This window comes from Companilactobacillus sp. FL22-1 (assembly GCF_043951805.1).
In the GTDB taxonomy this organism is placed as follows: domain Bacteria; phylum Bacillota; class Bacilli; order Lactobacillales; family Lactobacillaceae; genus Companilactobacillus.
In genome coordinates, this window is the sequence record NZ_JBINJY010000002.1 from 115344 (window position 1) to 173014 (window position 57671).

Below are 57671 nucleotides of genomic sequence, written 5' to 3' on the forward strand. Positions count from 1 at the left end.
GCAAAAAGAATTGGCCACTGGCGCACAGGTCTATGTCGTCACGCCATTAATTTCCGAATCAGAGTCGATGGATTTAAAAAATGCTGAATTGATTTATGATAAATTCAATGAGTTATTTGGTCAGAAGTATCAGATTGGGATTCTGCATGGACAAATGCCAAATGATCAAAAAGAATCGGTAATGAATGACTTTTCGAATAAAAAGATCGATGTCTTAGTTTCAACTACTGTGATTGAGGTTGGAGTTGATGTACCTAATGCCACAGTAATGGTAATATACGATGCCAACCGTTTTGGGCTGTCACAATTGCATCAGTTACGTGGTCGTGTGGGACGTGGAGATAAACAATCTTATTGTATTTTAATTGCAGATCCCAAGAATGAATCGGCTGCCGAAAGAATGAAGATTTTGACTTCAACTAATGATGGCTTTGTTCTGGCGGAAGAAGATCTGAAAATGCGTGGTGCCGGAGACTTGTTAGGAAATCGACAATCAGGCTTGCCTGAATTTAAGGTCGGTAATCCTATCAATGATTTTAATATTCTAGAGATTGCTCAAGAAGAAGCCAGTCATCTATTTGAAGATGAGCAGTTGATCAATAGTCAAGAAACTTTGAATCTAAAGAAGTTTATTGATAATGAATATGAACAATTAAATAATTTTGATTAGTGAGGGAACGAAATGAAAATTGCTGTAGATGCTATGGGTGGCGACAATGCACCTCAAGTTATCGTCGAAGGGATCGAACAAGCTCGTGATGAGTGGAAGGATCTAGAATTCGTCTTGTATGGAAAAGAAGATAGTATCCGTAAGTTTCTCAAAAATGACGAGCGTATTACGATCGTTAACACTGATGAACAGATTCTAGGAACGGATGAACCAGTTAAGGCGATTCGCTCTAAGAAGAAAGCTTCGATGGTTTTGGCTGCCAAATCAGTTAAAGATGGTGAAAATGACGCTCTGTTCTCATTAGGCAATACTGGAGCTTTGTTAGCAGCGGGAATTTTTATCGTAGGTCGGATCAAGCAAGTTTCACGTCCAGCTTTAATGCCTACCTTGCCAGTAACTAATTCAACTTTAGGCGTCAATATGTTAGATGTTGGTGCTAATGCCGAAGCTAAAGCTAGTTACTTACAACAATGGGCTGTTATGGGATCGATCTATACTCATGATGTGAAAAAAATTGCTGAACCGCGTGTGGCACTTTTGAATAATGGCTCTGAATACGATAAAGGTGACACTTTGCACAAAGAGGCTTATCAGTTGTTGAAAAAAACTGAGGGGATCAACTTTATCGGGAACGTGGAATCTGGCGATATTTTAGCTGGTGTGGCTGATGTGATCGTCACTGATGGTTTCACTGGTAATGCGGCTTTGAAGGCGACTGAAGGTACGGCCACAATTTTGTTACATCAACTAAAAGATGCCTTGCTAAATAACGGTATCTTTACTAAAATGGGTGCAGCTATCGTTGCGCCATCTTTGAAGGGTCTTAGAAAAATGTTTGACACTTCTCAAGCTGGCGGAGCTGTTTTATTGGGCTTGAAGTCACCAGTGATCAAAGCCCATGGTGCCGCTGATAGTAAGACGGTCTATTATACCGTTAAACAAATTTATGATATGTTATCTAACGATACAATTAATAAAGCCAACAAGTATTTTGAGAAAATGAGTGAAGAATAAGGAGAACTCCATGACAGAACAAGAAGTTTTTGAAAAAATCGTCGCATTGATTGCTGATAAATTTGAGGTTGATGCATCTACTATTACTAAAGAAACATCCTTTACAAAGGATCTAGACGCAGACTCGATTGACCTTGTTGAATTTGTCCTAGAACTTGAAGATGAATTTGGTTCAGAGATTCCAGATGACGATGCAGAAAAAATCACAACTGTTGGTGAAGCGGTAAATTATATTTCATCACATCAAAAATAAGGCCACCAGGTCTTTTTTTTTTATCCAGCCAATTTTTAACATAAAAGTTTAGTATAATTAGTATTATTGGAAAGGGGATTAGCTATGTTAGATCCAAAATTCTTAGAATTTCTAGATAAAAGTTATGGAATTAAATTTAACGACAAACATTTAGTTGAACGAGCAATGACTCATTCTTCTTTTGATAATGAACATAAAGAGCTGGGAATTGGGGACTATGAACGTTTGGAGTTTTTAGGCGATGCAGTCCTAGAAATCAATATTTCTCGTTACCTCTTTGAAAAATATCCTAATTTACCTGAAGGTAAATTGACACGCTTAAGGTCTGATATTGTTCGGACTGATAGTTTTGCTCGTTTTGCCAAGGAAATTCAAATCGACAAGTATTTGTTGATCGGTAAAGGTGAAGAAAAGCAAGGTGCCCGTCAAAGACATACGCTGTTAGAAGATATCTTTGAAGCCTTTAATGGTGCACTATACCTCGATCAAGGCAATCAAGTGGTCAATGACTTTTTAAAGAAGATCGTTTATCCACATATTGATTCTGGTGAATTTTCAGAAGATACTGATTTTAAGACTCACTTACAAGAAAAGTTACAAGAGTCTGGTGAAGTTGAGATTGATTACAAAGTGATCGATGAAGAAGGTCCCGACCATGATAAGAAGTTTAAGGTAGAATTGATCGCCGACGGTAAAATTCTGTCCAAAGGTTTGGGATACAGTAAGAAGCATGCTGAACAAATGGCAGCTAAGAGAGCGTTAGAAGAATTATAGGAGTTTTGAGTTTATGCCATTAAAATCATTAACGATCAATGGGTTTAAATCTTTTGCTGATAAAACAAAAATTGATTTCACCAGTGGAATTACTGGAATTGTTGGACCCAACGGGAGTGGAAAATCGAATATTACAGAAGCCATTCGTTGGGTAATGGGTGAACAATCAGCCAAGAGTTTACGCGGAGACAAGATGGTCGATGTGATTTTTGCTGGTAGTGCCACGCGTGCACAGATGAATCGGGCTGAAGTAGTCTTAGAGTTTGATAATCATAATCACGAACTAAAATCGTCGCAAGATGACATCATTATTTGTCGACGTTTATTTCGCAATGGTGATACTGAATTTTTAATCAATAATAAGCAATGCCGGTTGCGAGACATTACTGAACTATTTATGGATTCAGGAATGGGCAAGCAATCATTCTCGATTATTTCCCAAGGACGAGTTGAGGAAATTTTCAATAGTAAACCAGTCGAACGTCGCAGCATCATCGAAGAATCAGCCGGGGTAGCTTTATTTAAGCAAAAGAAGCAACAAGCTGAGACGAAAATGACTGAAACGACTGACAATTTGCATCGGGTGTCAGATATTGTCTCTGAACTATCTAAACAAGTTGAGCCACTGAAAAAGCAAGCCAGTATTGCCCGGGACTATAAAGCACAAAAAGCCCAGTATGACAGTATTTACCAAAAAATCTTGACGATAGAGATCAAGAATTTATCGGCGCAAAAGCATCAAATCGAGAAAAATTTGCGGGAAGTTAAACTTAGCTTACAAAATATTTCTCAACAAGTTAAACAAGCTAATCAACAAGTTGAAGCTAATAATCAAAAAGTTCACGAATTAACGAGTCAGATCGATGATACACAAACTAAGTTAACTGAGTCGACAAAGACTTTGGAAATTTATAACGGTAAAGTGGCAGTGGCTGATGAACGTAACGGCTTCAATACGTCAAACAAACAGTCGCTCAATTTGCAATTAGAAAATCTGCAAGCGAGTCAAACTAAAAATCGTTCAAAACTAGTGGAATCGAATCAAAAGTTGGACGAATGTAAGCAACAGATCAAGCAATATGAAGATCAACTAAATGAGATTCAGCAATTAAAACAGAAAACACCAGCCGATTTACAACAAAATATTAATGATTTACGAAATGATTATGTTAATTACTTGCAAGATCAGGTTTCTAACAATAATGAGCAGAAGTTTTCACAACGCCAATTGGAGCGAATTGATAATACGATCAAGGAACAACAATCCCAATTGACACAAGTTACGGCAAATTTGAATGATTCTAATCAAGACAATGATTCCATTGAGCAACAGATCAAAAAGCTGGTCGATGACAATCAATCTCTGATTCACCGTAGTCAAGAATTGACACAACTGGTCGATCAAATTACAGAAAATGGTAAAAAAGAGAATAATAATTACCTAAAAGTGCTAGAGAGCTTACAAGAAATTAAGGCTCGCAAACGTGTTTTGGAAAATATGGAACAAGAGCATGCTGGATTTTTTGAAGGTGCTAAGAATGTTTTGAATAATAAGCAGCAGATTTCAGGAATCATTGGTGCCGTAGCAGAATTGATTACAGTCCCTAAAGAATATCAATTAGCTATTGAGACGGTTGTCAGCAACCAATTGCAGTCGATTGTTACTGAAGATGAAACGTCCGCTAAACAAGCTATTGGTTATTTGCGTCAAAGCCGGGGCGGTCGAGCAACTTTCTTACCTTTGAGCGTTATTCAGCCACGGAATATTTATGCTAATGATTTGAACAAAGCGCAAGCAATCGTCGGTTTTGTTGGAGTCGCTAGTGATTTAGTCCAATATGATTCTAAAGTTGAAAGTATCGTCAAGAATATCTTAGGAAATCTGTTGATTGCTAAAGATATCAATGTGGCAACGCAAATATCAGCAGCCGTTAATCGCAAATACCGAGTAGTTACTTTAGATGGTAACGTGGTTAATGCGGGTGGTTCTTTGACTGGTGGTCAGCAACGTCGAGTCAACTCTAGTTTGTTGACCAGAAAAGATGAATTGCAAACTTTGAGTAGTGAATTGTCGAAGCAAGAATTGTTGCTGGATCAAAAACAAACGACGGTTCAGGATCTACGTAATCAATTGACCAAAGTAAATGCTGAAAAGAAAGTTGTCGATGAGAAGCTTTCCCAATTCAATCAAGCTAAGAGTCAATTGGAGAACCAAATCTCGACTTCTCAAAATGAAGCCAAGCATTTCAGTGAACGCTTAGATGTTATCAAGTATAATTTATCTAAGAACCAAACTGAGCAAAAGGAACTTCAAACTAATTTAACTGCTCAAAAAGCTGCGGCCGAGAAAATTAGTCAAAGTATTGAGCAGACGCAGGCTCAAATTGATCAAAAGCAAAAACTTTTAACCGATTTTGATGCCGAATTGCAATCAATTACTAAGCGTGAGCAGGACTTGCAGACGCAATTGGCTGTGGTTAAGAGTAATCATGCCAATCAAGCTAGTCAAAATCAGGACCTAAAAGCTTTAGTGGATTCAGAAACTAAGCAAATTGAAAACATCAAAGAACAATTGCAGACGCTTGATTCCGAGAAGAGTCAATTAGACTTGAACAGTTCGGAAGTTAAGCAAAAAATCGTTCAATTGCAACAAGATATTACCAGTTTGCAAAAACAAGTTTCCGACTTGAAAGCTGAGCGTGAGCAACAACAGAGTTTGGCTACTGAATTAAATTCCAAAGCCCAACGGAATTTTGACCTACAAAAGAGTGCCTCAGATGAGCAAGAAACTTTGGCCATCAAAAATACTAAGCTGTCCAACCAGATTGATAGCCGTTTGGATATTCTCTCGAAAGATTATCAATTGACATATGAAGCTTCATTGTTAGCTCTGAAACAAGCAGACTACGATCCTGACGAACTTCAAAAGGAAGCTCGTTTGCTAAAAATGGGTATTGAAGAATTGGGTACGGTCAACTTGTCAGCAATTGAAGAGTACGATAAGGTCAAAGATCGTTATGAATTTCTCACGCAACAACAAAATGACCTGCTTCAAGCACGAACTCAGTTACTTGATACGATGACGGAGATGGACAAAGAAGTTACAACTCGTTTCAAGAAAACTTTTGATGAGGTTGCAGCAGCCTTTGAAGAGATTTTTCCAGAAATGTTTGCTGGTGGTCGAGCTAAGTTAGTCTTGACGGAACCAGATAATCTTTTGGAAACAGGGATTGAAATTATCGCCCAGCCACCAGGGAAGAAATTCCAGCACTTGAGCTTATTATCAGGTGGCGAAAAAGCCTTAACCGCCATCACCTTGTTATTTGCAATAATCAAAGTAAAACCTGTACCATTCTGTATTCTTGATGAGGTCGAAGCTTCACTTGATGACGCAAATGTTTATCGTTTTGCAAATTACTTAAATGAATATGATGACAATACTGAATTTATCGTTATCACGCACCGTAAGGGAACGATGATGAATGTCAATCGCTTGTATGGTGTGACGATGGAAGAGTCTGGGGTATCTCGGATGCTATCAGTTGAAGTCAAAGAATAGGAGTTAACTTATGGGATTATTTGACCGTATTAAAAAAGCTTTCTCAGGTAATGATGATTCAAAAGAGGAACCAAAGAAAACAACTCCTGAAGAAGGACAAAAAGAAGCTACGGAATCAGACCAAGAGGCTGTTGAAGAGAAGTCAACTGAAGCTCAAACATCAACCGAAACTTCAGAGCCAACTGAAGAAACTGACCAACAAGCTGAACCAGAAGTTACTGATAGTAATCAATCAGTAGCTGATACTACAGAAGAATCAGCCGTTGAGACGGATACAACAGAACCAGCAAAAGACTTGGCTCATGAAGAAAAAGCGACTGATGATAAAGAAACCGTTGCACCCTCAAATACGGCAACTACTGAAAAATCTGCCGAACCTGAAGTACAAAAGAGTCAAACAACTGAGACAAAAACGATTGAACCTGATGCTACTGCAGAGGCTTCTCAGCCAGCAAATGAAGAAGCACCAGAGGTTTCAGAAGAAGTTGAAACTGATGAACCCAAAGATGATGTGAAAGAATACGACGAAGGCCTCAAAAAAAGTCGTAATTCTTTCAGTTCACGTTTAAATCATTTTTTGGCTAATTTTAGAAGTGTCGATGAGGATTTCTTTGATGATTTGGAAGAATTGTTGATTGAGTCTGATGTTGGTTACGAAACAGCTCTTAGAATTTCTGACGAATTGCGTGAGGAAGTTAAGTTAGAGAATGCCAAGAAGAAATCTGATGTTTCAAAAGTTATTGTCCAGAAGTTAGTTGATATGTACGGTGAAGAAGGTAAAGACGAAGATAATGCCTTGAAATTCAGTAGCGACAACACGCCAACAATTTTTCTCTTTGTCGGTGTCAATGGTGCTGGTAAGACTACAACTATCGGTAAACTAGCTCATCGTTATGAACAAGCTGGTAAAAAGGTCCTATTAGCCGCTGGCGATACCTTTAGAGCGGGCGCCATCGAACAACTGCAAGAGTGGGGTAAACGTGATGGTGTGGCTGTTCAAGCTAGTAAAGCTCATACCGATCCAGCTTCGGTAGTTTATGATGCTGTTCAAAGAGCCATCAATGAAGACTTCGATATCTTACTAGTTGATACTGCTGGTCGTTTGCAAAATAAAGAAGGTTTGATGCGGGAGTTGGAAAAGATTAAACGTGTTATTACCCGTGAATTGCCAGATGCACCGCAAGAAGTATTGTTAGTACTCGACGGTTCGACTGGTCAAAATGCCTTGAGTCAAGCTAAACAATTTAATGAAACAACCGATGTCTCTGGAATTGTTTTGACAAAACTTGATGGTAGCTCGCAAGGTGGGGTCGTCTTGGCTATCCGTAATGAATTACATATTCCGGTCAAATTGGTTGGTCTAGGTGAACAAATGGATGACTTACGGGACTTTGATCCAGAGAAGTTTGTCTATGGGCTCTTCAAGGAATTGATCGTAGGAGAATCCAATAAATAAAGATGGATATCGATGAAACGACCCGAGTAAACTTGCTCTATAATTTTTATCATTCGTTGTTGACTAAAAAGCAGAGTCGCTATTTAGATTTGTACTATGTCGAAGATTTTTCTTTGAGTGAAATTGCCGAGCAACTACAAGTTTCTCGCCAAGCGGTTTTAGATAACTTGCATCGTTCAGTCAATTTGTTAGAATCATTTGAGAAAGAACTTGGCTTGATTGAGAAGACCAAAGAAATCGATGACATTTCCGAACAGCTCGATCAGTTAGTTCAGAAAAAGTATGCCAATGATAAGGAATTATTAGGATTAGTAAGAAGAATTTCTAAAATAAATGAAATGTAGGAGTAGAGTATGGCTTTTGAAGGATTAAGCGAACGTTTAAACAAAGTTTTCTCTTCACTGAGAGGTAAGGGTAAACTTTCCGATGAAGATATTCGTAAAGTAATGCGTGAAGTAAGAATGGCCTTACTAGAAGCGGATGTTAACTTCGACGTAGTTAAGAAATTCGTCAAGTCGGTGAGAGAACGTGCATTAGGCGCTGAAGTAATGGAAAGTTTGACGCCTTCGCAACAAGTTGTCAAAATCGTTGATGAAGAATTAACTAAGATCATGGGACAAGAAGCAGTTCCATTGAATAAGTCCAAGCATATTCCAACGATTATTATGATGGTTGGTTTGCAAGGTGCTGGTAAAACTACGACAGCCGGAAAATTAGCTAACCGACTCAAGAATACTGAAAAGGCACGTCCACTCTTCATTGCTGGAGACGTTTATCGTCCTGCTGCGATTGAACAATTGAAGACGATTGGACAACAGCTTGACGTACCAGTTTATGATGAAGGAACAGATCATGATCCAGTTGATATTGTTAAAAATGGTCTAAAAGTTGCTGAAGAGAATAAAAATGATTATGTCATTATTGATACCGCTGGACGATTAGAAATTGACGAGCAGTTGATGGACGAGTTGCAAAGGATCAAGGAATTAGCCCATCCTGATGAAATCCTCTTTGTCGCTGACTCAATGACGGGTCAAGTTGCAGCTAAAGTTGCTCATGGATTTGACGAACAACTAGATATTACCGGTGTTGTTTTGACTAAGTTGGATGGTGATACCCGTGGTGGTGCTGCCCTTTCAATTCGTGATGTTACTGGTAAACCTATCAAGTTTATCGGTCAAGGTGAAAAACTCGATCAGTTAGATGTCTTCCATCCAGACCGAATGGCTAACCGTATCCTCGGAATGGGTGATATGTTAACTCTGATCGAAAAAGCACAGACTGATTACGATGAAAAACAAGCCCAAGAAGTAGCTGAAAAAATTCGTGAAAATAGTTTTGACTTCAATGATTTTATCGACCAAATGGATCAAGTACAAAAGATGGGTCCTTTGGATGAAATTATGAAGATGATTCCAGGCATGGCCAATAATCCACAATTAGCTAATATCAATATTAGTGAAAAAGATATTGCTCATTTGAAGGCAATCGTTTATTCTATGACGCCGGCTGAACGAGAAGATCCTGATCTGTTGAATCCTTCTCGGCGTCGTCGGATTGCGGCTGGTTCTGGACAAAGCGTTCAAAACGTCAACCGAATGATCAAACAGTTCAAACAATCCCGTGATATGATGAATAAGATGAGTAAAGGTAATATGGCGGGAATGGAACAATTGATGGGCAATGGTGTTCAAGGTCGTCTAGGTAAGATGGCTATGAAATCAATGGTTCGTCGCAATAAGAAGAATAAGAAAAAACGTCTCAAGAAAATCAAACGTTTTAAATCATAATTACTTTTTTAACTCAATAGTCCAGTGAAGTTACCACTTATCGAGGGTTCTTCACTGGACTTTTTGTATGGAGAAATGTTTGTTTTTCAATGAAATTCATCATTCTTGAGGGATAAAAATTATGTAACGGAATTGAAACGATAATCGGGAATTATTGCGTTATACTATAAAATGTAAGTTATAGGAAATAGGGGACTTAAATAATGCAAAAAAAATCAATTATTTTTGGAATAATGCTTTTTTGTTTAGGGATGATTAGTTTAATCTTTACAGGTCAAGAAGTTTCGGCTTCTGCAATCAATGATTATATTGTCAGCAATAAAATCGAGCCAGTTTCGGTGACCTATCGTGAAGGAACCTTTAATAATTGGTATGGTTATGAAAATGGTGTCGGTAAGCCCGAAGGGGTAGTGGTGCATGATACTGCTGTCGATGGAGACTCAGCCCATGCTGAAGAACAATCTTTCAATAATCATTGGCAACAATATCAAGCTTATGTTCACGCTTTTGTCGATGCCGGCAATATTATCCAGATCCACAACACAGACTATATGGTTTGGGGAGCCGGACCAATTGCTAATTCGAAATTTATTCAAGTTGAATTGTGTCATTCTTCTTCAAAAGATGCCTTTGCTAGATCAGTTGCTAACGATGCTTACTACATTGCCTCAAAATTGATTCAGTATCATCTAGCTGATATTCCTGGTAAGACGGTTTTGTCGCACAAACAAACTGCCCAGATGTGGCATCAAACTAATCATGTTGACCCAGATGAATACTTTGTACGCTTTGGTTACGACATGAATCAATTCAATGATTTGATCAGTCTGTATTACAATAATTTGCAAGCTTATCATTCAGTTTACGGTAACACCACTAATAATGCTGGCGTTTCAGCTCGTGGTGTCATTACCGTTGATAACAAGAATGGTAATTTCGTTCCGCTAGTAGCTTTTGATGCAAATGGCAAGACCAGAGTCATTGAAAACCGTGGTTTGGCTAATAATACTCCCTGGTACACAGACCAAGTGAAGAATTATGCTGGCGTAGATTACTGTCGAGTTGCAACGAACGAATGGGTTGCTAAGAACTACGTTGTTTAAAAAAATAAGAACTGTAAAGAAAAAAACTTTACAGCTCTTATTTTTTTGTGTATACTAACAAAGTTAAGTATTTAGGAGGAAACAAACATATGTCAGTTAAGATCAGAATGAAACGCATGGGTTCAAAATTACGCCCATTTTATAGATTAGTAGTTGCAGATTCACGTTCACCACGTGATGGCCGCTTTATCGAACAAGTTGGTTACTACAACCCAATCTCACAACCAGAAGAAATTAAGTTAGATGACGACAAGATCGTTGAATGGTTAAACAAAGGTGCACAACCTTCAGATACTGTTCGTCACTTGTTGAAACAACACGGAATTATGCAAAAGTTCCACGAAAGCAAATTCACAAAATAGTAATTTTTGATGGGACCAGACATTGTCATGGTCCTATTTTAATACACGGAGGAAAAATGGCTGAAGAATTATATCGAGTTGGTACGATCGTCAATACCCATGGTATCAAAGGCGAGTTGCGAGTTATTCCTATTACCGATTTCCCAGAAGACCGTTTCAAAGCCGGTGCAAAACTTTATTTGAAGAGTCAGGGTCAAACTTTGGAATTTACTGTCGAGTCATCGCGACCTCATAAGAGTTTTATCTTAGTCAAATTGAAGGGCTACGATAATATTAATGATGTTGAAAAATATGTTAAATCAGAGTTATTTGCGGACGGTGAAGAGGTTCCTACTCTCAATGAAGGCGAATTTCTTTACAAGCAAATCATTGGTTTGACGGTGATTGACAAAGATTTAGGTGAAGTCGGTAAGATTACTGAAATTATCGAGCTAGGTTCAAATGATGTTTGGGTAGTTAAAGGGCCTAAATATAAAGAGATTTTATTGCCATACATTGATGATGTAATCAAAGATGTTGATCTTGATGCAGGCATTGTCAAAGTGGAAATACCAGATGGGTTGATAGACTAATGGATATTACAATTTTAAGTATTTTTCCAAAAATGTTTCAAGCTTTAGATGAATCGTTGATCGGCAAAGCTCAAGCTAAAGAATTAGTTAATATTGACGTGGTCGATTTTCGTGACTTTACTACGAATAAACAAAATCATGTTGACGATGCACCTTATGGTGGCGGGGCAGGGATGTTGTTGCAGGCCCAGCCGATCTATGATGCCATGGATTACGTCGAAAAGAAAAAACCAGGTAAGAAACGCGTCATCTTGTTAGATCCAGCAGGAAAGACTTTTAACACGAAGATGGCTCAAGACTTTGCTAAAGAAGAGCAATTAGTTTTTATCTGTGGTCATTATGAAGGTTTTGATGAGCGGGTCAAGGATTTAGTTACTGATGAAGTTTCGATTGGCGACTATATTTTGACTGGTGGCGAATTACCCACAATGAGCATGATCGATGCCACTTTACGTTTTGTGCCGGGCGTATTAGGCAATTCATTTTCAGCGGAAGAAGAATCGTTTTCTAATAATCTTTTGGAATATCCGCAATATTCACGTCCAGCAGACTTTAGGGGCAAAAAGGTTCCCGAAGTGTTAACCAGTGGGGATCATGAAAAAATTCGTCTCTGGCGGCTAACGAAAGCCTTGAAGAAGACGTTAGAACGTCGGCCTGATTTATTAGAACATGCGCAGCTGACTGAAGAAGAACAACAGCTGTTGCGTAAAATTCGTCAAAATAACTAGTTTACAAGTAGCTTTAAATAAAGTATCATATTAAGAGTGTTTGAACACACATATTAACGATATTCCGCTGTGTATCAATGGATATATAAGAGTGTCGGTAGGGAGAAATTATTTATGAATAAATTGATTCAAGATATTACAAAAGAACAATTACGTTCTGACATTCCTGACTTCCGTAGTGGTGACACTGTTCGTGTCCATGCTAAGGTTGTTGAAGGTAGCCGCGAACGTATCCAATTATTCGAAGGTGTCGTTATTAAGAAGCATGGTACTGGTATCAGTGCTACTTATACTGTTCGTAAGATGAGTAACGGTGTTGGTGTTGAAAGAACATTCCCGCTAAACACACCTCGTGTAGAACAAATTGAAGTTATCAGACATGGTCGTGTACGTCGTAGCAAGCTTTACTACTTACGTGCTCGTACAGGTAAGGCTGCTCGTATTAAAGAACGTCGTCGTGACATCTAATTAATACTTGAGCTTTAAAAACCGTTTTCTCAAATTTGAGAAGACGGTTTTTTCTTAGGAATTTTTTTAATTTCAATTACCATTTAGTATATTTGCCCCTAAAAGATTTCTGAAGGTGTTTTAATGGATTAAAAATTAAAACAACGAGGAGCACTCTACGAATGAAATTAGCAATTATTGGGTCAGGGAACATCGTGCATGATTTTTTGACCATCACTAAGGACTTGCCTGATACCGAATTAACTGCATTGATAGGGACGCAAAGAAGTTTGGACGTGTTGCATCAATTGAAGCTTAAATATCACATTGGCGCAATTTACACCGATTTTGATACAGCTTTAGCAGATGGAGGGTTCGATACAGTCTATATTGCGGTACCGAATTTTTTACACTTCAGTTTTGCTAAAAAAGCTTTGGAACATGGCAAGAATGTCATCGTTGAAAAGCCCTTTACGGTAAAATTGTCAGAGTTTGAAATTCTCAAGCAAATCGCCCAAGATAAGCAGTTATTTTTGTTAGAGGCGATCACCAATCAATATTTGCAAAATTATCTTGATTTAAAGCAGAAATTACCACAGATCGGTGATATGAAATTGATTGAAAGCAATTATTCGCAGTATTCCACTCGTTACGACGATTTTTTAGCGGGACAGATCTTACCGGCGTTTGATGCTAAAAAAGGTGGCGGCGCACTGTTAGACTTAAATATCTATAATATCCATTTCATTGTCGGTTTATTAGGGCGTCCTAAACAAGTCAAATATCTGCCCAATATTGCTCGAGGTGTTGATACTTCTGGGATTCTTTTGATGGACTACGACAATTGTAAGGCAGTTGCTATTGGTGCGAAAGATTCTGTCGTCCCTAAGCGTCAAACTAGCCTTCAAGGAAGTCTAGGGTCGATTATTGTCAACGGTCCCACTAATCGATTAGAGTCATTTGATATTTACGACAATCAAAAACAATTAGTTGAACATGTCGATAATAAAGTTTATCCTCATCGAATGTATCAAGAATTCGTTGCTTTTGAAAAAATCATCCGTGAGCAAGATTTTCTTCAAGTAAGACAACGCCTACAACAGAGTGAAAGCGTCATGTTTGTGGTGGAGGAAGCTTTGAAGTCAGTGAATTTGAATCTTGATTAAAAAAATCCCAGTCAGTTAACTAGTTAGTTAACAACTGGAATTTCTTTAGTTAGGAATTGGGAATATCAATTCTCTATTTGGATTAGAAGATTTGTGAACGATATAAGCCCACAACTTTACCAAGAATTTCGACTGAATCTAGAATAATTGGGTCCATTGTGTCATTTTCCGGTTGTAAGCGATAGTGACCATTCTCTTGGTAGAATCTCTTACATGTAGCTTCGATGTCTTCCGTCATGGCAATGATGATCTCACCATTGTTAGCTGAACTTTGTTCGTGGACGATTACATGATCGCCATCATAGATACCAGCGTTGATCATACTTTCTCCGTGGATCTCTAGCATGAACAATTCGCCAGAATCACGATTTAAGTCTGGTGGGATAGGGAAGTATCCATCAGGGTTACGTTCTGCGGTAATTGGTTGACCAGCAGCAACGGCACCCAAGATCGGAATCTGTTTTGATTTGACGCCAATCGAGTTCAAACCTGCGCCAGTTAATTCAATAGCGCGAGGTTTGGTAGGGTCACGTTGGATGTAACCTTTTTTCTCAAGACGTGAGAGATGACCATGGACCGTTGATGTTGATGACAAATCTACAGCTTCGCAGATTTCTCTGACAGTGGGCGGATATCCATGTTCATCTAAATAATCATAAATGCATTGTAAAATTTGTGACTGTTTAGAGCCTTCAGCTTTTGACATTAGAACACCTCATTGTTAATATCTTAAATAGATTGTATCAAAATTTGAATACAAGTTCAAACAAGTGTTCGATTGTATTGGGGAGTAATGAAAAATGAAAGAACAAGACGAATTACTTAAAAAGATCAATGAATTAGCCCACAAGGCCAAAAACGGTACGATTACCAAAGAAGAAGAGGACCAACAAGCCCAATTGCGAAAGGAATATTTGAAGAACTTTCGGGCTGCTTTCAAGTCACAAATCGAAATGCTGCAAGTTTACGATAAAGACGGAAAAGAAGTCACTCCAGAAAAAGTTCGCGAAATTCAACGAAAAAAAGGATTGCGTGACGATTAGGCTTTCAATTAGTTAACTTTTTTTGTAATATTAATAAGTGTATGGAAAGGGTGAGAACATAAATGGGTACAACAATAGTCGTTGGCGTGATAGCTTTACTAGTCGGTCTAGTCGGCGGTTTCTTCATCGCTAGATGGTACATGAAGAAATACTTCCAAGACAATCCGCCAATCAGTGCAGATATGATCAGACAAATGATGGCTCAAATGGGCCAAAAGCCTTCACAAAAGAAGCTTAATCAATTAATGAATACTATGAAGAATTCACAAAAGAATAATAAATAGTCAGATCATTTGAGCGATATGTATATTTTAATATGCATATCGCTTATTTTTTTTGCCAAAAAATAAACATGTCTTTAAAATACGAACTATTTAATTTTTAAATATATAAAAAACTGTATGAAAACGTAAAATACGAACAATAATTAAAAAAATAAGAATAAAATGCGTTTTTAGCATTGAAAGAAAAATGATTCCTTGATAGAATTTGGTTACCAGAGCAGAAAGGTGGAAAAAGAAATGCACGATGTAGCAATAGTTATGGGATCAATTTCTGACCTGAAAGTCATGCAGAACACGATTGATGTTTTGAATGAGTTGGGTGTTAGTTTTGAAACAAAAGTTATTTCGGCACACAGGATGCCGCATGAGATGTTAGATTTTGCCAATCAGGCTGATAAACATTTTCAAGTAATCATAGCTGGAGCTGGTGGTGCTGCCCACTTGCCAGGAATGATAGCTTCTTCAACAAGCTTGCCAGTGATCGGTGTTCCCGTGCCATCTAAGTATCTAAAAGGAATCGATTCTTTATTGTCGATTGTTCAAATGCCTGCTGGCGTTCCCGTTGCAACAGTTTCGATTGGTGAAGCCGGAGCCAAAAATGCCGCAATTTTAGCAACTAAGATTTGTGCTTTAAATAATCAAACATATCAAAAAAACTTATCCGCATACGTCAAAGCCATGCATGATAAGTCAGTAGAAAGTGGGAATAATCTTGGATAAAGCAATTTTACCAGGTTCCACGATTGGAATTATCGGTGGTGGACAATTAGGTCAAATGATGTCTTTTTCAGCCAAAGAAATGGGCTATAAGGTCATTATCTTGGACCCGCAGCCCAATTGTTCAGCCGCACAAGTGTCAGATGAACAAATCGTAGCTGAATATGATGATTTAGAAAAATTGGTCGAGTTAGCTAAGAAGTGCGACGTTTTGACGTATGAGTTTGAAAACGTCGATGCGACAGCTATTAATGAAGTCAAGAAGTACACCCAAGTACCGCAAGGTATCAAGGCATTGAGCGTGACGCAAAATCGAGTTTCAGAAAAAGATTTTATTGAAAATAGCGGTTTTAAAGTTGTACCGCATGTCGTGATCGAAAATATTTTCGAATATCACCGTGGAATTGAAAAATTAGGTACGCCCGTTATTTTAAAAACCATTCGTGGCGGCTATGATGGCAAAGGCCAATTGTTGATTGACGATGCCCAGAATGTTGATTACGCCCAGATCGAAGAATTATTAGCTACTGGTCCTTGTATGTTGGAGAAAAAAATCAACCTAAAAAAAGAAGTTTCGGTAGTCGTTTCCGCTAACAGCCGACAAGAGACAGCTATTTTTCCCATCATCGAGAATATTCATCGACATAATATTTTACACTTAAGTACTTGTCCCGCTGCCATCAGTGAGAAATCTGCTCAACACATTTATCAAGTCGGTGAAACTTTAGCCAAGGGATTGGAATTAGTTGGCACGATGTGTATCGAGTTTTTCATTTCGGATCAAGATGAGGTTTTTGTTAATGAGATTGCCCCTAGACCTCATAACTCAGGGCATTTAACCATCGAATCATGCAATATTTCACAATTTGATGCACATATTCGGGGAGTCTGCAATTTAGCTATGCCGAAAGTCGAATTGCTGAAGCCAGCAGCCATGGTCAATCTCTTGGGTCAACATTTAACTAAGGCGAAGAATGAACTAGTTAAACACCCAGAATGGCATTTTCATGACTATGGCAAAGATGAAATTAAAGAGAACCGGAAAATGGGTCATATCACGATATTAAGCGATGACCTAGAGCAGATCAAAACTGCTATTGAAAATAATTCAATCTGGGATGTGTAAATAATAATGACAGAAGCTAAGTTGCTTTATACAGGAAAAGCTAAGAATGTTTATCAAGCACAACAAGAAGATGAGGTATTGATCGTTTATAAAGATCAAGCGACCGCACTCAATGGTAAGAAAAAGGAAATTCTTCCCGGAAAAGGCGTACTCGATTGCCAAATTTCCCAGCTAGTTTTCAATTATCTGATCGAAAATGGCATCAAGACCCATTTGGTAAAGAATCTCTCTGATCATGAACAGTTAGTTAAGAAGACAACTGTCTTTCCTTTGGAAGTTGTTTTAAGAAATATTACTTCAGGTTCGTTAGTAAAGAAGTTTCAAGTTGAAGCTGGTCAACATTTGAACGAACCAATCATTGAATTTTATTACAAGAGCGATGCACTGGATGATCCATTCATCAATGAATCTCAGATCAAAGCTTTGAAGATTGCTGATCAAAATCAATTGGATTACATCAAAGAACAAGCCTTAAAAATCAATCAATTGTTGATTCCATTCTTCGATGGTGCTGGTTTTGAATTAGTCGATTTCAAACTGGAATTTGGACTTTATCAAGGTGAAATAATTCTCGTCGATGAATTTTCCCCTGATAATTGCCGAATTTGGGATAAGTCTAGTCATCATTCAATGGATAAAGATGTTTTCAGAAAGCACGAAGGCAATTTAGTTGAAACTTACCAAGTAGTCCTAGACCGACTACAAGATAAATAGGAGATTACGATGAAATTAGTAAAAGTATACGTGACACTCAAAACCTCTGTCTTAGATGCGCAAGGGGAAGCCATCAAATCAGCAGTTCACTCCATGGGCTATCAAAAAGTTCAAGAAGTTCATATGGGCAAGTACTTTGAATTGAGTTTTGACGATAACTACCCTGATTTAGAAAAATATGTCGACGCAATCTGTGATGATCTGTTGGCAAATCCTAATGTGGAAACGTATCGTTACGAAATTACGGAGGCGAAATAATGAAATTTGCCGTAATCAATTTTCCAGGATCAAACTGTGATTTAGACCTCTACTATGCGATTAAAGATGGTATCAAGGAAACAGTTGAATTAGTTGATTATCGAGCCGAAAGTTTGGCAGGCTTTGATGGGGTCTTGATACCTGGAGGCTTTTCATACGGTGATTATCTGCGTAGTGGTGCTATTGCCGTTAATGCTCCAATCGTAAAAGAGATCGTCCGATTTGCGGAAGCAGGGAAAATAGTTTTAGGTATCTGCAATGGTTTTCAAATTTTGACTGAGCTAGGTTTATTGCCAGGAGCCTTGATTAAAAATGAACAGGGACGTTTTATCTGTGAAACGGTACCTTTAAAAGTTGTCAATTCTCAAACAGCGTTCACTAATGCCTATCAGGCTGATGAAATTATTCAAGTGCCAGTAGCACATGGTGAAGGCCGTTATTACTGTGATCAAGCTACGCTCCAAGAATTAAAAGCCAATGATCAAATCGCCTTTCAATATCTTGACAATGTTAATGGCAGCGTCAATCAAATTGCCGGCGTGACTAATAAAGAAAAGAATGTTTTAGGGATGATGCCGCATCCTGAACGAGCTATGGAGGAAATTCTTGGCTCGGCAGATGGTAAAAAATTGTTTCAATCAATAATCAATTATCAAGTAAAGGTGAATAATTAATGACTGAACCTACACCAGAACAAATCAAAACTGATAAATTGTATCAACAATGGGGTTTGACCGATGCTGAATACCAATTGATCAGTGAAGAAATTTTACAACGTTTGCCAAATTACACCGAAACTGGATTGTATTCCGTAATGTGGAGTGAACATTGTTCTTACAAGAATTCGAAAAAAGTTTTAAGAAAGATGCCAAATAAGAGCGAGCGCGTGCTAGCTGGTCCTGGTGAAGATGCTGGTATTTTAGATATCGGTGACAATCAAGCTGTCGTTTTTAAAGCTGAAAGTCATAATCATCCTTCAGCAGTTGAACCATATCAAGGTGCCGCCACTGGTGTCGGTGGAATTATTCGTGACATTTTCTCCATGGGTGCACAACCGATTGCTTTATTGAACAGTTTAAAGTTTGGACCACTTGATAATGGAAAAACTAAGCATTTAGTCAATGAAGTAGTTGCTGGAATTAGTGGCTATGGCAATTGTATCGGTCTACCAACAGTTGGTGGCGAGATTGCCTTTGAAGATTGTTATGCTCATAATCCGTTGGTCAACGCCATGTGTGTCGGTTTGTTGAATAACACTGATTTCAAGCCTGGTACGGCCAGTGGGGCAGAAAATTTGATCGTCTACGTTGGTGCCAAAACCGGGCGTGATGGAATCCATGGGGCAACTTTTGCTTCAGATGAATTTACTGATGAAAATAATACTCAACGTTCAGCGGTTCAAGTTGGTAATCCTTTCATCGAAAAACTTTTGATGGATGCTTGTGTGGAAATTATTGAACAGCATTCCGACTGGATTTTGGGGATTCAAGATATGGGTGCAGCCGGTCTAGTTTCTTCGACAGCCGAAATGGCCTCTAAAGCTGGCTCAGGTTTGGTTTTGAATCTTGATAATGTGCCGCAACGAGAAACAGAGATGTCAGCTTATGAAATGATGCTCTCAGAGTCGCAAGAACGAATGGTTCTCTGTGTTAAACCAGAGCATCAAGATGAAGTTTTGAATTTCTTTAAGCATTTTGAGTTAGATGCTGTCGTGATCGGTCGCGTAACTACTGACCATCAGTATAAGATTTATCATCATGATCAATTAGTTACCGATATCCCAGTCGATAGTTTAACCGAAGATGTTCCTGAATATGATCGTCAAGAAGTTAAGCCACAACGGATGATCGAGCAAGCAGACTATCAATTCCTTCCCGAAATTACCTCTTTAAAAGATACTTGGCAGGCGATTATGAAACGTCCTAATATTGCCAGCAAGAAATATTTCTATCAAACTTACGACTCGCAAGTTAGAGCTAATACGTTAGTTAAGCCTGGGAGCGATGCTGGAGTAATCAGAATTCGCAATACAAAAAAAGCTATCGCAATGACTAATGATAGTAATTCAAAGTATGTGTATTTAAATCCCTTTATCGGTGGACAAATCACCGTTATGGAAGCGGCTCGAAATATCGTTGCTAGTGGTGGTTTACCAATCGGAATCACAGATTGTTTGAACTATGGTAATCCTGAAGATCCTGAAGCTTTTTATGAATTGGATAAGAGTGTTGAAGGAATTGCCAGTGCTTGTGAAAAAATCAATACACCCGTAATTTCTGGTAACGTCTCACTTTATAACGAGTTCAATGAGCAAGCTATCTATCCTAGCCCAATGGTCGGAATGGTTGGCTTGATTACAGATATTGCTGATGTAACGACAGTCGCTTTCAAAAATGCTGATGACTTGATCTACCTAGTTGGCCAAACTGGCGATGACTATCACGGTAGTGAATTACAAATGTTACAAGCTGGTGAAATCAAAGGTGATTTACGTAGTTTAGATTTAGACCAGGAATTGTTGGACCAAGAATTGATTCGTCAAGCTATTCAAGAGAAATTATTGCAAAGTTGTCACGACTTGTCTGAAGGTGGTTTGGCAGCAGCGTTGTCAGAATCAGCTTTTAATACGAATTTTGGTTTTGCAGTCGAAACGTCATTATCAAATGCACAGATGTTTTCAGAAACTCAAGGTCGTTTCATCGTAACTGTCAAACCAGCTGACCGCGAAAACTTTGAAAAACTGATGCAGACAAAGATTGAGTTATTAGGAACTGTGACCAAGACATCTGAATTTAAAGTCAAGACGGCGGAAGAAGATATTGTTCTCGATGGATTATCGGTTGAGCAAGATTGGAAGGAGGAACTTGAGTGCTTAATGAAGTAAAGAGTTTAAATGAAGAATGTGGTGTCTTTGGTGTCTGGGGCGCTGAAAATGCTAATTATTTGACCTATCTAGGACTCCATAGTTTACAGCATCGTGGACAAGAAGGTGCGGGAATCGTCGCTAATGATGGGAATAAGTTACGTATTTATCGTAATTTAGGATTGTTGACCCAAGTTTTTTCTAAACCAGAATATCTCAATTCGCTAGTTGGGAATTCCGCCATTGGGCATGTTCGTTATTCTACCGCTGGTGAAAATAAGATTGAAAATGTCCAACCACTATTGTTTGATTTCACGGATAGTCAAATGGCTTTGGCTCACAACGGTAATTTAACCAATGCTGATACGTTGAAAAAAGAGCTTGAAGCCAAGGGACATATTTTTAAATCAAGTTCGGATTCAGAAGTGCTAGTACATTTGATTAAAGTTTCTAATGCCCCAACTTTGCATGAAAGAATTATCGAGGCTTTGAACAAGATTCAAGGTGGATTCGCATATTTATTGTTAACAAAAGATTCGATGATCGTCGCTTTAGATTCACATGGCTTTCGTCCTTTGTCGATCGGTCGTTTGGAGAACGGAGCTTATGTTGTTGCCAGTGAGACTTGTGCTTTAGATGCAGTCGGAGCAACTTTGGTTCATAACGTTCAACCAGGTGAATTGATTACCATCAATAGTGAGGGGATGTCGATTGATAACTGGACTACCAAGACGCAATTAGCAATTTGTTCGATGGAATTTATCTACTTTGCACGACCTGATTCCGATATCCTGGGAATCAACGTTCATTCAGCCCGCAAGCGTATGGGAGCTAACTTAGCTAAAGAAGCTCCAGCAAATGGCGACATTGTGGTGGGAGTACCTAACTCTTCACTCTCAGCTGCCAGTGGTTATGCGGAAGCAAGTGGCTTGCCATATGAAATGGGTCTGATCAAGAACCAGTATATGGGACGTGAGTTTATTCAACCTACTAAAGAGTTGCGTGAGAAGAGTGTTCGTCAAAAATTAGCCGCCGTTAAAGGGGTAGTTCAAGGTAAAAGGGTCATTCTAGTCGATGATTCCATTGTCCGCGGGACCACTTGTGCCTACATCGTTCAATTGTTGAAAGATGCCGGAGCGACTGAAGTTCATCTGCGAATCGCTTCACCAAGATTCATGCATCCTTGTTTTTACGGAATCGATATTCAAGAGAAGAGTGAATTGATTGCTGCTCACAAATCAATTGCTGAAATGAATCAAATGTTTGGTTCTGATTCACTGAAATTTTTGAGTGAGGATGGCTTGATCGACGCAATTGGTTTAAATGCTGACGCACCGTATTCCGGGTTAGATATGTCATATTTCAACGGTGATTATCCAACCTATCTTTACGATTATGAGTCGAAAAAATAAGGAGGTTCGCCATGTCAAATCCCTATCAAGATGCTGGAGTCGATATTAATTCTGGCTATCAAATCTCCAAGTTTGTAAAGCAAAATACGCGTAATAGTAATATTGGGAATTTTGGAGGTATTTATGAAATTCCTGAAGGTTATCAACACCCCGTGCTAGTCTCAGGTAATGATGGTGTGGGAACGAAGTTATTGTTAACCAATTTAGCGAAGAAGTGGGATACCATCGGAATCGATTGTGTCGCCATGTGTGTTAATGACATTCTCGCCCAAGGTGCCATCCCGCAATATTTCTTAGATTATCTTTCAACTGGCAAAATCGACCATAAGATAGAAGAAATCCTCAAAGGCGTGATTGACGGCTGTAATCAAGCCAATGCCAACTTAATTGGTGGTGAGACCGCTGAAATGCCAGGAGTTTATGGTGAAAATGATTATGACATCGCCGGATTTTCGGTCGGTATTTGCGAACGAGATGATTTGTTGAAAAAAGAAAATCTTCAAGCTGGGGATGTTTTGATTGGTTTAAGTTCAACTGGAATTCATTCGAATGGTTACTCCTTAGTTCGAAAGATTTTTTTCCAAGATCATGACTTTTCAACTGATACTATTTTGCCTGAATGTCCCGAACAGAATTTAGGCGAATTATTGTTGACACCAACAAAAATCTACGTGCAAGACATTGTGCCACTGTTAAAAGAACGGTTGATAAAAGGTATTTCACATATTACAGGCGGTGGTTTTTACGAAAATGTCCCTCGAATGCTGCCACAAAACCTGGCGGCCATGATCAATGTTGATATTTGGCCACAATTACCAGTATTTTCCGCTATTCAAAAGTATGGTCAACTCGAGTTAGCCGATATGTACCATATTTTCAATATGGGAATTGGGATGGTTTTGGCCGTAGATGCTTCTAAAGAACTTGAAGTGCTTGAATTATTGAATGAAAAGGAAACTATTGCATATACGATCGGTGAAGTAGTGCCGAAAGAGAGTGAAAGTTTACTTTTGAAAGGGGATCAGCTATGAAAGTAGCCATTTTCGCCTCTGGAAATGGAAGCAACTTTGAAGCAATTGCTAGTTCGCAGCAATTAAAGAACGCTGGTTTGGAAATCGAAGTACTGGTCTGTGATCAACCGCAAGCTCAAGTCATCAATCGAGCTCAAAAATATCAAATTCCAGTTTTTGTCAATCGTCTCAGTGATTTTCCGGACCGAAAAGCTTATGAACAAGCTATTGTTGAGAATCTGAAACCTTATCATCTGGACTATATTTTACTGGCGGGTTATATGCGTGTCGTCACACCAGTTCTGTTGGGAGCTTATCCTAATCGGATTATCAATATTCATCCATCCTTGCTGCCCAAATTCTCAGGTTTAGAAGCTATTGAACGAGCCTTTGAGTCAGGCGATGCAGTAACTGGCGTCACGATCCATTACATTGATGAAGGAGTCGATACAGGTCCCATCATCAAGCAAGCCAAAGTTATTCGTTTACAAAATGATACAGAAGCAACGTTAGAAATGAGAATTCATCAAACTGAACATCAATTGTATCGTCAAGTGATACTTGAACTACTAAATAAAAATAATGGGGTAGATAAAAAATGAAAAGAGCTTTGATCAGTGTTTCTGACAAGACAGGTGTCGTTGAATTTGCTAAAGGATTAATCGCCAATGACTTTGAAATCATCTCAACTGGTGGTACATATAAAAAGTTGCAAGAAAATAACGTCAAAGTTACTGAAATTGACGAAGTAACGAAATTCCCTGAAATTCTTGATGGTCGGGTAAAAACTTTACATCCCGTAGTTCATGCTGGACTTTTGGCTAAACGTGACAATCCCGAACATATGAAAACATTGGAAAAACTCGACATTCAAACGATCGACTTAGTTTGTGTTAATTTATATCCTTTCAAAGAAACAATCTCTAAAGCTGATGTCACACCAGCTCAAGCAATCGAACAAATTGATATCGGCGGACCATCAATGATTCGTTCTGCTTCGAAGAATTTCAAGAGCGTCTACGTGGTGATTGATGCTAATGATTATGAAACTGTTTTGGAAAGTATCCAAGCTGATTCTGACGATGCTGGATTAAGACGTCGTTTGGCAGCCAAAGCCTTCCGTCATACAGCTGAATATGACAGTATCATTGCCCATTATTTGACTGATCTGAATGGTGACGAGTTCCCAGATGTTGAAGTTTTAGGATACGATTATCATCAAGAATTACGCTATGGTGAAAATTCTCATCAAAAAGCGGCTTTCTATCAAAGTGCAATTCCTTCTGCCTACTCAATTGCTTCAGCTAAGCAATTACACGGTAAGGAATTATCATTCAACAACATTAAAGACGCAGACGCAGCCTTAAGAATCGTAGCTGACTTCAAGCAACCTTGTGTAGCAGCCTTGAAACATATGAATCCATGTGGTGTTGGGGTTGATGACGAGTCGATTTATCAAGCCTGGCGTAAAGCTTATACAGCTGACACAATGTCGATCTTTGGGGGAATCGTGGCTGTCAATCGTGAAGTCACTAAGGAAATTGCTGAAGAAATGCACAAGATTTTCTTAGAAATCGTGATTGCCCCAAGTTTCAGTCCTGAGGCCTTAGAGATCCTCGAAGCTAAGAAAAACATCCGTCTTTTGACACTTGATTTTTCTAAAGCTAAAGATGCTCAAAAACATGAATATGTTTCAGTTATGGGTGGTCTGTTAGTTCAAGAACGTGATACGACCGTTGATAGCATCGATGAATTCAAAGTTGTCACTAAAAAGGCGCCAACTGATGAAGAAATGAAAGCACTGTTGTTTGGCCAACAAGTTGTTAAACACGTCAAGAGTAATGCCATCGTCATTTCAACCACTGACAAGACTTTGGGAATCGGTGCCGGACAAATGAATCGTATTGGCTCAGTCAAAATTGCTATCGAACAAGAAGAACAAGCTGATGAACATACACCATTGATCATGGCTTCAGATGCTTTCTTCCCCATGGATGACTGTGTGCAATATGCTGCTGAACATGGAATTACCGCCATCGTTCAACCAGGTGGTTCGATCAAGGATCAGGATTCAATCGATATGGCTGATAAGTTTGGTATTGCCATGGTCTTCACTGGTAGAAGACATTTCAAACACTAGAAGAGAGGTCTTTTAATGAAAATACTTGTTGTCGGTTCAGGTGCACGTGAAGATGCCATCTGCCAAGCACTCCAAAAGAATGATGAAAATACAGTTTTCTGTGCGCCAGGAAATGACGGAATGACCTTAAATGGGATCAAGACCATTGCTATTAATGAGGATGAGTTTAGCCATTTAGCTAATTTTGCCCAAACTAACGATATCGATTATACGATTGTCGGACCAGAAGAACCTTTGGTCAATGGAATCGTTGACTTTTTTAAGAACCAGAAACTGAAGATTTTTGGTCCTAATAAAAAAGGTGCTCAAATCGAAGGGTCAAAATCATTTACCAAAAAACTGATGGCTGATGCCAAGATACCAACGGCTGCTTATCGTGAATTTACCGATGTAGTGGAAGCTAAGACGTATTTGGAACAGCAAACTTTTCCCATCGTAATTAAGGCGGATGGCTTAGCTGCCGGAAAAGGTGTTTATATTTCACCAAATAGAGAGGATGCTTTTGAAAAAGTTGAAAGCTTGTTGGCAACGCACAAATTCAATACCTCCAAAGTTGTGATTGAAGAATACCTTGATGGTGAAGAATTTTCACTGATGGCCTTTGTCGACCATAAGCGTTTTTATCCAATGCCTTTAGCCCAAGATTACAAAAAGATTTTTGAGGGTGACAAAGGTCCAAATACTGGTGGGATGGGGGCAGTTTGTCCTGTTGCTAATATTTCTGACGAGGTCGAACAAACAGCCATCCAAACAGTTATCAAGCCGTTTGTCAAAGAAATGTATCAACAAGGAATCAAGTACACAGGTATTATCTATGCCGGTTTGATTCTGACGAAGACTGGTATTAAAGTAATTGAATTTAATGCTCGTTTTGGTGACCCCGAGACCGAAGTCGTCTTGCCCCGTTTAAAAACTGATTTGTCACAGATAATCCTCCAAATTATCCAACATCAGAAAATTACGACTATCGACTGGATGGATTCAGGCTTAAACCTAGGAGTCTTTGCCGTTAGTAAAGGTTATCCAGAAAAGCCACTTTATGGCAGTTTAGGTTCCAAAGATGTATTTACAAAATTCCCCTTACCAATAAATTACGCAGCAGTGCGCAAAGAAAACCATCAGTTATACAGTAATGGTGGGCGACTTTATTTGGTACAGACATCTGCGCCAACATTGGTAGATGCTCAAAAGGCAATTTATCAACAGTTGGATCAGATGGACCAAACTAATATTTTTTATCGACATGATATCGGTAAAAATTCCATTTAAATTTGCGAAGTTTGATTAATTATTTCAATAAAATAAGCTGAAGAATATCGTAATTGATATTTTTCAGCTTATTTTTTATCCGATATTAGGATATGTATTTTAAATTAAAAATTTTTCGAAGAAGTTTGCTCTGTAGAAATGGGAAGGGTATTCTTTAAGAAGTTGATAGTTTCATTTTTTAACTTGATAAAAATTAGTGCTTCGGTAACTCAAGTAGATTCTCAATTTAAATTCAAGTTAATCTATATCCAAAAAAAGCCCCACAAATGTCAAATAAAAAATCAACATTCGTGAAGCTTCAATTACTATGAAATGATAAACTGTTATCTTATACTATATTATTATTTCTTCTTTACAGGTGGAGTATATTCAAAACTTGGATCTATTTCATTGTCGACTTTATCCCAGGCTTTTTCCATATCATCATTGATTTGCTTAGTCTGAGCATCGTCAAGTTTAGCTTTGAAGTCGAAGTCGATTTCTGGTCCAACTCCAATCGTAATCTTTTGATGACGTAATAATCCGCCAAAGGTTAATGGCCCTTGATAAACGAAAGGTACTAGTGGTGCTTTAGAAAGTTTAGCAATTAGCGATGCGCCACCTTTTAACTGTTCCGAATAGCGGGTTCCTGAAGGAAACATGATCAAAACTTTACCTTCATTTTTTAAGGCTTTGACAGGGGTTTTGATAACGGAAGGTCCTGGATGAGCGCGATCAACTGGAAAGGCATGAGCGTGGACTAAAATAAATCGCAAGATTGGATTCTTGAAGAGTTCTTTTTTGGCCATGAAAGTTGCGTCACGTGGTGAAATAACCAGAGCAAAGAAAATCGGTTCCCACCAAGTTCGGTGAGGAGCAACTATGATATATGGCTTATCAGGTAGGTTTTCTCTACCCACAACGTTATATCGGCCATTTAGTAGAAAAACTAATCCTCGTACTAAAACTCGAGCAAATTTATAAAACATAGAAATATCATTCTCCCCAAAATAATTTTAACTTATTTAAAATACCACAAAGTAGGTGTGTTATGTCGATTTATTCGCAAGATGTTATTGCTAACAGTGGAATTATAATCAACCAAGATAAAAAATTGTACTCTTTTAATCTTGATACTATTTTACTCTATAATTTCGCTAAGCCGGTAAAAAAAGGTAAAGTTGTCGATCTATGTTCTGGAAATGGTGCAATTGGTCTCTCTTTGGCTGCTAAGACTTCAGCTCAGATCTATCTAGTTGAAATTCAAAAAGAACTGGCTGATTTGTCTAAAAAGAGTATTGACGATAATCATTTGGAAGAACAAGTCCATTTGATCAATGATGATTTGAAAAATATTCAGCAATATTTAGCACACGATACGATCGATACGATTGTTTGCAATCCACCTTATTTTAAATTATCAGAAAAGACTTCAATTAAAGAGAATCCAGTTTTAGCTGTGGCTCGCCATGAACTAAAAGCCAATTTAACCGATATTCTTTCGACCATTAAGGTGCTTTTAAAAGAGAATTCTCATGCATATTTAGTCTATCGGCCGGAACGGTTGAGTGAATTATTGACGATAATGAGCCAAGAAAGATTGCAACCTAAACGACTACGTTTTGTTCGCTCAACCAAGGATAAGAATGCCAATTTGATGCTGTTGGATGTCATCAAAACCGTTAAAACAGCTTCCTTAAAAGTTGAACCTGACTTAGTGATCTATAATGAGAATCATCAGTTAACTGAAGAGGCGAAATTTTTAATCAATGGAAAATAAAAAATATTACGTTTATATGTTGCTCTGTTCCGACCAAACATTTTATACTGGTACCAGCAATAATGTTGAAAAACGCGTTGCAACTCACAATGCAGGTAAGGGCGCTAAGTATACGAAGATTCGTCGTCCGGTTCAACTGATGTATCAGGAAGAACTGCCTGACAAGTCGCAAGCTTTGAAACGGGAAATTGCAATCAAGAAATTATCTCGCTCTCAAAAAGTAACTTTATTAAAAAGTCACGGAATAATTTGGCGAGACTACTTGATTTCACATTAAATTTCCCATATAATATTTACCTGTATTGAATACACACACTTAACGATTTGATTGATGGTGCGCATAAGCGTTTCAGTCAGACATGACTTAAGTGGAGGTAAAAACCAGGAGGAACTTTTTTATGTCAGTTATTTCTATGAAACAATTGCTTGAAGCCGGTGTACATTTTGGACACCAAACAAGACGTTGGAACCCTAAGATGAAGCCATTTATCTTTACACAAAGAAATGGTATTTACATCATTGATTTACAAAAAACAGTACGCATGATCGACGATGCCTACAACTATATGAAGGCTGTTGCCGGTGATGACGGAATTTTCCTATTCGTTGGTACAAAGAAGCAAGCCCAAGACGCTGTTGCTGAAGAAGCTACACGTGCCGGCCAATACTATGTAAACCACCGTTGGTTAGGTGGTACTTTGACTAACTGGAACACAATCCAAAAACGTATCAAGAGATTAAAGGAAATCAAGGCTATGGCCACTGATGGTACTTTTGATCGTCTACCTAAGAAGGAAGTTGCTTTACTTACAAAGCAACAAGCTAAGCTTGAAAAATTCCTTGGTGGTATCGAAGATATGCCAAGAATTCCTGATGTTATGTTCATCGTTGACCCACACAAAGAAAACATTGCTGTTAACGAAGCTAAGAAACTTAACATTCCTATCGTAGCTATGGTTGATACAAACACAGATCCAGATCCTATCGATGTTATCATTCCTTCAAATGATGATGCTATCCGTGCCGTAAGATTGATTACTGCTAAGATGGCTGACGCTATTATCGAAGGTAAGCAAGGTGAAGAATCTGTTTCAGATGCTGACTTTGCTGATAAGAAAGATGACAACGCTGATGCAGAAGCTGCTGATGACAAGTCAATCGAAGATTTGGCAAACGCTACAAACAATAACGATAACAACTAATTAAAATAATATCCGTAAAATAGAGTCATCTTTGTAAGATGGCTTTATTTATACGACTGGAGGATTTACGAATGGCTAAAATTACTGCTGCTCAAGTTAAAGAATTACGTGATAAGACAAGCGTTGGTATGATGGATGCTAAGAAGGCATTGGTTTCTGCTGATGGAGACATGGACAAAGCCGTTGACTTGCTACGCGAAAAGGGTATTGCCAAAGCTGCTAAGAAGAGTGGAAACATTGCTGCTGAAGGTTTGACACATATCGAAGTTTCAGGTAACAAAGCTTCAATTATCGAAGTTAACTCAGAAACTGACTTTGTTTCATCAAACGACAAATTTATCAATCTTGTTAACTCAATTGGTAAAGCTATTGTTGAAAACGAACCAAAGACTATGGACGAAGCTTTAGCTTTAAGTCTAGGTGACGAATCAATTAACGATGCTATCACAGGCTTAACAGCTGTTATCGGTGAAAAGATCAGCTTGAGACGTTTCGAAGTTCTTGATAAGACTGATGCACAAGTCTTCGGTTCATACCTACATAACGGTGGCCTAATCGGTGCTATCGTTACTCTTGAAGGTTCTGATGAAGACGCTGCTAAGGATGTTGCTATGCACGTTGCTGCTATCAATCCTAAGTACATGAGTCGCGAACAAGTTCCTAGCGATGTTCTTGAACATGAAAAGGCAATCTTCACTGAAGAAACAAAGGCTGAAGGTAAACCTGAAAAGATTATTCCAAGAATCGTTGAAGGCCGTGTAAACAAGTACTTGTCAGAAATTAGTTTGGCTGACCAAGAATTTGTTAAGGATTCAGATATGACTGTTCAACAATTCGTTGAATCTAAGAACAGTAAGTTAGTATCATTTGTTCGTTACGAAGTTGGCGAAGGAATCGAAAAGAAACAAGAAGACTTTGCTGAAGAAGTAAAGAACCAAATGAATAACTAATTAATTCGTTTAATTTTTAAGAAAGGTCGCTTAATTCATTGTGAATTAAACGACCTTTTCTTGTATAAAGGGTTGTATCCGAGCGATTTTTATTTAAAAATAGTGATTAGATAAATTTACTGTATCGAATATGTTAAAATATTTAGTAGCAAAATTAAAGGAGAGAACGTATGCCTGATATCAAGTATAAAAGAGTGATTTTAAAAGTTTCTGGTGAAGCATTGGCCGGAGAAAAGGGATTTGGAATTAACCCTCCAGTTATTAAACAAATAGCTGAACAAATTAAGAGTGTTCATGATCTAGGTGTACAAGTTGCGATCGTTTGTGGCGGTGGTAACATTTGGCGTGGTGAAACCGGTGCCGAAATGGGTATGGATCGTGCCCAAGCTGACTACATGGGTATGATGGCAACAGTTATGAATGGCTTGGCTTTACAAGATGGTCTTGAACATATCGGTGTTCCTACACGTGTGCAAACATCAATTGAGATGCGTCAAGTTGCTGAACCATACATCAGAAGAAAGGCCGTTAGACATCTTGAAAAGGGTCGTGTCGTAATCTTTGCTGGTGGTACTGGTAATCCTTACTTCTCAACTGATACAACTTCAGTTCTTCGTGCAGCTGAAATTGAAGCGGATGTTATTTTGATGGCCAAGAATAATGTTGACGGTGTTTATTCTGCAGATCCTAAGAAAGATCCAAATGCCAAGAAGTATTCAGAATTGACCCAACTTGATATTATCAATAAGAATCTTGGAGTTATGGATACAACTGCTTCATCATTGTCAATGGACAACGACATTTCATTGATCGTCTTTAACTTGAACAAACCAGAAAACATCAAGAAAGTTGTTCAAGGTGAAAATATCGGAACAATTATAAAGGGTGGTAATGATGACAAATAAAGCTATTTCAAAAGCAAAAGAGAACATGGGTAAGTCCATCGAAGTTTTGAATCGTGACTTGGCTAATATTCGTGCTGGTAAAGCTAATGCATCAATTTTGAACAAGGTGATGGTTTCATATTATGGTAGTGAAGTTCCTTTGAACCAAGTAGCTTCAATCAATGTTCCTGAAGCTCGAGTTCTTTTGATCACACCTTATGACAAATCTTCACTCGATGATATTGAACATGCTATCAATTCATCTGATTTAGGACTAAATCCAGCAAATGACGGTAACGTTATTCGTTTGGTAATCCCACAGTTGACCGGTGAACGCCGTCAAGAGATTGCTAAGCAAGTTGGTAAAGAAGCAGAAGGCGGCCGTATTGCTGTCCGTAATGTTCGTCGTGAAGCTATGGATGATTTGAAGAAGCAATTAAAGGCTAGCGATGTAACTGAAGATGAATTCCATAATCTTGAAAAAGATGTTCAGAAAGTTACTGATGATGCCATCAAACAAATTGATCAATTGGCTGCCGATAAGGAAAAGGAAATTACTGAAGGGTAATCTCAATGGCAGAGGATAATAAGCAACAATTGAGTCCAGAAATGTCGATTCCAAAGCACATTGCGATTATTATGGATGGCAATGGTCGTTGGGCTAAGGAATTAGGTCAACCAAGAATTGCCGGTCATAAAGCTGGTATGAACAATGTGAAGACGATTGCTACAGCCGCCAGTCATTTCGGTGTAAAAGTTTTGAGTCTCTACGCTTTTTCCACTGAAAATTGGAGTCGTCCTAGTAAGGAAGTTAACTTTTTGATGCGTTTGCCAGTTGATTTCTTTGGAACGTTTATGCCGGACTTGATTAAGGAAAATATTAAGGTCGTTGTGACGGGCTTTACGGACCATTTACCTGATCGGACCAAAAATGTAGTGTTAAAAGCAGTTGAGGATACCAAGGATAATACTGGGATGATTCTCAACTTTGCTTTTAATTATGGTGGTCGTGCGGAGATTATCCATGCGACAAAAAATTTGGCAATTGAAGCCGTTAATGGTTCAATAGACCCAGATAAAATTGACGATGAAATGTTTGCTAACCATTTACTAACGAATCAATTAGGAGAATTAGCCGATCCGGATCTTTTGATCAGAACGAGCGGCGAAGAAAGAATCTCCAACTTTATGTTATGGCAGTTAGCTTATTCAGAAATGGTCTTTGATAAAACTTATTGGCCTAATTATACGGTTGATAATTTGATTGAGGATATTAAAGAATTTGACAGACGAGACCGTCGATATGGATCTGTTTAGTTCGATTGGGGGAAAATTATGAAACAACGTGTAATCACAGCTGTTATTGCCTTGGCAATCTTTATTCCCATTCTGCTTGCTGGTGGAGTATGGCTGGAAATAGCTGCTGCAGCTTTAGCTGTAGTTGGTGTATTTGAAATTTATATCATGCGTAAACGAATTATCGTTTCAATTGATTTCTTGGTAACAGTACTGGGAACATTAGCTTTAGTAGTGCCAAATGGATTCTATCGTGGCTGGTTCCCAGCAAGTTTTTCAAGATTGGATTTATTTTACGTCTTTGCGGTGATCCTATTGATCATCACAGTTTTGACTAAGAATAAGTTCAACTTTGAAGATGCTGGCGTTTCGACTGTGGCAATGCTTTATATTGGAACTGGTTTCCATTATTTGGCAGCAGTCAGAAATTCACAAGCTGGCTTAGCACTTCTAATGTATGCTTTGATCGTCGTTTGGTCGACAGATATTTTTGCCTATACTTTTGGTAGAAAAATCGGTAAGCATAAGTTATGGCCTGCTATTAGTCCTAACAAGACTTGGGAAGGAACAATTGCCGGAATCGTGATGGCATTGCTTCTCTCAGGCCTTTATATGTACTTTTACCCACAAGAGTACTCGACTGTCACAATGTTGATGATTGCCTTTGTACTCTCAATTATGGGTCAAATGGGCGATTTGATTGAATCTGCTTATAAGAGATTTTACAAAGTAAAAGATTCAGGGAACATTTTGCCAGGTCATGGTGGAATCTTGGATCGTTTTGATAGCATGTTGATCGTGCTACCTTTGTTACACATTTTTGGTTTAGTATAAACAGCTCGTGGAGGTTAAAATGACCGCGATAATTACATTTATAATCGTTTTTGGAATCCTTGTGATCGTTCATGAATTTGGACACTATTATGCTGCAAAAAAATCCGGAATCTTGGTTCGGGAATTTTCTGTTGGAATGGGGCCCAAAATCGTTGCTTACCGAAAGAATCATACGACCTATACTCTGCGGCTTTTGCCACTGGGTGGTTATGTCCGTATGGCTGGAGCGCAAGAGGACGATTCTGAGATTCAACCAGGAACGATGGCATCATTAGTCATAAATGATGATGATAAAGTAACAAAAATAATTACTTCAAGTAAAGTTTACGATGCAAACGCGGTTCCAGTTCAAATCTCAAAAGCTGATCTTGTCGATGATTTAATAATTGAAGGTTACGAAAATGGTGATGAAACGATCACCAAAAAGTATTCTGTTGATCATGATGCAACAATCGTTGAAGAAGATGGGACAGAGGTACAAATTGCCCCTCGTGACGTCCAGTTGCAGTCTGTTTCAGTTTGGAAACGGATGATCACTAATTTTGCTGGTCCATTCAATAACTTTGTCTTAGCGATCGTAGCGGCAATTATCGCCGCTTTTATGATGGGTTCAGTTGCGACTGGAACGAATCAACTTGGCAGTGTGCAGAGTAATTCTGTGGCGCAAAAAGCGGGTTTAAAAGCTAATGATAAGATTTTGAGTGTCAACGGTAAAAAAACTAGTTCATGGACAGCTTTAACTGAAAGCATTCAAAACAATCCTGGTAAACAAGTAACCATGGATGTGCAATCAGGTACAAGTACTAAACAAGTTAAATTAACGCCAAAGACAGTCAAACAGTCTGGTCAAAAATATGGACTGATCGGTATTACAGCTAAGTTGGATTCGAGCTTTTTAGGTAAGATCAAATATGGCTTTAACTATAGCTGGAGTACTTCACTGACCATTTTCCATGCTTTAGGCAAGATGGTTTCTGGTGGATTTAATATCAACCAGTTGTCCGGTCCAGTCGGAATCTATTCCATGACTTCAAAAGTGGCCTCGACTGGTTTGATCAACATCATCTTGTTTACATCAATGCTGTCAATGAACTTAGGAATCGTCAACCTGATACCGATTCCGGCGCTAGATGGTGGAAAAATTTTATTGAATATCGTTGAAGCAATCAGACGAAAACCAATTCCAGAACAATACGAAAATGTCATTACACTGATTGGGGTCGGCATTTTGGTCTTGTTGATGATTGCAGTCACTTGGAATGATATCCAGCGCTTCTTTATAAAATAGGGGGATAAAAGAACTTGAAACAATCAAAATTATATATTCCAACACTGAAACAAACTCCTTCAGATGCTGAGGCCATCAGTCACCAGTTGATGTTGAGAGCGGGTTACATTAGACAAGTTTCTGCAGGTGTATACGCATACTTGCCACTTGCTTGGTCAGTAATTCAAAGAATTGAAAATATCGTACGTAAAGAAATGACAAAGATCGACGTTGCTGAAATGCGCATGCCCGCAATTTTACCAGCTGACTTGTGGAAAGAAAGTGGCCGTTACGCAACATATGGCGACAATCTTTTCAAATTTAAAGATCGTCACGAACGTGATTTCATCTTAGGACCAACGCATGAGGAAACTTTCACAAGTGTTGTTAAGGAAGGTTTGAATAGTTACAAGAAATTACCTCTTTCTTTATACCAAATGCAAATGAAATATCGTGATGAAGATCGTCCTCGTAATGGTTTGTTGCGTGGTCGTGAATTCATTATGAAAGATGCATATTCATTCTCAGCTAACAAAGAGCAACTCGATGTGATCTTTAATCAAATGGAACAAGCTTATCGAAATATCTTCGATTTGTGTGGTTTGAATTACCGTGCAATTATCGGTGATGCTGGTGCCATGGGTGGAACTGATTCTAAAGAATTTTCAGCTATTGCGGCCATCGGTGAAGATACGATTGCTTATTCAGATGAATCAGATTATTCAGCTAACTTGGAAATGGCTGCAAGTAAGATGGATGAAAATCCTCAAGAAGAAAAGCAAGCTATGTCTGAAGTCGATACACCTAACGTTCATACCATTGACACTTTAGCAGCGTTATTAAAGGTCGATCCAGCAAGAATTATGAAGGCTGTGGCTTATATCGCCGACGAAAAGCCGGTCATGGTCATGATTCGTGGCGACTATGATGTTAATGATGTTAAGTTAAAGAATTATTTAGGTGCTGACTTCTTACGTGAAGCGACTGCTGAAGAAGTAACTGATGTCTTCAAGAGTGTACCTGGTTTTATTGGACCTAAGGGTATTTCTGAAGATGTGCAAGTGTTGTATGATAGTTCACTAGTAGGTTTGACTAACTTTGTAGTGGGACCTAATAAGAAGGATCGTCATTTTATCAATGCTAACTTTGAAGATATTACAACGGAAATGCCTGAATTTAGAGACTTCCGTGTCATTAAAGAGGGTGAGGTTTCACCTGATGGACATGGTCATATTAAGTTCACTCGTGGTATTGAAATTGGTCATATCTTCAAATTGGGAACTAAATTCTCCAAGGCACTAGGTGCTAACTTCTTGGATGAAAATGGTAAGTCGAATCCAATCATCATGGGAAGTTATGGTATTGGTATCTCACGTCTTTTGACAGCCATTGTTGAACAACATAGTGATGAGAACGGGATTATTTGGCCTGAAAGCTTGGCACCTTATCAAGTCCATGTTGTTCCTATTAAGTACAATGATGATGTTCAAGGCAAGTTGAGTGATGAAATCGTTTCATTGCTTCAAGATCAAGGATATGATGTCTTACTTGATGACCGTAAAGAACGTCCCGGTGTTAAGTTTGCCGATTCCGATTTGATTGGTTTGCCAATTAGAATCACTGTTGGTAAAAAGGCTGGCGATGGTATCGTTGAATTGAAGATCAGAAGTACTGGCGAAACCATTGAAGTAAGTAAAGATGAATTAGTAAATTCAGTAAAAATATTGCTTAAGAATCAGTAATGAGGCTTAGGCCTTTTTTATTTTTTGAAAGGTAGAATATGGCAGATACAAAACAACTTTTTGAAATTCTCGTTAAGCAGATCAAGTTAGACAGTCTTTTAAGTTCGAAGGCTTCATTTGCAGACGGAAAATTAACCAAGTTGGAAGTTCATAAGAATAGTAAACGCTGGACTTTTTTCTTCGAGTTCAACGATGTCTTGCCATTTGATGAATTTTTAACATTTGTAAAAGCTCTCAAGGCTAGTTTTGACGGGATTGCTCAAGTCGATTTTGAGATCAGTACCAAAAAAGCTCAGCTGAGAGAAAAAGACATAAAAGATTATTGGAATTATGTTTTAAATGATTGCGGCGTCAATTCACCGATGGTCATCAGTCGGATCAGTCAAACTCCACCATACATGCAAGATGGTCAGGTATTTTTTGATGTTTCGAATGATTTCATGGCTGATATTATCGACGGCAATTTAATGAACGGCTTGCAGTCAGAATACAGTAGTTTAGGTTTTCCAGATTTTAAGATCAGAACTAATATCGATCAAAACAAGTCGCAGGAAAAAGAAGCAGCTATGAAGGCAGCTAATGCTGAAAAAGCTAAGCAATTTCAAGCTAAGGCCAAAGAAGCAAGTGAGAAAAAGGCGGCCAAACCGGCAGGCAATGTTTCAAAAGTAGGTCGCAAGATTCCCGATGATCAAGAAATTACACAGATGGTCGATATCATTGAAGAGGACCGTGGCAAGGTAGTTGAAGGTTATGTCTTTGATATTGATGTTCGAAAACTTAAGTCAGGCCGCTCACTTTTGATTTTGAAAGTGACTGACTATACTTCTTCATTTAGTATCAAGAAATTTTCTAACGGTGAAGATGATGAAAACTTCTTTAACTCCTTAGATAAAGGTGCTTGGATCAGAGTTCGTGGTAGTGTTCAAGAAGATAATTTCTCACGTGAATTAGTAATTATGGCGCAAGATATCAATGTGATCAAACATGAATCACGTCAAGATACCGCTGAAGAGGATAATAAGCGAATCGAATTGCACGCGCATACTAATATGAGTCAAATGGACGCTATTCCTAGCGCCACTGATTTGATCAAACGGGCTAGCGACTGGGGGCAGCCAGCGATTGCTATCACCGATCATCATGCATTGCAGGCCTTTCCAGAAGCTTTCAGTGCTGGTAAAAAGTTCGGGGTCAAGATTGCTTATGGAGTCGAGATCGACCTTGTTGACGAAGGTAATCCTATTGCCTACAACTTACGAGATCAAAAACTTGCTGGTTCTGAATACGTCATCTTTGATACGGAAACGACTGGTCTGTCAGCCGTATACGACTCGATTATTGAAATTGGGGCAACCAAGATGAAGAACGGCGAGGTAATTGACCGTTTTGACAAGTTTATCAATCCTGGTCATCCACTCTCAGAAGTAACGACTAATTTGACTAGTATTACGACGGAAATGGTTGAAAATGCTCCAGATGAATCAGTTATTATCGGCGAATTTATGGATTTCATCGGCGATGATATTTTAGTCGGTCATAACGTTACTTTCGATATGGGCTTCATGAATGCTGCTTTGACGAGAATGGGACGAAACCGATTGTCAATGCCAGTTATTGATACTTTGGAAATGTCTCGGACCTTGCATTCTGAATATCGTAACCACAAGCTGGATTCTTTGGCCAAACGTTATAATATCGTTTTGGAACACCATCACCGGGCTGATTCCGATGCTGAAACAACTGGTTATTTGATGTATAAATTGTTCGATGAATTGGAAGATAAATTTGGAACCGACAATGTTTCACAGTTAAATGACCATATCGGTGGGGATGAAGCTTATAAGCAGGCACGTCCAAGTCATGCCATTTTGCTAGCTCAAACTCAAGCTGGGTTGAAGAATATGTTCAAAATCGTTTCATATTCAATGACGCAATATTATTATCGAACAGCTCGTGTCCCTAGACGGTTGTTGAATAAGTATCGTGAAGGAATTATCGTCGGTTCGGCTTGTGAGAATGGCGAAGTTTTCACTAGCATGATGCAAAAAGGTTACGATGAGACACGCGAATTAGCTCAATACTATGATTATTTGGAAGTTATGCCTCGCTCATTGTATCAACATTTGATTGATATCAAGATCATTAAAGATGAAGCAGCTCTGCAAGAGATTTTGAAAAATATCGTTAAACTGGGTAAAGAGTTAAAGAAGCCAGTTGTTGCGACTGGTGATGTGCATTATATTGATGAGCACGATAAGGTTTATCGAGACATCGTCATCAAGGCGGTCAAAAGTAATGCATTGGCCAGACGTCCACAGTTGCCTGATGTACAGTTTAGGACGACTAATGAGATGTTTGATGAATTCAGTTATATGGATCAAGCCACTGAACAAGAGATTATCGTCGATAATCCTAAGAAAATCATGGATTCAATCGAAGAGATATCTCCGGTTAAAGACAAACTTTATACCCCAAAGATGGACGGGGCCGAAGATGAGATCCGTGAATTGACAATGAACAAGGCTCACGAATTATATGGTGATCCGCTGCCAGAATTGGTTCAAAAACGAATGGATCGAGAGTTGAAGAGTATTATCGGTAATGGTTTCTCCGTTATTTATTTGATTGCTCAACGCCTAGTTTATAAGTCCAATAAAGATGGATATTTGGTTGGTTCCCGTGGTTCAGTTGGTTCAAGTTTCGTGGCCACAATGACCGGTATTACTGAAGTTAATCCTTTACCACCACATTATCGTTGTCCAGAATGTAAGTATTCCGAATTCTTTACCAAAGGTGAAGTTGGTTCAGGATACGACTTGCCAGACAAGAAATGTCCTAAGTGTGGTGCGGATTTAGAAAAAGATGGTCAAGATATTCCTTTTGAAACTTTCTTAGGTTTCAAAGGGGATAAGGTACCTGATATCGATTTGAACTTCTCCGGTGACTACCAACCCGTAGCTCACAATTATACGAAAGTTTTGTTTGGGGAAGATCATGTTTTCCGTGCGGGTACAATTGGAACGATTGCTGACCGAACGGCCTTTGGTTATGTGAAAAACTATGAAGAGTTGACTGGTCAAAACTTGCGAAATGCAGAAGAAGAACGGTTAGCAATTGGTTCAACAGGTGTTAAACGAACAACTGGTCAACATCCGGCTGGTATTATCGTTGTGCCAGATTATATGGATATCTTTGATTTCACGCCGATTCAATATCCCGCTGATGATCAAAGTGCTTTGTGGAAAACTACTCACTTTGATTTCCACTCGATTCATGATAATATCTTGAAACTTGATATCCTGGGACATGATGATCCGACGATGATCCGTATGTTACAAGATTTATCTGGGATTGATCCTAAGACTTTGCCAGTTAAAGACCCTGGAGTGATGGAATTATTTAGAAGTACTGATTCCTTGGATGTCACGCCAGAACAGATTTTTTCTAAGACTGGAACGCTCGGTGTTCCCGAATTTGGGACTCGTTTTGTGCGGGGGATGCTCGAAAAAACTCATCCGACGACCTTTGCGGAATTGCTGCAAATTTCTGGACTCTCCCATGGTACCGACGTTTGGTTGGGTAATGCTGAAAAATTGATCGACAAAGGTGTCGTTACGCTAAAAGATGTTATTGGTTGTCGTGATAATATCATGATGGATTTGATTCACTACGGAATGGATTCGCAAATGGCTTTCCAAATTATGGAGCATGTTCGTAAGGGACGTGGTATTCCTGACGATTGGAAGCAAGCGATGAAAGATGCCGAAGTTCCTGATTGGTATATCGATTCTTGTTTGAAGATCAAGTACATGTTCCCTCGTGCCCATGCGACTGCCTATATTATCATGGCCTTGAGAATTGCCTACTTTAAGGTTCATTATCCACTTTATTACTACAGTGCTTACTTCACTGTCCGAGCTGATGATTTTGATCTCGTGGCGATGACGACAGGTAAAGAGGCGGTCAAAGCTTCAATGAAAGCTATCAATGATAAAGGGATGGACGCTTCAACTAAGGAAAAGAACTTGTTAACTGTTTTGGAATTAGCTAACGAATGTTTGGAACGTGGTTTCAAGATCAAGATGGTTGATATTGAAAAGTCAGATGCGTTTGAATTTAAGATCATCGATGACAAGACACTCTTAGCTCCGTTCAATGCAATTCCCGGGTTAGGTGATAACGTTGCTAAACAGATCATTGCAGCCCGTGAGGAACAGCCTTTCTTATCGAAGCAAGACCTTGGTACACGTGGTAAAGTTTCTAAAACTGTGATAGAATATATGACTGAAAATCATGTTTTGGATGACATGCCCGACGAGAATCAATTGTCGTTATTCTAACGGTAGTTGATATAAGTTGATTTAAATAGTAATATATGTTAAATTAACTACTAGTTAATTATTGATTAATGAGTGAGCAGAAATGCTCACTCTTTTTATTGCCGATTACTTTGGAGGAATGTACTTGGATACAAAAGTTGAAGAATTAAAAGCCATTTTACAGCCAATCTTAGATAAACATAACTTTTTTCTTGTTGATCTAGAATTCGTCCACGAGCGTGGAGACTGGTATTTGAGAGTTTATGCTGATAAAAAAGGTGGCATCAACATCGATGACTGTGCGCTGATCAGTGAGGAATATGGTGAAAAGCTGGATGAATTGAATCCTATCGAACCCGCTTATTACTTAGAAGTTTCTTCACCAGGGGCTGAACGTCCATTGAAAAACGATGCTAGTTTAGCTGATTATGTTGACGACTATGTGCATGCTTCTTTATATCAAAAACAAGATGGTCAAAAAGCTTTTGAGGGTACATTAAGCGAAGTAACTGAAGATAAAATAACTTTGATCGTTAAAGTTAAGAATTTAAAAAAACAAGTAGAAATCAATCGCGACAATATCGCCAAGATTCGACTTGCAATCGAATTCTAAGGAGAAAATCATGAGTAAAGAAATGGTTGAGGCTCTTGACGCACTTGAAAGCGAAAAGGGTATTAAAAAAGAATATGTGATTGAATCACTCGAAGCCGCTTTGGTTGCAGCTTATAAGAGAAATTACAACCAAGCCCAAAACGTTGATGTTGAATTTGACGCTAAAAAGGGTAATATACATGTTTATGCAGTCAAAGAAGTAGTTGACGAAGTAGCTGATGATCGTTTAGAAGTCAGCTTAGAAGAAGCTCAAAAGAAGAGCAAGGGTTATGAAATTGGCGATCACATCAAAGAAGAAGTAACACCAAAAGACTTCGGCCGTATCGCTGCGCAAACTGCTAAACAAGTCATCATGCAACGAGTTCGTGAAGCTGAGCGTGATATCATTTATAATGAATATAGCCAATATGAGCACGAAATTATCCAAGGAACAGTTGAACGAAGCGACAGTCGTTATGTTTATATCACTTACGGTCGGATCGAAACTGTTATGCCAAAATCAGACCAAATGCCTGGTGAGACATATAATTCACGTGATCGTATCCGTGTTTACGTCACTAAGGTTGAAAATGCTACTAAGGGACCACAAGTTTTTGTTTCCAGAACTGATCCCGGTTTGGTAAAACGTCTCTTTGAACAACAAGTACCTGAGATTTATGATGGAACAGTTGAGATCGTCTCAATTGCCCGTGAAGCTGGAGATAGAACAAAGATTGCAGTTAAGTCTGATAATCCAGATGTTGATCCAGTGGGAACTTGTGTTGGACCAAAGGGTAGCCGTGTTCAAGCAATCGTTGATGAATTGAACGGTGAAAATATCGATGTCGTACCTTATGTCGACGATCCAGTTGATTTCATCGCTAATGCCTTGAATCCAGCTGAAGTTATCGCAGTTCAATTTGACGAAGATGATAAGAAGCAATGTATCGTGATCGTACCTGATTATCATTTGTCTTTGGCAATTGGTAAAAAGGGACAAAATGCCCGTCTAGCTGCCAAGTTGACTGGTTACAAGATCGATATCAAACCAGAATCACAAGTTGAATTCGTTGATGATAACGATCAAGACGTTGACTTAGCTGACGTTGAAAGTGGTAAGATCGATATTGAGAAGACACGTGAAAATGCCGCCAATGCAGATGATGCAAAGAATCCAGCTGCCGAGGAAGCTGATTCTGATTCAGAAGAATAAAAAGGGGTGATGGATTTGGCAACTCGTAAGATACCAATGCGAAAAGATATTTTAACAAATAATATGTATCCAAAAAGAGAAATGGTCAGAATTGTCAAAGATAAAGAAGGCAATATTTCGATTGATCCTACTGGTAAAAAACCTGGTCGCGGTGCTTATGTTGGTCTGGATCCAGAAGCCGTTAAAGCTGCTAAATCAAAGAAATCTTTAGAAAAGGTTTTCTCACATGCAGTTCCAGCAGATTTTTATGATGAGCTATTTGAATTCGTTGATCATCAAAAAGCTCGAATGGACTTGTTTGGGGATCTTGGGAAGAAACATTAATGAATTCTTTTTTAAGTTTTTTAGGTCTCGCAGTTAGAGCTCGAAAAGTTATTAGTGGCACTGAATTGACCATTAACGGAATTCGTAATGGTGAAGTTAAATTGGTAATTATGTCCGAGGATTGTAGTGCTCGCACGAAAAAGGATTTGCACAATAAGGCAAGTTATTATAATGTACCTGTGATAGATACATTGACTAGTAATGAAATTAAAACGGCTATTGGAAAAGACAGAAAAGTTATGGGAATAACAGATTTTGGATTTGCTAAAAGGTTAAAAGAAATAATGGACAATTAAGGAGAGTGATAGGATGGTCAAAAAGAGAATTTATACTATTGCAAAAGAAAATAGTGTTGAGAATCAAGTAGTACTAGATGCCGCCAATAAGTTAGGCATTGATGTTAAGAACCACATGTCATCAGTCGATGAAGGCGCAGAAAAGAAGATTGTGAACAGCTTGAAAGGTAACAGTAATGCTACTAAACCAGCTGCTAAACCTGCAACTTCAAAGCCAGCTTCCACAAGTAATGAGGGACATGAAGGTAGTAATCGTAATTCCGGTGAACACAAGACCAAAATCAAGATTACTGCTGTAAGAAGAGATACTAATAAGGGTAAAGGTCACTTTGACCATCGTAACAACAATCACACATCCAATGGTAATCGTCCAAACAGCAATAATAATAACCATCGTAATAACACTACCGCAAACAACAATACCCATAATGGCGAACGTAGTAACCAAGTGCGCGACAATCACGGTCGTAATAATGACAACCGTAATAACGCAAACAGTAACAATCGCAATAGTCAAACACGTGACAACCGCAATCGCAACAACAATAATCGACGTGATCGTTCTAATACGCAAACTCAACAAGCACCACGTCCAAGACAAAGTGCTGGTAATAAATACTTAGAACAATTTAAGACAAACATCGCTGATGCTAGTCGTATTCCTAGTCATCCAACTAGAAATAACAATAATCGTCCTAACAATAATCGCAATCATAACGATAATGCTCAAAAGAACAATCACCGTCCTAACAACAATGGCACTAACCAAAATCGTGTCAATAACCGTAACAATAATTCTGCCAATAATAACCAACGCAACAACAGTGCAAATAATAATCAAAACAGAAGACCTAATAACCAAACTACAGCTGCTAAAGCTAAGGAAACTACAAAGTCAACTGTAGCTCAAACTGATATTCCAAAACCAGAATACAAGAAGCAAAAACCAACTAATAATAATCGTGACTTTGGACATAAGACTAATCTGGCTAATCCATTTGGTAGTCGTAAGAAGAAGAAAGAACGCAAGCGTCAACAACGTCAACGTACCGAACCTAAGAAGCCAATGCCACAAAGAAAAGAACGTCCATTACCAGAAACATTAGTTTATACAGTTGGTATGAACGCTCAAGATATTGGTAAGTTGATCCATAGAGAACCAGCTGAAATTGTTAAGAAACTCTTCATGCTGGGGATCATGATCAACCAAAACAAGTCTTTGGATAAAGATACCATTGAATTGCTAGCCACAGATTACGGTATCAATGCTCAAGAAAAAGTCGAAGAAGATGTTGCCGATATCGACAAGTACTTCGATGCTGAAGCTAACAATACTGAAAATCTTGTTCACAGACCACCAGTTGTTACTATCATGGGACACGTTGATCATGGTAAGACAACCTTGCTTGATCATTTGAGACATACTCATGTTACTGCTGGTGAAGCCGGTGGTATCACACAACATATTGGTGCTTATCAAGTTCGTCTTCAAGACAGATTGATCACATTCTTGGATACTCCAGGACATGCGGCCTTTACTAATATGCGTGCTCGTGGTGCTGATATCACTGATATCGTTGTCCTAGTTGTTGCTGCTGACGATGGTGTTATGCCTCAGACTATTGAAGCTATCAACCATGCTAAGGCTGCTAATGACCCAATTATTGTGGCAATCAATAAGATCGATAAGCCAGGTGCTAACCCACAACACGTAACCGAAGAATTGATGAAATATGACTTGGTTCCTGAAGATTACGGTGGGGATACGATCTTTGTTAATATCTCAGCTAAGATGGGTACTAACATTGATGAATTGCTAGAAATGATCTTGCTTGAATCTGATGTCTTGGAATTGAAAGCAAATCCTAAGCAAAAAGCTATTGGTACAGTTATTGAAGCTAAATTGGATAAGGGCCGTGGACCAGTGGCAACATTGCTTGTTCAACAAGGTACATTGCATGTCGGTGATCCAATCGTTGTTGGTAATACTTTTGGTCGTGTTAGAACGATGACTAATTACAATGGTAAAGAGATCAAAGCTGCTAAACCTTCAGAACCAGTTGAGATCACAGGTCTAAATGATGTTCCAGAATCAGCTGATAAGTTCGTAGTCTTCGATGATGAAAAGACTGCTCGTGCTGCTGGTGAAGAGCGTGCAAGTCGTGCCCTTGAAAAGGAACGTCAAAACTCTAACCCAGTTACACTTGATAACTTATTCGAAACAATGAAAGAAGGAGAACTTAAACAAGTTGCCGTTATTATTAAGGCCGATGTTCAAGGTTCTGCTGAAGCCATTGCCGGAAGTTTGAGAAAGATCGAAGTTGAAGGCGTTCGTGTCAATATCATTCATCAAGCTGTTGGTGCTATTACTGAAAGTGATGTTAACTTGGCCGCTGCAAGTAATGCTATCATTATTGGTTTCAACGTTCGTCCAACCGCTCAAGCAAAGACGCAAGCTAAGGATGAGAATGTCGATATCCGTCTACACAGAGTTATCTATAAGGCTATCGATGAAGTTGAAGCTGCTATGAAGGGTATGCTTGAACCAGTTTATGAAGAAAAGATCACTGGTAACTTGACAGTCCGTGAAACATATAATGTTTCTAAGGTCGGTACAATTGCTGGTTGTTACGTTGATAGTGGTAAGATCCAACGTGATAGTGGTGTCAGACTCGTTCGAGATGGCGTTGTTATCTACGAAGGCAAGCTTGCTTCACTTAAACGTTTCAAAGACGATGTTAAAGAAGTTGGTTCCGGATTCGAATGTGGTATCACAATCGAAAACTACAACGATATTAAGATCGGTGATCAAATTGAAGCTTATGTCATGGAAGAAGTTCCAGTTAAATAATTACTGAATTCAAATAGAAAGTCTGATGCATAAAGCATGGGGCTTTCTTTTTTTTGACCGTGATGTGATATAATCATCTAGTGATGAATAAAAAGACTTAAATAGGTTTTTTAAATAATGTAGGAGGTACGATATGGTTAAACATCGTATTGGTCGTGTAGAACAAGAGATTCAAAAAGAAGTTAACGACATTCTTTTAAAACGTGTTCGTGATCCAAGAGTTCAAGGCGTGACAGTAACTGGTGTTGAGATGACAGGTGACTTACAACAAGCCACGATTTATTACAGCATTCTCTCAGAAAAGGCTAGCGACGTTGAAAAAACTCAAGCTGGTCTGGACAAAGCTACCGGTTTGATCCGCCGTGAATTAGGTCAAAAATTAACTTTGTATAAAGTTCCTGAACTAGAATTCAAACAAGATGATTCAGTTCGTTATGGTGAAAAAATCGATAAGTTGATTGCTAAAATGCATCAAGACGAAGCAAATCGGTAATGTTTAATTAAAAAATGGGTAGATAAATCGATTCTGGTTTATCTACCTTTTTGAGTTGAAAACTAGTAAGATTATTGAAGAGAATAGACAGATACGGAGATTGTTATGGACGGAGTAATTCCTTTAAATAAAGAAATCGGGCAGACTAGTTCTGATTACGTTTATCAATTAAGAAAATTATTGCACACGCGAAAAATTGGACACACCGGGACATTAGATCCACTTGTTGACGGTGTCTTACCAATTTGTGTGGGACAGGCTACTAAACTAGTCAATACTTTGACTGGTTCACCTAAGGAATATGTTGGTCAGATCACCTTAGGCAAATCAACTACGACTGAAGATCGAGAGGGTGAGGTTGTTGAAGAAAAGAAACTGGTGCAACCTTTCAGTGTTGAGCAATTAAATGAGACCTTTAAAAAAATGACTGGTGATTTAGTACAAATACCACCAATGTTTTCTGCGGTTAGAGTCAATGGCAAGAAATTATACGAATATGCCCGTGCTGGCATTGAAGTTGAGCGTCCCCAGCGACAGATTCATATTTATGATTTTCATATTTTGGATGAACCGATTTTTGATCCCACAACTGGGTACCAGACGGTAAAGTTTCACGTCAAGTGTTCTAAAGGTACATATGTGAGAACTTTGGCAGTGGAATTCGGTCACCTTTTAGAAATGCCGGCTTATATGTCGCAGTTAACGCGAGTTAAGAGTGCCGGGATCAGTCTCGACGAGACTTTTACAATTGGCCAAATTTCAACGATGCTCGACAATAATGATTACAGCTTTTTACGTTCAATTGACCAAGTCTTAAAGGATGTCCCTCAACACGAATTAACTGACGAAGAATGGGAAGTTAGGGTCTTACATGGCGGCTTTTTAGAAGTAGAAGCTGATAAGACTCAACAATTGCGAGTTCAACGAAATGGAATTACGAAAGCCCTTTACAAGTATGATAAAGTAAGAGATATGTGGATTCCTGATTTAATGTTATTGAATAATAAATAAAAAGAGATAAAAAATGCGAATAATAAACGTTAAACATCCTTTATTGGAACAGCAACGTCCCAAAAGCGACACTGTCTTAATAATGGGCTTCTTTGATGGTGTACATTTGGGGCATCAAAAGGTCATTAAAACGGGTGTAGCTTTAGCACGTGAAAAAAACTTGCCAGCAGTCTTAATGACTTTTGACCGCTCACCTCGCACAGTTTACCAACATGAGAAAAATTTTAAATATTTATCAACCATGTCCAGAAAAGCTGAATTAGTTGAGCAATTAGGTGTAGATGCACTTTATTTTGTCGAATTCAGCGATGATTTTGCCCATTTAGAGCCCCAGGCCTTTGTGGACCAGTATATGCTCGGATTGAAAGCTAAGTATGTTGTAGCAGGTTTTGATTATACGTATGGCAAAAAAGACCGTGCTAATATGAAAACCTTGCCTGACTTTGCTCAAGGACGATTTGAAACAGTTACGGTTCCTGAACAATTGATCGATGGGAAAAAGATCGGCTCGACATCTATTAAGAGTTTCATTGAAAGTGGGCAAATTGACGCAGCTAATCAATTTTTAGGTTACCGTTATCAGAATCAAGGGGTTATCATCCATGGCTTGCAACGAGGCCGTCAATTAGGTTTTCCAACCGCTAACTTGGAAATTTCAGGTCCACAGTTAGTGCCAAAAATTGGCGTCTATGCCACGAGAATTAAAGTGGCTGGCCATTGGTATCAGGCGATGACCTCGGTGGGATACAATGTCACCTTTAAAGAAAATACGGGCGTGACAATCGAGACGAATATCTTTGACTTTGATCAAGATATTTATGGCCAAAAAGTTGAGCTCGAATGGGTAAAATATCTGCGTGGCGAAGTAAAGTTTGAAAACGCTGAGGGTCTTGTTAAACAATTGAAACTAGATCAAACCAATTCTATCCAGGCTTTGCAGATTGATTGAAATAATCAAAAGGTCCTCTGATTCTAAATTGAACCAGAGGTTTTTTATTGGGATGAGATGCTATTTCTTTCTAAATCATTTACGGTTGAAAATAATTTGTGAAATAATTGCGAAAAATGAGCGTGCATACTTGACACTATTAGGATAGATTGTTATATTTTACATTGTTAGCACTCAGGTACGAATAGTGCTAAAAAGGAGGACGGTATAATGCTATCACAACGTCAAGATGCAATCTTGAGAGAAGTCGTGCGCATATTTACAGATACCGGCCAGCCGGTTGGTTCGAAGACATTGATGAATGAACTACCTTTTCATGTAAGTTCTGCGACAATCAGAAACGAAATGGCAGTACTTGAAGAAGTAGGTTATCTCGAGAAGACCCATCTTTCTTCGGGTAGAATTCCTTCAGCAATGGGATATCGCTATTATCTGGATCACTTAGTTCAACCAACAAGCGTTCCATCAGATATTGCGAAAAGAATTGACGAAGATTTTGGTAAAACATATCACCAGATTGATGATATCATCGAACAATCTGCCAAAATTTTATCTCATCTGACCAGTTACACAGCAATCACATTAGGTCCAGAGAGCAGTTCGATCCTCTTAACAGGATTTAGAATCGTGCCTTTGAATCCACATCAACTTATGGCTATTATTGTCACAAGTGATAATAATGTTGAGAATAATATTTATACAATTGATGATGATTTTGATACTTCGATAATTGAAAAGATTGTCAATATCGTCAATGATAAGTTAGTGGGTCAGCCTTTACCTAAAGTTATCCAGATGCTTCACAATGATGTTCCAGCCATACTTTCGGAATACATGTATTCGACTGATGGTTTGTTGGACATGATGGATCAGCTTTTCAAGAAGGCCGGTTCAGAGAAGTATTACGTTGACGGACAGTTGAATCTTTTGAATTACGCTGATAATGCTGATTTATCGCAAGTTCAGTCGTTGTTCTCGATCATCAATCAGAGTAATGACTTGCGGAAGTTGATCGATCCAAGTATTACTGATGACGGTATTCGAGTGCGGTTAGGTAGTGAATTAGGCAGCGATGCTTTGAAGAACTACAGTATCATTACCGCTAATTACGATGTCGGTCATCATGGTAAAGGGGTTATTGCCCTGTTAGGTCCAACCACGATGCATTATTCACAATTAATTGGTTTACTCGGAGAGTTCAGAGTAGAATTAGCCAAACGACTAATTGATTATTATTCAAGGTATGATGATTCTTGAAATTTTAGGAGGAAGTAATGGCAGACAAAGAAAAAGATCAAGATTTGAAGACTTCTAAAGAAGAAGCAACCCAAACAAAGCAACCAGCTGAAGATAAGTCCAAAAAGGAAGCAGCTAAAAAAGTTGATCCTAAGGATAAAGAAATTGCTGATCTCAAACAGAAGAGCTCTGATTTAGAGGATAATCTTTTGAGAAGTCAAGCTGAAATGCAAAATATGACTAAGCGTCATAATAAGGAAGTCGCTGACATCCTGAAGTATGACGGTCAAAAATTGGCAACAGAGATTCTTCCCGTTTTGGACAATCTTGAACGTGCGCTTCAAGTTGAAGCTGACGACGATGCCAGCAAGCAATTGAAGAAGGGCATTGAGATGGTACATGAACACATGGTCAAAGCCTTAGAAAATAACCATGTAACGGCGATTGACAATGAGGGTGAGAAGTTTGATCCAACTTTGAGTCAAGCTGTTCAAACTGTACCAGCCGATGATAAGCATGCAAAAGACACAGTCGTTTCGGTGCTTCAAAAGGGTTATAAATTAGAAGATCGTGTACTCCGTCCTGCAATGGTCGTTGTCGCACAATAAAAAATTTGTTAATTAATTAAAAAAATAAAAGAGGTTTAGGTTTATGTCTAAAGTTATTGGTATTGATTTAGGTACTACAAACTCTGCTGTAGCCGTTCTTGAAGGTGGCTCACCAAAGATTATTACAAATCCCGAGGGTGCTAGAACAACACCATCTGTTGTTGCTTTTAAAGATGGTGAAATCCAAGTTGGTGAAGTTGCAAAGCGTCAAGCAATCACTAACCCAGATACTGTTTCATCAATCAAGCGTCACATGGGTGAAGCTGGCTACAAAGTAACAGTTGCTGGCAAGTCTTACACACCACAAGAAATCTCAGCATTTATTTTGCAACACATCAAGAAGTTCTCTGAAGATTACTTAGGTGAAAAAGTTACTGATGCTGTTATCACAGTTCCAGCTTACTTTAATGATTCACAAAGACAAGCAACTAAAGATGCTGGTAAGATCGCTGGCTTGAATGTTCAACGTATCGTTAACGAACCAACAGCTTCTGCTCTTGCTTATGGTCTTGACAATGACAAGGGTGATGAAAAGATCCTTGTTTATGACCTTGGTGGTGGTACATTTGATGTTTCTGTACTTCAATTAGGCGATGGCGTCTTCGAAGTACTTTCAACAAATGGTGATACACACCTTGGTGGTGATGACTTTGACCAAAAGATCATCGATTGGTTAGTTGCTCAATTTAAAGAAAAGAATGGCGTTGATCTATCTCAAGACAAGATGGCTCTACAACGTTTGAAGGATGCCGCTGAAAAAGCTAAGAAGGACTTGTCAGGTGTTGCTCAAACATCAATCAGTCTTCCATTTATTTCATCTGGTGCTAATGGCCCACTTCACTTGGAAGAAACTTTGACACGTGCTAAGTTTGACGAATTGACATCAGACCTTGTTGAAAGAACTAAGATCCCTGTTGACAATGCTTTGAAGGATGCCAACTTGACAAATTCTGACATTGACAAAGTTATCTTAAATGGTGGTTCAACACGTATCCCTGCTGTTCAAGATGCAGTTGCTAAGTGGACTGGCAAGACACCTGACCACTCAATCAACCCTGATGAAGCCGTTGCTTTGGGTGCTGCTATCCAAGGTGGTGTTATCTCTGGTGATGTTAAAGACGTTGTTCTACTTGATGTTACACCACTATCACTTGGTATCGAAACAATGGGTGGCGTCTTCACTAAGTTGATCGATAGAAATACAACTATCCCAACAAGCAAGTCACAAGTCTTCTCAACTGCTGCTGATAACCAAAGCGCCGTTGATATCCACGTTCTTCAAGGTGAACGTCCAATGGCTGCTGACAACAAGACTTTGGGTCGTTTCCAATTAACAGATATTCCTGCAGCTCCTCGTGGCGTACCACAAATCCAAGTTACTTTCGATATTGATAAGAACGGTATTGTTAACGTATCAGCTAAGGATATGGGTACTAACAAGGAACAAAAGATCACTATCAAGAGTTCATCAGGCTTGAGCGATGAAGAAATCGACAAGATGATGAAAGAAGCTAAGGAACACGAAGAAGAAGATAACAAACGTAAGGAAGAAGTCGATGTTAAGAACGATGTTGAACAAACATTATTCGCAACTGACAAGACTCTAAAAGACGTTAAAGGTAAAGTTTCTGACGATGAAATCAAGAAAGCCCAAGATGCTCGTGATGCTTTGAAGAAAGCTCAAGATTCAGGCGACCTTGAAGACATGAAGAAGAAACGGGATGACTTGAATAAGATCGTTCAAGACTTATCAGTTAAACTTTATCAACAAGCACAAGAGGCTCAACAAGCTAACGGTGCAAACAATGACGGTAACAACAACTCAACTGATGGTAAGAAGTCAGGCGATGACAATACCGTTGATGGCGACTTCTCTGAAGTAGATCCTGATAAAGACAAGAAATAATTGTGATAAAGAGCAGTGGTTTAATTACTAAAACCAGTTATGGTATAGTAAAAACATAGCTGCTCTTTTGAGCGTTAAATAGGAATAGGATTTAACTCTTATTATATAAAGGTGATTTAATGGCAGATAAAAATCCATATGACGTACTTGGCGTTGATAAAAACGCTTCTGATGACGAAATAAGAAAGGCATTCCGGAAACTATCTAAGAAGTATCATCCTGACTTGAATAAAGCCCCTGATGCTGAAGAGAAGTTTAAGGAAGTCAATGCAGCCTACGAATTATTAAAAGATCCGCAAAAACGTGCTCAATATGATCAATATGGTTCTGCCGGTATGAATGGTGGTCAAGGCGGATTTGGCGGCTTCGGAGGAGGAGCTGGAGATCAATTCGGTGGTTTCGAAGATATCTTTAGCCAATTCTTCGGCGGTGGCGGTGCTACTCGTTCAAACCCTAATGCCCCAAGACAAGGTTCAGACTTACAGTATCGTATGGACTTGACGTTTGAAGAAGGTGTCTTTGGTAAGAAGACTAATATTTCCTATAATCGTGAAGAAGAATGTGGTACTTGTGGTGGTTCTGGAGCTAAACCCGGAACTCATCCCGAAACATGTTCAAAATGTCACGGTTCAGGTTATGTTGAGGTTGATCGTCAAACTCCACTTGGTCGTATGCGTACTAGAGTTGTCTGTGATGTCTGCAACGGTACTGGTAAAGAAATCAAAGAAAAATGTAACGTTTGCCACGGCTCAGGTAAGGTAAATGAAAAGCATGAACTTAAAGTTACTGTACCGGCAGGAGTTGAAGATGGCCAACAAATGCGTTTAGAGGGTCAAGGTGAGGCTGGAACTAACGGTGGACCTTATGGTGATTTGTACATCGTCTTCCACGTTGCACCAAGTAAGGAATTTAGACGTGATGGTTCAACCATCTACGCTTCAGTAAACATCAGTTTCCCACAAGCAGCTTTAGGAGACGAAATCAAAGTTAATACAGTTCATGGCCCAGTCAATTTGACTGTCCCAAGTGGAACTCAAACCGGAACGACCTTTAGATTGCGTGGGAAAGGTGCTCCAGTTTTGAATAGCAAGAGTATCGGTGATGAAAAAGTTACCGTCAACATTGTGACACCTAGAAAACTTTCTAGTGAACAAAGAAGTGCTTTGAAGGACTTTGCAGCTGCTGGTGGTGACAAAGTTAAAGAAAAAGATAGTAACTTTTTCAATAAAGTAAGAGACGCTTTTAAAGGCGAATAGTAAAAAAGAAGAGGCATAGGCTTCTTCTTTTTTGTTGTCTAGAACAAGAGCGTACAATAGTGTAAAATAGACTGAATGAGAAAAACTCTAAAAGTGGTTTGACCCAACCAAAAACTTAGAGCTGAAAATTTCTGATAGAAGGGAATAATTTATGGATTTAGATCTCGATAAGTTAAAAGAAAGACAAAAAAGAATTCGTAATTTTTCTATCGTAGCGCATATTGATCATGGTAAATCAACGATTGCCGATCGAATTTTGGAAAGAACCAAAACCGTTTCAAAACGTGAGATGAAAGCCCAAATTTTGGATGATATGGATTTGGAGCGTGAACGTGGAATTACAATTAAATTAAATGCTGTTGAGCTTGAGTATGAGGCCAAAGATGGTAAGACTTATATCTTTCATCTGATCGATACGCCAGGACACGTGGATTTCTCCTATGAGGTTTCCCGTTCTTTAGCAGCTTGTGAAGGAGCTTTATTAGTAGTTGATGCTGCCCAAGGCGTTGAAGCTCAAACTTTAGCAAACGCTTATTTAGCCATTGATAACGACCTAGAGATCGTACCAGTGATCAATAAGATCGATTTGCCATCAGCTCAGCCAGATGTTGTTAAAGAAGAAATCGAAGAAATGATCGGAATTGACGCTGAGTCTTCTGTCATGATGAGTGCTAAGACCGGTGTTGGTGTCGATGAATTATTGGAAAGAATCGTTTCAGATGTGCCAGCTCCAGAAGGTGACCTTGATAAACCGCTCAAAGCCTTGATCTTTGATTCAGTTTATGACAGCTATCGTGGCGTTGTGTTAGACGTACGTGTTCGAGAAGGCGTTGTTAAGGTCGGAGACACGATTGAATTGATGAGTAATAAGAAGACCTTTGAAGTAACCGAAGTCGGTGTAATGTCTCCTAAGGCCGTCACACGTGATTACTTGATGGCTGGTGATGTTGGCTATATTACCGCCTCAATCAAGACCGTTAAGGATACGCAAGTTGGTGATACAGTCACTTTGGCTGACAATCCAACTGACGAACCTTTGACTGGTTATCGAAAGAGTACACCAATGGTATACGCTGGACTTTATCCAGTCGATAATGCCAAGTATGAAGATTTACATGAAGCTTTGGACAAATTGCAACTAAATGATGCGGCACTGGAATATGAACCAGAAACTTCTCAAGCCCTAGGTTTTGGTTTCCGGGTTGGTTTCTTAGGCTTATTGCATATGGATGTTGTTCAGGAACGTTTGGAACGTGATTTTGATCTTGATTTGATCACGACTTCACCATCGGTGGATTATCATGTTACAAAGACTGACGGTGAGGAGATCATCGTTGATAACCCAGCTGAATTGCCCGATGCAACTGACATTAAGGAAATCCGGGAACCATTCGTTAGAGCTGAGATAATGGTCCCTGAAGACTATGTTGGTCCAGTGATGGAACTTTGCCAAAGAAAACGTGGCGAGTTCGTAACGATGGATTATTTGGATAAGTATCGAGTCAATGTGATCTACAAGTTGCCATTGCTAGAAATTATTTTTGATTTCTTCGATGATTTGAAGTCAAATACTAAAGGCTATGCCTCACTTGATTATGACGTCGATGATTATGAACCAAGTGAATTGGTTAAGATGGATATCTTGTTGAACGGCGAACCGGTCGATGCCTTGAGTTTCATCGTCCATAAAGATTTTGCTCAAAAACGTGGCCGTGACATCGTAGCTCGTTTGAAAGAAGTAATTCCTCGTCAAATGTTTGAGATTCCAATTCAAGCTGCAATTGGCAATAAGATCGTGGCCCGTTCAAACGTGAAGGCTTATCGAAAGGATGTCACTGCTAAGCTCTATGGTGGTGATAGAACTCGTCGTGATAAGCTGTTGAACAAGCAAAAGGCTGGTAAGAAGCGGATGAAGGAAGTTGGTAAAGTTTCCGTACCGCAAGAAGCCTTTATGTCTGTACTTGACCTTAATCGTGGTGACAATGATAGCAAATAGTCTCTTTATTTTCGATAGTGTCAGTAACTGTTGACATGAAGATGGTTGAACTATTTCCTCAATAACTTTTGTAGCAAATGTTTGTATCAAAAAACAAAATGCATTGAATTGATCCATGTAAAAAGTAACGATATTTTTACATGGATTTTTTTATGCAAGGAGAGTTTTTTTAATAATGGATGAAACTAACTGGTCCTGGAGTCTGGGGTCTGAGGTCCATATAAAGATCCAGATCAGGCTGTTGTGATGATCAAACACTCATTTGATCTCGGGGTTAACTTTATTGATACAGCGGACTCATATGGTCCTTGGAATGCTGATAATTATTTAGCCAAAGCTTTAAAGGAATATCCTGATTCCGATAAGATCTTTATTTCTGACAAAGTTGGACAAGTTCGGACTGGTCCTGAAAAATGGATTCCACTTGGGGCACCAGCCTTTCTACGTCAAGAAGTTGAATTGTCATTGTGCAAATTCCATCGTGATCATGAAGATCTTTTATTTTTGCACCGGATCGATAAAAACTATCCAATGGAAGAGCAAGTCGGTGAACTGAAGAAGATGCAAGTTGAAGGTAAGAGCAAGCATATCGGTATCAGTCAAGTAACGCTTGAACAATTAAAGGCGGCTCAAAAAGTTGCTAAGATCGATGCTGTTGAAAATATGTACAATGTTGGTCATCACAAAGGTGACGATGCAATCGTCGATTATTGTAAGACCCAAGGTATTGCGTTCTTGCCATGATTCCCACTAAATACTGGTAACTTGGCCAAACCAGACAGTCCTTTGAGTGGCATTGCTGAAAAGTACGGCGTTACACCAGCTCAAATCGCTTTGGCGTGGTTGTTGAAACGCTCTGACAATATTCTGCCAATCCCTGGTACAAGTTCAACTGAACATTTGGAAGACAATATTAGTGCTGGTAACGTCCAATTGAGCGATGAAGATTTCAAACAATTATCTGATTTGGAAAAATAAAAATCGTTAATTAAAAAGTCTCAATTTCTGACTTTGATCAGAGATTGGGACTCTTTTTGTGCGATTAATTCTTATACCAATTAAGTACCAGATCTATCTCATTTGCTGAAATATAATCGACTTTTAATTTGTGTTGGGCATTGCCAGAGCGAATATAGACAGTCAAGCCGGCTAATTGTTTTTTCTTTAGCCAGATACTCGTTCGGCGTTCAAGAAATTGGATAGTATTTTTAGGTATATATGTTAAGTTTTTCGTCATGAAATGATTATTTTGCGCAATCAAAAAGTTTTTCTCGACTTTTATTTTAGAACGTTGGCTAGTTAAAATTGCTGGAATATACCAGCCAAGTAATTCGATGATGATTAAAATCATGCAAGGCCAAATTAGCCTATGCAATAACCAGATAATTAATCCAGTAGTTATTAAGGTAAAAATCGTGGCATTACGCAGATTATAATAAAAAGTCCACGACAGTGGTTTGGAATCAATTTTAGTGATGGGGATATCCGCGAAGAATTGTTGCAGGAAGTCATCTATTTTTGAAACGCTGATCACCGGCATGACAACGATATTCTTTTCGGTATCACCTTGACTTGAGTTAGAAATAATCACCAATTGGATCGTTGCAATCCGCAACCATTTTCGCAGTAAAGTCTGTTTAATGATGACTGCTTGGATCCGTTTGCGTGAAAGACTAGTTTTTTTAGTTTGAAAAAATCCACGTGTCATTTCAAAGTTATTATCGGTTTCAGTGACTTGAAAATGATAATATTGTGAGATCAAAACGAGCACTGAAGCTAGATAAAAGAGCAGTAAAACAATAACGACTACAACGATGGCAATCAATAAACCGAGATGTGAAAACTCATTAGTAGCAGTTTGGTAAAGTTGTTGACTGATCACATGTTGTAATTTGCCATAGATTGCTAAAACAACCAAGAGACCACTGAGAAAAGCTGATGAGGTAAAAGAAAATTT

At 38.7% G+C, this 57671-nt stretch carries 54 protein-coding genes and 1 pseudogene (2 of these 55 cut by a window edge); 52 read left to right on the plus strand and 3 right to left on the minus strand.

Going from position 1 to position 57671, the window contains the following annotated elements:
• From recG to ACG72T_RS02145, 14 genes are all read left to right on the plus strand, one after another.
• Window positions 1-670, plus strand: the final stretch of a protein-coding gene (recG, locus tag ACG72T_RS02080) for an ATP-dependent DNA helicase RecG (protein WP_395264315.1). Its footprint begins 1364 nt before the window's first position; 670 of the gene's 2034 nt are visible here — the last part of the coding sequence; the start codon falls outside the window, past its left edge; it ends in the stop codon at window positions 668-670.
• Window positions 671-682: 12 nt separating this feature from the next.
• Window positions 683-1684, plus strand: a complete 1002-nt coding sequence (gene plsX, locus ACG72T_RS02085; protein ID WP_395264316.1) for a phosphate acyltransferase PlsX — start codon at window positions 683-685, stop codon at window positions 1682-1684.
• Between the two features lie 10 nt (window positions 1685-1694).
• Window positions 1695-1937: an acyl carrier protein gene (gene acpP / locus ACG72T_RS02090; RefSeq protein ID WP_395264317.1), complete on the plus strand. Its 243-nt coding sequence runs from the start codon at window positions 1695-1697 to the stop codon at window positions 1935-1937.
• Between the two features lie 84 nt (window positions 1938-2021).
• Window positions 2022-2711: a ribonuclease III gene (gene rnc / locus ACG72T_RS02095; RefSeq protein WP_395264319.1), complete on the plus strand. Its 690-nt coding sequence runs from the start codon at window positions 2022-2024 to the stop codon at window positions 2709-2711.
• A gap of 13 nt (window positions 2712-2724) precedes the next feature.
• Window positions 2725-6270, plus strand: a complete 3546-nt coding sequence (smc, locus tag ACG72T_RS02100; RefSeq protein ID WP_395264320.1) for a chromosome segregation protein SMC — start codon at window positions 2725-2727, stop codon at window positions 6268-6270.
• A gap of 10 nt (window positions 6271-6280) precedes the next feature.
• Window positions 6281-7726, plus strand: a complete 1446-nt coding sequence (gene ftsY, locus ACG72T_RS02105; RefSeq protein ID WP_395264322.1) for a signal recognition particle-docking protein FtsY — start codon at window positions 6281-6283, stop codon at window positions 7724-7726.
• A 2-nt stretch (window positions 7727-7728) separates the two neighbouring features.
• Complete coding sequence (gene ylxM, locus ACG72T_RS02110; RefSeq protein WP_395264324.1) at window positions 7729-8070, plus strand: YlxM family DNA-binding protein; 342 nt, start codon at window positions 7729-7731, stop codon at window positions 8068-8070.
• Window positions 8071-8079: 9 nt separating this feature from the next.
• Window positions 8080-9516: a signal recognition particle protein gene (gene ffh, locus ACG72T_RS02115; protein WP_395264325.1), complete on the plus strand. Its 1437-nt coding sequence runs from the start codon at window positions 8080-8082 to the stop codon at window positions 9514-9516.
• A gap of 203 nt (window positions 9517-9719) precedes the next feature.
• Window positions 9720-10619, plus strand: coding sequence for an N-acetylmuramoyl-L-alanine amidase family protein (locus tag ACG72T_RS02120; protein WP_395264326.1), 900 nt, complete (start codon window positions 9720-9722; stop codon window positions 10617-10619).
• Between the two features lie 89 nt (window positions 10620-10708).
• Window positions 10709-10981, plus strand: a complete 273-nt coding sequence (rpsP, locus tag ACG72T_RS02125) for a 30S ribosomal protein S16 (RefSeq protein ID WP_010019451.1) — start codon at window positions 10709-10711, stop codon at window positions 10979-10981.
• Window positions 10982-11037: 56 nt separating this feature from the next.
• Window positions 11038-11553 carry a ribosome maturation factor RimM gene (gene rimM, locus ACG72T_RS02130; RefSeq protein WP_395264328.1) on the plus strand — a complete coding sequence of 172 codons (516 nt, stop codon included), beginning with the start codon at window positions 11038-11040 and terminating at the stop codon, window positions 11551-11553.
• Window positions 11553-12281: a tRNA (guanosine(37)-N1)-methyltransferase TrmD gene (gene trmD, locus ACG72T_RS02135; RefSeq protein WP_395264330.1), complete on the plus strand. Its 729-nt coding sequence runs from the start codon at window positions 11553-11555 to the stop codon at window positions 12279-12281. Before rimM ends, trmD begins: the two co-directional genes overlap by 1 nt.
• A gap of 114 nt (window positions 12282-12395) precedes the next feature.
• Complete coding sequence (gene rplS, locus ACG72T_RS02140) at window positions 12396-12749, plus strand: 50S ribosomal protein L19 (protein ID WP_395264331.1); 354 nt, start codon at window positions 12396-12398, stop codon at window positions 12747-12749.
• 161 nt (window positions 12750-12910) lie between these two features.
• Window positions 12911-13894 carry a Gfo/Idh/MocA family protein gene (locus tag ACG72T_RS02145; RefSeq protein WP_395264332.1) on the plus strand — a complete coding sequence of 328 codons (984 nt, stop codon included), beginning with the start codon at window positions 12911-12913 and terminating at the stop codon, window positions 13892-13894.
• Window positions 13895-13976: 82 nt separating this feature from the next.
• Here ACG72T_RS02145 and lexA read toward each other — a convergent pair whose 3' ends face one another.
• The gene (gene lexA, locus ACG72T_RS02150; RefSeq protein WP_395264333.1) at window positions 13977-14600 is read right to left on the minus strand and encodes a transcriptional repressor LexA; all 624 of its coding nucleotides are present in this window, start codon (window positions 14598-14600) and stop codon (window positions 13977-13979) included.
• A 94-nt stretch (window positions 14601-14694) separates the two neighbouring features.
• On the opposite strand from lexA, the gene ACG72T_RS02155 reads away from it, so the two are divergent.
• From ACG72T_RS02155 to purD, 13 genes are all read left to right on the plus strand, one after another.
• Complete coding sequence (locus tag ACG72T_RS02155) at window positions 14695-14937, plus strand: DUF896 domain-containing protein (RefSeq protein ID WP_395264334.1); 243 nt, start codon at window positions 14695-14697, stop codon at window positions 14935-14937.
• A 62-nt stretch (window positions 14938-14999) separates the two neighbouring features.
• Entirely contained in the window at window positions 15000-15221 is a 222-nt protein-coding gene (locus ACG72T_RS02160) for a YneF family protein (protein WP_395264335.1), read from the plus strand.
• A 237-nt stretch (window positions 15222-15458) separates the two neighbouring features.
• The gene (purE, locus tag ACG72T_RS02165; RefSeq protein ID WP_395264336.1) at window positions 15459-15941 is read left to right on the plus strand and encodes a 5-(carboxyamino)imidazole ribonucleotide mutase; all 483 of its coding nucleotides are present in this window, start codon (window positions 15459-15461) and stop codon (window positions 15939-15941) included.
• Entirely contained in the window at window positions 15934-17064 is a 1131-nt protein-coding gene (gene purK / locus ACG72T_RS02170; RefSeq protein ID WP_395264337.1) for a 5-(carboxyamino)imidazole ribonucleotide synthase, read from the plus strand. The genes purE and purK overlap by 8 nt, the downstream gene beginning before the upstream one ends.
• Window positions 17065-17070: 6 nt before the next feature.
• Window positions 17071-17778, plus strand: a complete 708-nt coding sequence (gene purC / locus ACG72T_RS02175) for a phosphoribosylaminoimidazolesuccinocarboxamide synthase (RefSeq protein WP_395264338.1) — start codon at window positions 17071-17073, stop codon at window positions 17776-17778.
• Window positions 17779-17787: 9 nt separating this feature from the next.
• Window positions 17788-18036: a phosphoribosylformylglycinamidine synthase subunit PurS gene (gene purS / locus ACG72T_RS02180; RefSeq protein ID WP_395264339.1), complete on the plus strand. Its 249-nt coding sequence runs from the start codon at window positions 17788-17790 to the stop codon at window positions 18034-18036.
• Window positions 18036-18710, plus strand: coding sequence for a phosphoribosylformylglycinamidine synthase subunit PurQ (purQ, locus tag ACG72T_RS02185; protein ID WP_395264340.1), 675 nt, complete (start codon window positions 18036-18038; stop codon window positions 18708-18710). The genes purS and purQ overlap by 1 nt, the downstream gene beginning before the upstream one ends.
• On the plus strand, window positions 18710-20920 hold the full coding sequence (gene purL / locus ACG72T_RS02190; RefSeq protein WP_395264341.1) for a phosphoribosylformylglycinamidine synthase subunit PurL: 2211 nt from the start codon (window positions 18710-18712) through the stop codon (window positions 20918-20920). Before purQ ends, purL begins: the two co-directional genes overlap by 1 nt.
• Window positions 20905-22311, plus strand: a complete 1407-nt coding sequence (gene purF / locus ACG72T_RS02195; RefSeq protein ID WP_395264342.1) for an amidophosphoribosyltransferase — start codon at window positions 20905-20907, stop codon at window positions 22309-22311. The genes purL and purF overlap by 16 nt, the downstream gene beginning before the upstream one ends.
• Before the next feature lie 11 nt (window positions 22312-22322).
• Entirely contained in the window at window positions 22323-23342 is a 1020-nt protein-coding gene (gene purM, locus ACG72T_RS02200; protein ID WP_395264343.1) for a phosphoribosylformylglycinamidine cyclo-ligase, read from the plus strand.
• Window positions 23339-23923 carry a phosphoribosylglycinamide formyltransferase gene (purN, locus tag ACG72T_RS02205; RefSeq protein WP_395264344.1) on the plus strand — a complete coding sequence of 195 codons (585 nt, stop codon included), beginning with the start codon at window positions 23339-23341 and terminating at the stop codon, window positions 23921-23923. Before purM ends, purN begins: the two co-directional genes overlap by 4 nt.
• A complete protein-coding gene (purH, locus tag ACG72T_RS02210; RefSeq protein ID WP_395264345.1) occupies window positions 23920-25461 on the plus strand; it encodes a bifunctional phosphoribosylaminoimidazolecarboxamide formyltransferase/IMP cyclohydrolase in 1542 nt (513 codons plus the stop codon). Before purN ends, purH begins: the two co-directional genes overlap by 4 nt.
• A gap of 15 nt (window positions 25462-25476) precedes the next feature.
• Window positions 25477-26730, plus strand: a complete 1254-nt coding sequence (gene purD, locus ACG72T_RS02215; RefSeq protein WP_395264346.1) for a phosphoribosylamine--glycine ligase — start codon at window positions 25477-25479, stop codon at window positions 26728-26730.
• 341 nt (window positions 26731-27071) lie between these two features.
• On the opposite strand, the gene ACG72T_RS02220 is transcribed toward purD, so the two are convergent.
• Window positions 27072-27698, minus strand: a complete 627-nt coding sequence (locus ACG72T_RS02220; RefSeq protein WP_395264347.1) for a lysophospholipid acyltransferase family protein — start codon at window positions 27696-27698, stop codon at window positions 27072-27074.
• A 62-nt stretch (window positions 27699-27760) separates the two neighbouring features.
• On the opposite strand from ACG72T_RS02220, the gene ACG72T_RS02225 reads away from it, so the two are divergent.
• From ACG72T_RS02225 to ACG72T_RS02345, 25 genes and pseudogenes are all read left to right on the plus strand, one after another.
• Window positions 27761-28489 (plus strand): tRNA1(Val) (adenine(37)-N6)-methyltransferase, encoded by a 729-nt coding sequence (locus ACG72T_RS02225; protein ID WP_395264348.1) that lies wholly within the window; start codon window positions 27761-27763, stop codon window positions 28487-28489.
• On the plus strand, window positions 28479-28766 hold the full coding sequence (locus ACG72T_RS02230; protein WP_395264350.1) for a GIY-YIG nuclease family protein: 288 nt from the start codon (window positions 28479-28481) through the stop codon (window positions 28764-28766). The genes ACG72T_RS02225 and ACG72T_RS02230 overlap by 11 nt, the downstream gene beginning before the upstream one ends.
• Window positions 28767-28887: 121 nt before the next feature.
• On the plus strand, window positions 28888-29691 hold the full coding sequence (gene rpsB, locus ACG72T_RS02235; RefSeq protein WP_395264351.1) for a 30S ribosomal protein S2: 804 nt from the start codon (window positions 28888-28890) through the stop codon (window positions 29689-29691).
• A gap of 71 nt (window positions 29692-29762) precedes the next feature.
• A complete protein-coding gene (tsf, locus tag ACG72T_RS02240) occupies window positions 29763-30641 on the plus strand; it encodes a translation elongation factor Ts (protein ID WP_395264352.1) in 879 nt (292 codons plus the stop codon).
• Between the two features lie 170 nt (window positions 30642-30811).
• Window positions 30812-31546: a UMP kinase gene (gene pyrH, locus ACG72T_RS02245; RefSeq protein WP_395264353.1), complete on the plus strand. Its 735-nt coding sequence runs from the start codon at window positions 30812-30814 to the stop codon at window positions 31544-31546.
• Window positions 31536-32093 (plus strand): ribosome recycling factor, encoded by a 558-nt coding sequence (gene frr / locus ACG72T_RS02250; protein ID WP_395264475.1) that lies wholly within the window; start codon window positions 31536-31538, stop codon window positions 32091-32093. The genes pyrH and frr overlap by 11 nt, the downstream gene beginning before the upstream one ends.
• Window positions 32093-32842 carry an isoprenyl transferase gene (locus ACG72T_RS02255; protein WP_395264477.1) on the plus strand — a complete coding sequence of 250 codons (750 nt, stop codon included), beginning with the start codon at window positions 32093-32095 and terminating at the stop codon, window positions 32840-32842. The genes frr and ACG72T_RS02255 overlap by 1 nt, the downstream gene beginning before the upstream one ends.
• Before the next feature lie 18 nt (window positions 32843-32860).
• Window positions 32861-33655, plus strand: coding sequence for a phosphatidate cytidylyltransferase (locus ACG72T_RS02260; RefSeq protein ID WP_395264354.1), 795 nt, complete (start codon window positions 32861-32863; stop codon window positions 33653-33655).
• A 19-nt stretch (window positions 33656-33674) separates the two neighbouring features.
• The gene (gene rseP, locus ACG72T_RS02265) at window positions 33675-34943 is read left to right on the plus strand and encodes an RIP metalloprotease RseP (protein ID WP_395264355.1); all 1269 of its coding nucleotides are present in this window, start codon (window positions 33675-33677) and stop codon (window positions 34941-34943) included.
• Between the two features lie 14 nt (window positions 34944-34957).
• Window positions 34958-36664, plus strand: a complete 1707-nt coding sequence (locus ACG72T_RS02270; RefSeq protein ID WP_395264356.1) for a proline--tRNA ligase — start codon at window positions 34958-34960, stop codon at window positions 36662-36664.
• A 38-nt stretch (window positions 36665-36702) separates the two neighbouring features.
• Window positions 36703-41004, plus strand: coding sequence for a PolC-type DNA polymerase III (locus ACG72T_RS02275; protein ID WP_395264357.1), 4302 nt, complete (start codon window positions 36703-36705; stop codon window positions 41002-41004).
• 118 nt (window positions 41005-41122) lie between these two features.
• Window positions 41123-41596 carry a ribosome maturation factor RimP gene (gene rimP / locus ACG72T_RS02280; protein WP_395264478.1) on the plus strand — a complete coding sequence of 158 codons (474 nt, stop codon included), beginning with the start codon at window positions 41123-41125 and terminating at the stop codon, window positions 41594-41596.
• A gap of 10 nt (window positions 41597-41606) precedes the next feature.
• The gene (nusA, locus tag ACG72T_RS02285; RefSeq protein WP_395264358.1) at window positions 41607-42788 is read left to right on the plus strand and encodes a transcription termination factor NusA; all 1182 of its coding nucleotides are present in this window, start codon (window positions 41607-41609) and stop codon (window positions 42786-42788) included.
• A gap of 15 nt (window positions 42789-42803) precedes the next feature.
• Window positions 42804-43112: an RNase P modulator RnpM gene (rnpM, locus tag ACG72T_RS02290; protein WP_395264359.1), complete on the plus strand. Its 309-nt coding sequence runs from the start codon at window positions 42804-42806 to the stop codon at window positions 43110-43112.
• Window positions 43112-43408, plus strand: a complete 297-nt coding sequence (locus tag ACG72T_RS02295) for a L7Ae/L30e/S12e/Gadd45 family ribosomal protein (RefSeq protein ID WP_395264360.1) — start codon at window positions 43112-43114, stop codon at window positions 43406-43408. The genes rnpM and ACG72T_RS02295 overlap by 1 nt, the downstream gene beginning before the upstream one ends.
• 13 nt (window positions 43409-43421) lie before the next feature.
• Entirely contained in the window at window positions 43422-46259 is a 2838-nt protein-coding gene (gene infB / locus ACG72T_RS02300; RefSeq protein WP_395264361.1) for a translation initiation factor IF-2, read from the plus strand.
• Window positions 46260-46392: 133 nt separating this feature from the next.
• Entirely contained in the window at window positions 46393-46752 is a 360-nt protein-coding gene (gene rbfA, locus ACG72T_RS02305; protein ID WP_395264362.1) for a 30S ribosome-binding factor RbfA, read from the plus strand.
• Between the two features lie 105 nt (window positions 46753-46857).
• Complete coding sequence (gene truB / locus ACG72T_RS02310; protein WP_395264363.1) at window positions 46858-47763, plus strand: tRNA pseudouridine(55) synthase TruB; 906 nt, start codon at window positions 46858-46860, stop codon at window positions 47761-47763.
• Between the two features lie 13 nt (window positions 47764-47776).
• On the plus strand, window positions 47777-48712 hold the full coding sequence (ribF, locus tag ACG72T_RS02315; protein WP_395264364.1) for a riboflavin biosynthesis protein RibF: 936 nt from the start codon (window positions 47777-47779) through the stop codon (window positions 48710-48712).
• Between the two features lie 210 nt (window positions 48713-48922).
• Window positions 48923-49969 (plus strand): heat-inducible transcriptional repressor HrcA, encoded by a 1047-nt coding sequence (gene hrcA, locus ACG72T_RS02320; RefSeq protein WP_395264365.1) that lies wholly within the window; start codon window positions 48923-48925, stop codon window positions 49967-49969.
• 17 nt (window positions 49970-49986) lie between these two features.
• A complete protein-coding gene (gene grpE / locus ACG72T_RS02325; protein WP_395264366.1) occupies window positions 49987-50556 on the plus strand; it encodes a nucleotide exchange factor GrpE in 570 nt (189 codons plus the stop codon).
• Window positions 50557-50599: 43 nt separating this feature from the next.
• Complete coding sequence (gene dnaK / locus ACG72T_RS02330; RefSeq protein WP_395264367.1) at window positions 50600-52462, plus strand: molecular chaperone DnaK; 1863 nt, start codon at window positions 50600-50602, stop codon at window positions 52460-52462.
• Between the two features lie 119 nt (window positions 52463-52581).
• Window positions 52582-53718 (plus strand): molecular chaperone DnaJ, encoded by a 1137-nt coding sequence (dnaJ, locus tag ACG72T_RS02335; RefSeq protein WP_395264368.1) that lies wholly within the window; start codon window positions 52582-52584, stop codon window positions 53716-53718.
• Between the two features lie 151 nt (window positions 53719-53869).
• Window positions 53870-55714: a translation elongation factor 4 gene (gene lepA / locus ACG72T_RS02340; protein WP_395264370.1), complete on the plus strand. Its 1845-nt coding sequence runs from the start codon at window positions 53870-53872 to the stop codon at window positions 55712-55714.
• Between the two features lie 179 nt (window positions 55715-55893).
• Window positions 55894-56692 (plus strand): annotated as a pseudogene (locus ACG72T_RS02345) (aldo/keto reductase); the annotation flags it as partial.
• 64 nt (window positions 56693-56756) lie between these two features.
• Here the strand turns inward: ACG72T_RS02345 and ACG72T_RS02350 are convergent.
• On the minus strand, window positions 56757-57671 hold the 3' portion of the coding sequence (locus ACG72T_RS02350) for a PH domain-containing protein (RefSeq protein WP_395264371.1). 510 nt of this gene lie beyond the right edge of the window; only the last 915 of its 1425 coding nucleotides appear in the window; its start codon lies beyond the right edge, outside the window; it ends in the stop codon at window positions 56757-56759.

Excerpts from the sequence above, each read along its gene's own strand:
- ffh (WP_395264325.1), top strand. The coding sequence starts at position 8,080 with ATGGCTTTTGAAGGATTAAGCGAACGTTTAAACAAAGTTTTCTCTTCA.
- acpP (WP_395264317.1), top strand. The coding sequence starts at position 1,695 with ATGACAGAACAAGAAGTTTTTGAAAAAATCGTCGCATTGATTGCTGAT.
- ftsY (WP_395264322.1), top strand. The coding sequence starts at position 6,281 with ATGGGATTATTTGACCGTATTAAAAAAGCTTTCTCAGGTAATGATGAT.
- ACG72T_RS02295 (WP_395264360.1), top strand. The coding sequence starts at position 43,112 with ATGAATTCTTTTTTAAGTTTTTTAGGTCTCGCAGTTAGAGCTCGAAAA.
- plsX (WP_395264316.1), top strand. The coding sequence starts at position 683 with ATGAAAATTGCTGTAGATGCTATGGGTGGCGACAATGCACCTCAAGTT.
- ACG72T_RS02160 (WP_395264335.1), top strand. The coding sequence starts at position 15,000 with ATGGGTACAACAATAGTCGTTGGCGTGATAGCTTTACTAGTCGGTCTA.
- frr (WP_395264475.1), top strand. The coding sequence starts at position 31,536 with ATGACAAATAAAGCTATTTCAAAAGCAAAAGAGAACATGGGTAAGTCC.
- rpsB (WP_395264351.1), top strand. The coding sequence starts at position 28,888 with ATGTCAGTTATTTCTATGAAACAATTGCTTGAAGCCGGTGTACATTTT.
- tsf (WP_395264352.1), top strand. The coding sequence starts at position 29,763 with ATGGCTAAAATTACTGCTGCTCAAGTTAAAGAATTACGTGATAAGACA.
- purC (WP_395264338.1), top strand. The coding sequence starts at position 17,071 with ATGACAGAAGCTAAGTTGCTTTATACAGGAAAAGCTAAGAATGTTTAT.
- rimP (WP_395264478.1), top strand. The coding sequence starts at position 41,123 with ATGTACTTGGATACAAAAGTTGAAGAATTAAAAGCCATTTTACAGCCA.
- rimM (WP_395264328.1), top strand. The coding sequence starts at position 11,038 with ATGGCTGAAGAATTATATCGAGTTGGTACGATCGTCAATACCCATGGT.
- purL (WP_395264341.1), top strand. The coding sequence starts at position 18,710 with ATGACTGAACCTACACCAGAACAAATCAAAACTGATAAATTGTATCAA.
- dnaJ (WP_395264368.1), top strand. The coding sequence starts at position 52,582 with ATGGCAGATAAAAATCCATATGACGTACTTGGCGTTGATAAAAACGCT.
- nusA (WP_395264358.1), top strand. The coding sequence starts at position 41,607 with ATGAGTAAAGAAATGGTTGAGGCTCTTGACGCACTTGAAAGCGAAAAG.
- rplS (WP_395264331.1), top strand. The coding sequence starts at position 12,396 with ATGAATAAATTGATTCAAGATATTACAAAAGAACAATTACGTTCTGAC.
- ACG72T_RS02225 (WP_395264348.1), top strand. The coding sequence starts at position 27,761 with ATGTCGATTTATTCGCAAGATGTTATTGCTAACAGTGGAATTATAATC.
- ACG72T_RS02120 (WP_395264326.1), top strand. The coding sequence starts at position 9,720 with ATGCAAAAAAAATCAATTATTTTTGGAATAATGCTTTTTTGTTTAGGG.
- trmD (WP_395264330.1), top strand. The coding sequence starts at position 11,553 with ATGGATATTACAATTTTAAGTATTTTTCCAAAAATGTTTCAAGCTTTA.
- ACG72T_RS02145 (WP_395264332.1), top strand. The coding sequence starts at position 12,911 with ATGAAATTAGCAATTATTGGGTCAGGGAACATCGTGCATGATTTTTTG.
- purN (WP_395264344.1), top strand. The coding sequence starts at position 23,339 with ATGAAAGTAGCCATTTTCGCCTCTGGAAATGGAAGCAACTTTGAAGCA.
- ACG72T_RS02275 (WP_395264357.1), top strand. The coding sequence starts at position 36,703 with ATGGCAGATACAAAACAACTTTTTGAAATTCTCGTTAAGCAGATCAAG.
- smc (WP_395264320.1), top strand. The coding sequence starts at position 2,725 with ATGCCATTAAAATCATTAACGATCAATGGGTTTAAATCTTTTGCTGAT.
- rbfA (WP_395264362.1), top strand. The coding sequence starts at position 46,393 with ATGGTTAAACATCGTATTGGTCGTGTAGAACAAGAGATTCAAAAAGAA.
- infB (WP_395264361.1), top strand. The coding sequence starts at position 43,422 with ATGGTCAAAAAGAGAATTTATACTATTGCAAAAGAAAATAGTGTTGAG.
- dnaK (WP_395264367.1), top strand. The coding sequence starts at position 50,600 with ATGTCTAAAGTTATTGGTATTGATTTAGGTACTACAAACTCTGCTGTA.
- ACG72T_RS02155 (WP_395264334.1), top strand. The coding sequence starts at position 14,695 with ATGAAAGAACAAGACGAATTACTTAAAAAGATCAATGAATTAGCCCAC.
- rnc (WP_395264319.1), top strand. The coding sequence starts at position 2,022 with ATGTTAGATCCAAAATTCTTAGAATTTCTAGATAAAAGTTATGGAATT.
- purD (WP_395264346.1), top strand. The coding sequence starts at position 25,477 with ATGAAAATACTTGTTGTCGGTTCAGGTGCACGTGAAGATGCCATCTGC.
- grpE (WP_395264366.1), top strand. The coding sequence starts at position 49,987 with ATGGCAGACAAAGAAAAAGATCAAGATTTGAAGACTTCTAAAGAAGAA.
- rpsP (WP_010019451.1), top strand. The coding sequence starts at position 10,709 with ATGTCAGTTAAGATCAGAATGAAACGCATGGGTTCAAAATTACGCCCA.
- pyrH (WP_395264353.1), top strand. The coding sequence starts at position 30,812 with ATGCCTGATATCAAGTATAAAAGAGTGATTTTAAAAGTTTCTGGTGAA.
- lexA (WP_395264333.1), bottom strand. The coding sequence starts at position 14,600 with ATGTCAAAAGCTGAAGGCTCTAAACAGTCACAAATTTTACAATGCATT.
- ACG72T_RS02230 (WP_395264350.1), top strand. The coding sequence starts at position 28,479 with ATGGAAAATAAAAAATATTACGTTTATATGTTGCTCTGTTCCGACCAA.
- rseP (WP_395264355.1), top strand. The coding sequence starts at position 33,675 with ATGACCGCGATAATTACATTTATAATCGTTTTTGGAATCCTTGTGATC.
- lepA (WP_395264370.1), top strand. The coding sequence starts at position 53,870 with ATGGATTTAGATCTCGATAAGTTAAAAGAAAGACAAAAAAGAATTCGT.
- hrcA (WP_395264365.1), top strand. The coding sequence starts at position 48,923 with ATGCTATCACAACGTCAAGATGCAATCTTGAGAGAAGTCGTGCGCATA.
- purE (WP_395264336.1), top strand. The coding sequence starts at position 15,459 with ATGCACGATGTAGCAATAGTTATGGGATCAATTTCTGACCTGAAAGTC.
- purS (WP_395264339.1), top strand. The coding sequence starts at position 17,788 with ATGAAATTAGTAAAAGTATACGTGACACTCAAAACCTCTGTCTTAGAT.
- ACG72T_RS02260 (WP_395264354.1), top strand. The coding sequence starts at position 32,861 with ATGAAACAACGTGTAATCACAGCTGTTATTGCCTTGGCAATCTTTATT.
- ACG72T_RS02220 (WP_395264347.1), bottom strand. The coding sequence starts at position 27,698 with ATGTTTTATAAATTTGCTCGAGTTTTAGTACGAGGATTAGTTTTTCTA.
- truB (WP_395264363.1), top strand. The coding sequence starts at position 46,858 with ATGGACGGAGTAATTCCTTTAAATAAAGAAATCGGGCAGACTAGTTCT.
- ribF (WP_395264364.1), top strand. The coding sequence starts at position 47,777 with ATGCGAATAATAAACGTTAAACATCCTTTATTGGAACAGCAACGTCCC.
- ylxM (WP_395264324.1), top strand. The coding sequence starts at position 7,729 with ATGGATATCGATGAAACGACCCGAGTAAACTTGCTCTATAATTTTTAT.
- purQ (WP_395264340.1), top strand. The coding sequence starts at position 18,036 with ATGAAATTTGCCGTAATCAATTTTCCAGGATCAAACTGTGATTTAGAC.
- purH (WP_395264345.1), top strand. The coding sequence starts at position 23,920 with ATGAAAAGAGCTTTGATCAGTGTTTCTGACAAGACAGGTGTCGTTGAA.
- purM (WP_395264343.1), top strand. The coding sequence starts at position 22,323 with ATGTCAAATCCCTATCAAGATGCTGGAGTCGATATTAATTCTGGCTAT.